Source organism: Dietzia sp. NCCP-2495 (assembly GCF_026011735.1).
Taxonomy (GTDB): domain Bacteria; phylum Actinomycetota; class Actinomycetes; order Mycobacteriales; family Mycobacteriaceae; genus Dietzia.
In genome coordinates, this window is sequence record NZ_BRVN01000001.1 from 57,000 (window position 1) to 114,670 (window position 57,671).

At 69.5% G+C, this 57,671-nt stretch carries 52 protein-coding genes (2 of these 52 cut by a window edge); 27 read left to right on the forward strand and 25 right to left on the reverse strand.

Annotated elements, in window-relative coordinates:
- The 7 genes from OPF83_RS00275 to OPF83_RS00305 form a co-directional block, all read left to right on the forward strand.
- Positions 1-164 carry the end of a TfoX/Sxy family protein gene (locus OPF83_RS00275; protein ID WP_264885213.1) on the forward strand. 199 nt of this gene lie to the left of the window's left edge, so 164 of the gene's 363 nt are visible here — the last part of the coding sequence; the start codon falls outside the window, past its left edge; its stop codon occupies positions 162-164.
- Positions 161-940 carry a hypothetical protein gene (locus tag OPF83_RS00280; RefSeq protein WP_264885214.1) on the forward strand — a complete coding sequence of 260 codons (780 nt, stop codon included), beginning with the start codon at positions 161-163 and terminating at the stop codon, positions 938-940. The genes OPF83_RS00275 and OPF83_RS00280 overlap by 4 nt, the downstream gene beginning before the upstream one ends.
- 33 nt (positions 941-973) lie before the next feature.
- The gene (locus OPF83_RS00285) at positions 974-2,422 is read left to right on the forward strand and encodes an SDR family NAD(P)-dependent oxidoreductase (protein WP_264885215.1); all 1,449 of its coding nucleotides are present in this window, start codon (positions 974-976) and stop codon (positions 2,420-2,422) included.
- Positions 2,416-2,967, forward strand: coding sequence for a DUF664 domain-containing protein (locus tag OPF83_RS00290; protein ID WP_264885216.1), 552 nt, complete (start codon positions 2,416-2,418; stop codon positions 2,965-2,967). Before OPF83_RS00285 ends, OPF83_RS00290 begins: the two co-directional genes overlap by 7 nt.
- Entirely contained in the window at positions 2,964-3,983 is a 1,020-nt protein-coding gene (locus OPF83_RS00295) for a nucleoside hydrolase (protein WP_264885217.1), read from the forward strand. The genes OPF83_RS00290 and OPF83_RS00295 overlap by 4 nt, the downstream gene beginning before the upstream one ends.
- A gap of 138 nt (positions 3,984-4,121) precedes the next feature.
- Positions 4,122-5,597 carry an acyltransferase gene (locus OPF83_RS00300; RefSeq protein WP_264885218.1) on the forward strand — a complete coding sequence of 492 codons (1,476 nt, stop codon included), beginning with the start codon at positions 4,122-4,124 and terminating at the stop codon, positions 5,595-5,597.
- A gap of 145 nt (positions 5,598-5,742) precedes the next feature.
- Complete coding sequence (locus OPF83_RS00305) at positions 5,743-6,414, forward strand: class I SAM-dependent methyltransferase (RefSeq protein WP_264885219.1); 672 nt, start codon at positions 5,743-5,745, stop codon at positions 6,412-6,414.
- Between the two features lie 27 nt (positions 6,415-6,441).
- On the opposite strand, the gene meaB is transcribed toward OPF83_RS00305, so the two are convergent.
- The 3 genes from meaB to OPF83_RS00320 form a co-directional block, all read right to left on the reverse strand.
- The gene (gene meaB / locus OPF83_RS00310) at positions 6,442-7,461 is read right to left on the reverse strand and encodes a methylmalonyl Co-A mutase-associated GTPase MeaB (RefSeq protein ID WP_264885220.1); all 1,020 of its coding nucleotides are present in this window, start codon (positions 7,459-7,461) and stop codon (positions 6,442-6,444) included.
- A gap of 80 nt (positions 7,462-7,541) precedes the next feature.
- On the reverse strand, positions 7,542-9,839 hold the full coding sequence (gene scpA, locus OPF83_RS00315) for a methylmalonyl-CoA mutase (protein ID WP_264885221.1): 2,298 nt from the start codon (positions 9,837-9,839) through the stop codon (positions 7,542-7,544).
- Position 9,840: 1 nt separating this feature from the next.
- A complete protein-coding gene (locus OPF83_RS00320; protein WP_264885545.1) occupies positions 9,841-11,679 on the reverse strand; it encodes a methylmalonyl-CoA mutase family protein in 1,839 nt (612 codons plus the stop codon).
- 138 nt (positions 11,680-11,817) lie between these two features.
- On the opposite strand from OPF83_RS00320, the gene OPF83_RS00325 reads away from it, so the two are divergent.
- Positions 11,818-12,453, forward strand: a complete 636-nt coding sequence (locus tag OPF83_RS00325) for a TVP38/TMEM64 family protein (RefSeq protein ID WP_264885222.1) — start codon at positions 11,818-11,820, stop codon at positions 12,451-12,453.
- Here the strand turns inward: OPF83_RS00325 and OPF83_RS00330 are convergent.
- Positions 12,437-13,258, reverse strand: coding sequence for a DUF3097 domain-containing protein (locus OPF83_RS00330; protein ID WP_264885223.1), 822 nt, complete (start codon positions 13,256-13,258; stop codon positions 12,437-12,439). The two genes, OPF83_RS00325 and OPF83_RS00330, sit on opposite strands and share 17 nt — an antisense overlap.
- Before the next feature lie 67 nt (positions 13,259-13,325).
- On the opposite strand from OPF83_RS00330, the gene OPF83_RS00335 reads away from it, so the two are divergent.
- The gene (locus tag OPF83_RS00335; RefSeq protein WP_264885224.1) at positions 13,326-14,153 is read left to right on the forward strand and encodes a hypothetical protein; all 828 of its coding nucleotides are present in this window, start codon (positions 13,326-13,328) and stop codon (positions 14,151-14,153) included.
- A 22-nt stretch (positions 14,154-14,175) separates the two neighbouring features.
- Here the strand turns inward: OPF83_RS00335 and OPF83_RS00340 are convergent, their stop codons facing one another.
- From OPF83_RS00340 to OPF83_RS00375, 8 genes are all read right to left on the reverse strand, one after another.
- On the reverse strand, positions 14,176-15,222 hold the full coding sequence (locus OPF83_RS00340; RefSeq protein ID WP_264885225.1) for a ferrochelatase: 1,047 nt from the start codon (positions 15,220-15,222) through the stop codon (positions 14,176-14,178).
- Between the two features lies 1 nt (position 15,223).
- Positions 15,224-16,090, reverse strand: a complete 867-nt coding sequence (gene inhA / locus OPF83_RS00345; RefSeq protein WP_264885226.1) for an NADH-dependent enoyl-ACP reductase InhA — start codon at positions 16,088-16,090, stop codon at positions 15,224-15,226.
- Positions 16,091-16,092: 2 nt separating this feature from the next.
- Complete coding sequence (gene fabG, locus OPF83_RS00350; RefSeq protein ID WP_264885227.1) at positions 16,093-16,824, reverse strand: 3-oxoacyl-ACP reductase FabG; 732 nt, start codon at positions 16,822-16,824, stop codon at positions 16,093-16,095.
- Positions 16,825-16,885: 61 nt separating this feature from the next.
- A complete protein-coding gene (locus OPF83_RS00355) occupies positions 16,886-17,866 on the reverse strand; it encodes a VWA domain-containing protein (protein WP_264885228.1) in 981 nt (326 codons plus the stop codon).
- On the reverse strand, positions 17,863-18,840 hold the full coding sequence (locus tag OPF83_RS00360; RefSeq protein WP_264885229.1) for a DUF58 domain-containing protein: 978 nt from the start codon (positions 18,838-18,840) through the stop codon (positions 17,863-17,865). Before OPF83_RS00360 ends, OPF83_RS00355 begins: the two co-directional genes overlap by 4 nt.
- The gene (locus OPF83_RS00365) at positions 18,837-19,901 is read right to left on the reverse strand and encodes a MoxR family ATPase (protein ID WP_264885230.1); all 1,065 of its coding nucleotides are present in this window, start codon (positions 19,899-19,901) and stop codon (positions 18,837-18,839) included. The genes OPF83_RS00360 and OPF83_RS00365 overlap by 4 nt, the downstream gene beginning before the upstream one ends.
- Before the next feature lie 142 nt (positions 19,902-20,043).
- Positions 20,044-21,612 (reverse strand): NlpC/P60 family protein, encoded by a 1,569-nt coding sequence (locus OPF83_RS00370; RefSeq protein ID WP_264885231.1) that lies wholly within the window; start codon positions 21,610-21,612, stop codon positions 20,044-20,046.
- 328 nt (positions 21,613-21,940) lie between these two features.
- On the reverse strand, positions 21,941-22,471 hold the full coding sequence (locus tag OPF83_RS00375) for a DUF6676 family protein (protein ID WP_264885232.1): 531 nt from the start codon (positions 22,469-22,471) through the stop codon (positions 21,941-21,943).
- Positions 22,472-22,724: 253 nt separating this feature from the next.
- Between OPF83_RS00375 and acnA the strand changes: the two genes are divergently transcribed.
- From acnA to OPF83_RS00400, 5 genes are all read left to right on the forward strand, one after another.
- Positions 22,725-25,535, forward strand: coding sequence for an aconitate hydratase AcnA (gene acnA / locus OPF83_RS00380; protein ID WP_264885233.1), 2,811 nt, complete (start codon positions 22,725-22,727; stop codon positions 25,533-25,535).
- Between the two features lie 92 nt (positions 25,536-25,627).
- Positions 25,628-26,197 carry a TetR/AcrR family transcriptional regulator gene (locus tag OPF83_RS00385; RefSeq protein WP_264885234.1) on the forward strand — a complete coding sequence of 190 codons (570 nt, stop codon included), beginning with the start codon at positions 25,628-25,630 and terminating at the stop codon, positions 26,195-26,197.
- A gap of 46 nt (positions 26,198-26,243) precedes the next feature.
- Positions 26,244-27,086, forward strand: coding sequence for an aldo/keto reductase (locus tag OPF83_RS00390; protein WP_264885235.1), 843 nt, complete (start codon positions 26,244-26,246; stop codon positions 27,084-27,086).
- Positions 27,087-27,252: 166 nt separating this feature from the next.
- Positions 27,253-28,617, forward strand: coding sequence for an MFS transporter (locus OPF83_RS00395; protein ID WP_264885236.1), 1,365 nt, complete (start codon positions 27,253-27,255; stop codon positions 28,615-28,617).
- Entirely contained in the window at positions 28,614-30,218 is a 1,605-nt protein-coding gene (locus tag OPF83_RS00400; protein ID WP_264885237.1) for a pyridoxal-dependent decarboxylase, read from the forward strand. The genes OPF83_RS00395 and OPF83_RS00400 overlap by 4 nt, the downstream gene beginning before the upstream one ends.
- A gap of 58 nt (positions 30,219-30,276) precedes the next feature.
- Here the strand turns inward: OPF83_RS00400 and OPF83_RS00405 are convergent, their stop codons facing one another.
- Positions 30,277-30,624, reverse strand: coding sequence for a hypothetical protein (locus OPF83_RS00405; RefSeq protein ID WP_182636250.1), 348 nt, complete (start codon positions 30,622-30,624; stop codon positions 30,277-30,279).
- Positions 30,625-30,752: 128 nt separating this feature from the next.
- Positions 30,753-31,193, reverse strand: a complete 441-nt coding sequence (locus tag OPF83_RS00410; protein WP_264885238.1) for a universal stress protein — start codon at positions 31,191-31,193, stop codon at positions 30,753-30,755.
- 216 nt (positions 31,194-31,409) lie between these two features.
- Between OPF83_RS00410 and OPF83_RS00415 the strand changes: the two genes are divergently transcribed.
- The 3 genes from OPF83_RS00415 (at position 31,410) to OPF83_RS00425 (ending at position 33,419) form a co-directional block, all read left to right on the forward strand.
- On the forward strand, positions 31,410-31,817 hold the full coding sequence (locus OPF83_RS00415; RefSeq protein WP_264885239.1) for a TetR/AcrR family transcriptional regulator: 408 nt from the start codon (positions 31,410-31,412) through the stop codon (positions 31,815-31,817).
- A gap of 62 nt (positions 31,818-31,879) precedes the next feature.
- The gene (locus tag OPF83_RS00420) at positions 31,880-32,620 is read left to right on the forward strand and encodes a hypothetical protein (protein ID WP_264885546.1); all 741 of its coding nucleotides are present in this window, start codon (positions 31,880-31,882) and stop codon (positions 32,618-32,620) included.
- The gene (locus tag OPF83_RS00425; RefSeq protein ID WP_264885240.1) at positions 32,613-33,419 is read left to right on the forward strand and encodes a maleylpyruvate isomerase family mycothiol-dependent enzyme; all 807 of its coding nucleotides are present in this window, start codon (positions 32,613-32,615) and stop codon (positions 33,417-33,419) included. Before OPF83_RS00420 ends, OPF83_RS00425 begins: the two co-directional genes overlap by 8 nt.
- 48 nt (positions 33,420-33,467) lie before the next feature.
- Here the strand turns inward: OPF83_RS00425 and OPF83_RS00430 are convergent, their stop codons facing one another.
- Both OPF83_RS00430 and OPF83_RS00435 read right to left on the reverse strand, forming a co-directional pair.
- Entirely contained in the window at positions 33,468-35,099 is a 1,632-nt protein-coding gene (locus OPF83_RS00430; RefSeq protein WP_264885241.1) for an ABC-F family ATP-binding cassette domain-containing protein, read from the reverse strand.
- 162 nt (positions 35,100-35,261) lie between these two features.
- Positions 35,262-36,044 carry a thioesterase family protein gene (locus OPF83_RS00435; protein ID WP_264885242.1) on the reverse strand — a complete coding sequence of 261 codons (783 nt, stop codon included), beginning with the start codon at positions 36,042-36,044 and terminating at the stop codon, positions 35,262-35,264.
- A 34-nt stretch (positions 36,045-36,078) separates the two neighbouring features.
- On the opposite strand from OPF83_RS00435, the gene OPF83_RS00440 reads away from it, so the two are divergent.
- Complete coding sequence (locus OPF83_RS00440) at positions 36,079-37,254, forward strand: lycopene cyclase family protein (RefSeq protein WP_264885243.1); 1,176 nt, start codon at positions 36,079-36,081, stop codon at positions 37,252-37,254.
- Between the two features lie 35 nt (positions 37,255-37,289).
- Here OPF83_RS00440 and OPF83_RS00445 read toward each other — a convergent pair whose 3' ends face one another.
- From OPF83_RS00445 to OPF83_RS00475, 7 genes are read right to left on the reverse strand one after another with little or no spacing between them, the layout of a single operon-like run.
- Positions 37,290-37,760 (reverse strand): metal-sulfur cluster assembly factor, encoded by a 471-nt coding sequence (locus tag OPF83_RS00445; RefSeq protein ID WP_264885244.1) that lies wholly within the window; start codon positions 37,758-37,760, stop codon positions 37,290-37,292.
- A 6-nt stretch (positions 37,761-37,766) separates the two neighbouring features.
- Positions 37,767-38,216 carry a Fe-S cluster assembly sulfur transfer protein SufU gene (sufU, locus tag OPF83_RS00450; RefSeq protein ID WP_264885245.1) on the reverse strand — a complete coding sequence of 150 codons (450 nt, stop codon included), beginning with the start codon at positions 38,214-38,216 and terminating at the stop codon, positions 37,767-37,769.
- On the reverse strand, positions 38,217-39,473 hold the full coding sequence (locus OPF83_RS00455) for a cysteine desulfurase (RefSeq protein WP_264885246.1): 1,257 nt from the start codon (positions 39,471-39,473) through the stop codon (positions 38,217-38,219).
- An 18-nt stretch (positions 39,474-39,491) separates the two neighbouring features.
- On the reverse strand, positions 39,492-40,262 hold the full coding sequence (gene sufC / locus OPF83_RS00460) for a Fe-S cluster assembly ATPase SufC (RefSeq protein ID WP_264885247.1): 771 nt from the start codon (positions 40,260-40,262) through the stop codon (positions 39,492-39,494).
- A gap of 54 nt (positions 40,263-40,316) precedes the next feature.
- Positions 40,317-41,525 (reverse strand): Fe-S cluster assembly protein SufD, encoded by a 1,209-nt coding sequence (gene sufD / locus OPF83_RS00465; protein ID WP_264885248.1) that lies wholly within the window; start codon positions 41,523-41,525, stop codon positions 40,317-40,319.
- Positions 41,526-41,530: 5 nt separating this feature from the next.
- Positions 41,531-42,982, reverse strand: coding sequence for a Fe-S cluster assembly protein SufB (gene sufB, locus OPF83_RS00470; RefSeq protein ID WP_264885249.1), 1,452 nt, complete (start codon positions 42,980-42,982; stop codon positions 41,531-41,533).
- On the reverse strand, positions 42,979-43,716 hold the full coding sequence (locus OPF83_RS00475) for a metalloregulator ArsR/SmtB family transcription factor (protein ID WP_264885250.1): 738 nt from the start codon (positions 43,714-43,716) through the stop codon (positions 42,979-42,981). Before OPF83_RS00475 ends, sufB begins: the two co-directional genes overlap by 4 nt.
- A gap of 160 nt (positions 43,717-43,876) precedes the next feature.
- Between OPF83_RS00475 and mptB the strand changes: the two genes are divergently transcribed.
- From mptB to OPF83_RS00495, 4 genes are read left to right on the forward strand one after another with little or no spacing between them, the layout of a single operon-like run.
- Positions 43,877-45,466 carry a polyprenol phosphomannose-dependent alpha 1,6 mannosyltransferase MptB gene (gene mptB / locus OPF83_RS00480; protein ID WP_264885251.1) on the forward strand — a complete coding sequence of 530 codons (1,590 nt, stop codon included), beginning with the start codon at positions 43,877-43,879 and terminating at the stop codon, positions 45,464-45,466.
- Positions 45,467-45,491: 25 nt separating this feature from the next.
- Complete coding sequence (locus OPF83_RS00485) at positions 45,492-46,427, forward strand: ABC transporter ATP-binding protein (protein ID WP_264885252.1); 936 nt, start codon at positions 45,492-45,494, stop codon at positions 46,425-46,427.
- A complete protein-coding gene (locus tag OPF83_RS00490; protein WP_264885253.1) occupies positions 46,424-47,215 on the forward strand; it encodes an ABC transporter permease in 792 nt (263 codons plus the stop codon). The genes OPF83_RS00485 and OPF83_RS00490 overlap by 4 nt, the downstream gene beginning before the upstream one ends.
- Positions 47,216-47,253: 38 nt before the next feature.
- Entirely contained in the window at positions 47,254-48,237 is a 984-nt protein-coding gene (locus tag OPF83_RS00495; protein WP_264885254.1) for a heme A synthase, read from the forward strand.
- 83 nt (positions 48,238-48,320) lie between these two features.
- Here OPF83_RS00495 and OPF83_RS00500 read toward each other — a convergent pair whose 3' ends face one another.
- Entirely contained in the window at positions 48,321-49,952 is a 1,632-nt protein-coding gene (locus tag OPF83_RS00500; protein ID WP_264885255.1) for a hypothetical protein, read from the reverse strand.
- Between the two features lie 114 nt (positions 49,953-50,066).
- On the opposite strand from OPF83_RS00500, the gene OPF83_RS00505 reads away from it, so the two are divergent.
- Positions 50,067-51,035 (forward strand): quinone oxidoreductase, encoded by a 969-nt coding sequence (locus OPF83_RS00505; protein ID WP_264885256.1) that lies wholly within the window; start codon positions 50,067-50,069, stop codon positions 51,033-51,035.
- A gap of 77 nt (positions 51,036-51,112) precedes the next feature.
- Here the strand turns inward: OPF83_RS00505 and OPF83_RS00510 are convergent, their stop codons facing one another.
- Entirely contained in the window at positions 51,113-52,033 is a 921-nt protein-coding gene (locus OPF83_RS00510) for a heme o synthase (RefSeq protein ID WP_264885547.1), read from the reverse strand.
- A 272-nt stretch (positions 52,034-52,305) separates the two neighbouring features.
- Here OPF83_RS00510 and tkt point away from each other — a divergent pair, with 272 nt between their 5' ends.
- The 4 genes in view from tkt to OPF83_RS00530 are tightly spaced (each overlapping or abutting the next) and all read left to right on the forward strand, a layout consistent with a single transcriptional unit that may run on beyond the window.
- Positions 52,306-54,414 carry a transketolase gene (gene tkt, locus OPF83_RS00515; RefSeq protein ID WP_264885257.1) on the forward strand — a complete coding sequence of 703 codons (2,109 nt, stop codon included), beginning with the start codon at positions 52,306-52,308 and terminating at the stop codon, positions 54,412-54,414.
- Positions 54,411-55,520: a transaldolase gene (tal, locus tag OPF83_RS00520; RefSeq protein ID WP_264885258.1), complete on the forward strand. Its 1,110-nt coding sequence runs from the start codon at positions 54,411-54,413 to the stop codon at positions 55,518-55,520. The genes tkt and tal overlap by 4 nt, the downstream gene beginning before the upstream one ends.
- Positions 55,517-57,091, forward strand: a complete 1,575-nt coding sequence (zwf, locus tag OPF83_RS00525; protein WP_264885259.1) for a glucose-6-phosphate dehydrogenase — start codon at positions 55,517-55,519, stop codon at positions 57,089-57,091. The genes tal and zwf overlap by 4 nt, the downstream gene beginning before the upstream one ends.
- Positions 57,088-57,671, forward strand: partial view of a glucose-6-phosphate dehydrogenase assembly protein OpcA gene (locus tag OPF83_RS00530; protein ID WP_375546182.1) — the 5' portion only. Its footprint extends 337 nt past the window's final position; the window shows 584 of its 921 coding nt (coding positions 1-584); it begins with the start codon at positions 57,088-57,090; the stop codon falls past the right edge of the window. Before zwf ends, OPF83_RS00530 begins: the two co-directional genes overlap by 4 nt.

A 57,671-nucleotide genomic window follows, 5' to 3' on the forward strand; every position in this document is an offset into this window, starting at 1 on the left:
TGGCACGGCCCGGCGCGCGGCAGGCGGAGATGGGCGCCGGCAGGGACATGGGACCCGGCTGGATCACAGTCGCGCCCGACGGTGTCGATTCCGATCCGGACCTGGTTGTGTGGCTCGACGCGGCGCTCGAGTACAACAGCGTCGCGGCGGATGGTCGACGGTGACGACGTCGGGCGGACATCGCCCGCAGGGCCGGAGCGGCGCCCTCCGTGGCGGCACTCTCGCGGACGCCGTCGTGTCAGCCCTCGCCGCCTGTGCCAGGGCCGTCGATCGACTCCTCGACGCCGGAGGTGTGGCGCCTCCACGACTGACCCTGCCGGACGAGGTCCTCGGTGAACTCCGTGCGCTCTTCGGCGACACCGTGGATCTGTCAGCCGTCGTGATCCGACGCGGCCATGTCCCGGGAGTCCCCCACCGCAGGGCCTTCGCGCTCCCGGGACTGATCTACCTCGGCCCGGATCCCGGCATCGTGGCGACGGCCGGAGGCGCGGGCTCCGGTGCCAGCTCCGGTGCCAGCACCCATGCCGGCGACCTGTGCCCACGGGCGACCCCGACGCTCGTCCACGAACTCGTGCACCTCTGGCAGGGACGCGTCATCGGGCCTCGCTACGTGCTGCACGCCCTGGTGGAGCAGGTCCGGCGGGGACGACGCGCCTACGACTGGCGGGCGGCGCTCGGGCTGGTGCCTCCGGCTCCCGGTGCACCTCCTCTCGTCGCCTTCGACACCGACTGCAATCCCGACCTCACCTCCGATATCAGCCCGGAACCACTGGGGTTCGAGGCTCACGCCCAGCTCGTGTCCGAGGCGTACGCGCGGCGCGTCGGCCTCGCCGGGACACGGGCACACGGAGGGCGGGACGAGGAGCTGCGGGCCATGGAGGCCGCGCTCACCAGGCTCCGAGCAGGCGACGGCCAGCCCGGGACGGGTGCACGCGTTTAGCGTCAGGCCTCGTCGTCGTCGTACCGTGTCCTGGTGAGCGGCATTGACAAGGACGACTTCGAGACCTTCCAACGGGTCCTCGAACAGGCGGCGGCACTGGACGCCGACCATCCCGATTCGATCCGCGTGCAGCGGTCCGTGGGCCACATGTTCAAGCTCCTCAAGAAGGCGCGGCGCGCCGAGGTGCGACGTGAGCGGCAGGAGGCGGACAAGGCGGTCATCGAGGCCACCGCGACCGGCTCCCCCACCCGGATCGACGACGAGACCGCGGGAATCCGGCTCGTGTCCAACGCGCCCGGCGCGATCGCCGGCCACCTGCAGCGCGCGATGGCGTGCTACGTGTGCAAGCAGCGCTTCACCCAGGTCGACGCGTTCTACCACCAGCTGTGCCCCGAGTGCGCCGCCGCGAACCGGGCACGCCGCGACCCGGCCATGAACCTCACCGGCCGTCGTGCGCTGCTCACCGGCGGCCGCGCCAAGATCGGCATGTACATCGCGCTGATGCTGCTGCGCGCCGGGGCCGACGTCACCATCACCACCCGGTTCCCTCGCGACGCCGTCCGCCGATTCGCGAAGATGGACGACTACGACGTGTGGAAGGACCGGATCCACGTCATGGGCGTCGACCTGCGCGATCCCGCGCAGGTGGTGGCCCTGGCCGACGAGGTGGCCGCCGCCGGACCACTGGACATCCTCATCAACAACGCCGCGCAGACGGTGCGTCGCTCCCCCGGTTCCTATTCGGGCCTGGTCGAGGGCGAGAACGCGCCCATCACCGGTCGCGCCGCGGAGGTGCCGATGGTGACGATGGGCCGCACGTCCGAGCTCCACCCGGCCGCGCTGATGGGCGGCGAGTCCGCGCTGATCGGCCACGACGAGGCGGAGCGGGAGGCCGACCACATCGCGGCGCTGGCGCTGCAGGCCGGGTCGTCCTCGCTGGAGCGGATGGCCGCCGGGACCGCGATCGACGCCGGCGGGCTCCTGCCGGACGTCGTGGACCACAACAGCTGGGTGGCCACCGTCGAACAGGTCGAGCCCATGGAGATGCTCGAGGTGCAGTTGTGCAACTCGGTGGCGCCGTTCATCCTCGTCTCCCGCCTGCGCCCCGCGATGGCCGCGTCAAAGGCCCGGCGCAAGTACGTGGTGAACGTCTCGGCGATGGAGGGGCAGTTCTCGCGCCGCTACAAGGGCGCCGGTCACCCGCATACCAACATGGCCAAGGCCGGGCTCAACATGCTCACCCGTACGTCGGCGGAGGAGATGTTCACCGAGCACGGCATCCTCATGACCGCCGTGGACACCGGGTGGATCACCGACGAGCGCCCGCACGTCACCAAGGTTCGTCTGCACGAGGAGGGGTTCCACGCCCCGCTCGATCTGGTGGACGGCGCGGCCCGCGTGGTGGACCCGATCGTGCGCGGCGAGGCCGGCGAGGACCTCTACGGCTGCTTCCTCAAGGACTTCGAGCCGAGCCCGTGGTGAGTGGCGCGACCGAGGCGGGTGACGCGCGTGATTCGGGCGACCGCGGCCGGGCCGTTCAGACGGTCCTCACCACGCAGCTGTTGCCGGCGCTGCGTGCGGCGGTAGCCGACCTGGGTGGGGATTCCGACGGAACGCTGGTCCACACGGCGCCCACCACCGCGAGCTCGGGGTGGCCCACCAACACCGCCGCCGCACTCGTCCACCACCTCTGCGGCGTGGTGACCTCGTGGGGCGCGGCCTGCCTGGGCGGCGAGTCCGTCGACCGCGACCGGACCTCGGAGTTCTCCTACGCCGGGCCGGTCGGCCCCGAACTCGACCGCCTGGACCTGCTCGTCGCCCGCCTTCCAGAGTGGACCGCCGCCGCGCTCGCCCGCGGCGATCTCGCCCATCCGACGGGGACGGCGTTCGACGAGGACACCGCCCGCCGCTCCGGCACGTTCACGATCGACTGGGTGCTGGCCCACATCCTCCACGACATCGCCGGTCACCTGGGCCACCTCGAGCTGACCCGCGACGTCCTCCTCACCCGCCTCGAGCGGCGATGACCCCCACTCCCGTCCTCCTGGACTGCGATCCGGGTATCGACGACGCGCTGGCGATCGCGTACCTCGTCGCCGAGCACCGCGCCGGGCGGATCGAGCTCGTGGGCGTGGTGTGTACCGCCGGCAACGTCGGTCTGGACGACACCGTCGCGAACGCACTGGCCTGGCTGGACCTGGCCGGCGCTCCCCCGGTGCCGGTGTGCGCGGGCGCGGCGGGTGCGAGCGTGGTGTCGCACGTGTTCACGCCCGAGACCCACGGTCCCCGCGGCGCGGGGTACGCCGACCTGAAGGCCGGACAAGACCACGTGACGACGACGACACCGGCGCGGCTCGATCCCCGCAATGGTGCGCAGCTCTGGGCGCATCTCGCACATGAGCACCGGGGTGAACTGGTAGCGGTGGTGACCGGCCCCACGTCCACGCTCGCGCAGGCGCTCGACCTGGAGCCGTTGTTGCCCGGTCTAGTGGCAGACCTCGTGGTAATGGGCGGTACGTTCCGCGGACACCCGGGCAACACCACCCCGGTCAGTGAGTGGAACGTGGATGTCGATCCCGAGGCAGCCGACGCGGTGTGCCTGGCCTGGGAAGACGCCCGTCGCGCGGACACCGATGTCAGGCCGCCCCTGTGGTGCGGGTTGAACCTCACCGAGCAGGGGGTGTGGACCCCGGAGCACTCGTCCCGCCTGCTCGCGGCGGCGGACACGCCGCTGACCCGCGCACTGCTCGATGCGTTGCGCTTCTACTTCGAGTTCCACGAGTCAGTCGGCGAGGGGTACCTGGCGCAGGTGCACGACCCGTTGGTCGCCTGGATGGCGCTGCACCCCGGCGAGGTGGTCGCGGAGCAGTCGCATATCCGCGTCGAGTGCTGCGGGTCCCACACGCGCGGGATGACCGTGGAGGACCGCCGCGGACACCGGGACCGGCGGCCCAATGCCCGGATCGCGATCGATGTACACGTCCCTGGTGGGCCTGCCGCGGTACTCGACGAGGTGGTCGCCGCGATCGCCTCGCTGGCCTGAGCACCCACCAGAGGACGTACCAGGGTGCACATCGGACAGAACTAGAACCGGTGCTAGGCTCCTGCGGATGTGCGAGACGAAGGGTGACGCTCCGCGTACGCGCATGATCATCGTCTTTTCCACAGTCCGGGAGATTCCATGAGGTCGGTCGCTGCTGCTCTGCTCGTCGCCGCCGGCGGGGCGGTCGTCGCCGGCGTGAGCGCCCGGCGCGCCGCAGTCGCCGAGGGTCGCGCCGAGCCGATCGCCGACTCCGTGCGCGCCACTCTCGCCACAGCGAGGATGCAGGTCGAGGCCCGGATCAGGACTTTCGCGGAGTCGGGTTCGGCGCCCGCCGGGATGCGGACCGCTGTGGGCGCCCGGGCCGTCGGCCCTTCCGCCACGGGTGCCGCAGGTGCCACCGGGCACGCCGGTCCCGGCGCCGCGTCGTCCGACTTCTCCTCGTCCGCCTTCTCAACCGGTGTCCGGTCGGACAGGGGGTACGGACTTCTCCGACCTGCGGGTGCCCGCGGCTTCGTGCCGGCACTCGAGGGCATCCGAGGACTCGCCGCCGTGGGGGTCATGACCACACACATCGCGTTTGTCACGCGGTCCTCCTACGGCTCGCCCGTCAAGCGGATATTCGGCCGGCTGGACATGGCCGTGGCGGTGTTCTTCGCCAAAACCGGATTCCTGGTCTGGCGGGCACATGCGCGTCACGCGTGGGAGGACAAGCCCGGAACCGCCAGGCCCGCCGGGGAATTCCTGACGTCGCGCGTCAAGCGGATAATGCCCGCCTACGTGGTCCTCGTCGCCGCCGCGATGCTGTTGCTCAAGCAGAACCACGTCAACGGTCCGGTCACGTGGCTGCTCAATCTCACCCTCACGCAGATCTACACCCCGAAGTTCCTCGTCGCCGGGCTCACACACGCCTGGTCACTGGCCGTGGAGATGGCCTTCTACGCGGCGCTTCCCGTGCTCTGGACCGCCATGCGGCGACTTCGGGGTGCCTCCGCCGGGTGGCGGATTCCGGTGATCATCGCCTTCGGTGCCTCCGGCCTGGTGTTCCCCGCGATCCCGTGGCAGGCTCTCGGTCTCCTCCCCGCGGGTGTGAACGTGCAGATCCTGCCGCCGGCGTTGACCGCGTGGTTCGCCGCGGGCATGCTGCTCGCGGAGATCGCCACCGCGCCTCCGGGAACCCTCGTGCGGATGTGCCGTGACAAGGCGGCCCGGTGGGGTTGGTGGATCGCCGGTGGCGCGGCGCTGGTGGCCACGACCGTCCCGGCCTGGTTCTCCGAGGGCTTCACGCATCCCGGACCGGCCGAGTTCGCCCGGCGTACGGGCCTGTCCGGAACCATGGCGTTCCTCGTCCTGGCCCCGGTCGTCCTGGCCCCGGAGGGCACGCGATTCCCGGTCCTCGAGTCGATGCCTCTTCGGAAACTCGGTACCTGGTCGTACGGGATCTTCCTGTGGCACCAGCTGATCCTGCTCGCCGCCTTCCCGGTGACCCGGACCGCCCTGTGGGATCGCCGCATGCACGTCATCTGGCCGGTCACGGTGGCCGGATCGATCGCCGCAGGCGCCGCGAGTCACCGTTTCCTCGAGGAACCGGCGCGGATGCTGCTCGAGCGCCCCTGACCGGCGCGAAGTGGTCCTGACATTTCGGTGACCGACCGTGCGTCGGAAACTCCGGGAAAGTAGTTTCTTTCGACCTGTCGATCGGACCTCCTCCTGTTCGTCGAAGAAAGTCCTCCGGCCGGGAGGTCGGGAACTGTCGGAGTGGATGGTCGGGTCGTCGACCATCGCCGGCAAGCGGGTCGTCGAGTTCGCCCAGGGCCTGGGACTGACCGCCTCGCTCCTGCTGGAGGAGTCCCCGGCCTCGTACACCGGTGTCGAATCGGACGCGGACGCCGTCGAGGTCACCCGCTCCGCGATCGAGGACCGCGGGGACATGGTCGTGGCGTCCGCCCAGGAGACCGGGCTCGCGTCCGGCGCCGCCGACATCGTGGTGGGCGAGGCGATGCTCACGATGCAGGGTGATTCCACCAAAAAGCAGATCATCGACGAGGCGGCACGTGTCCTCGACGCCGATGGCCGCTACCTCGTGCATGAACTGTGCCTCGTGCCGGACACCCTGGACGACTCCGTCAAGACCGAGATCCGCAAGGACCTCGCACGGCCGATTCGAGTGAACGCCCGACCTCTCACGGTGGCCGAGTGGTCCCAGCTGTTCGAGGCGTCGGGCTTCGAGGTCGAGGCCACCGAACTCCGCCCGATGGCACTGCTGCAGCCGAAGCGGATAATCGAGGACGAGGGCGTACTCGGCGTGGCCCGGATCGTCGGCAACCTCCTGCGGGACCCCGACGCCCGCACGCGGGTGCTCGCGATGCGGAAAACCTTCACCACGCACGAGGATCGCATGAGCGCCGTCGGATTCGTACTGCGCAAGCGCTGAGGGACCGAGACCGGCCCGGGCGGTGGATCAGGAGTCGAACGCGTCGATGATCGCCTGGGCCGCGAGCGCCGCCGTCAGCGTGCCCTCACGCACCTTCGCCTCGACATCGGCGGCGACGCCCCGCACTTCCGGGTCGGCCTCCAGCCTGGCCATGAGCGTGTCGTGCACCATCGACCAGGTCCACTCGACCTGCTGACGGGCACGACGCGCCGCGACCTCGCCGAGCTTCTCCATCTCGGACTGATGCGACTGCACGGCGTCCCAGAAGCGGTCGAGCCCGTCGCTCTCGAGCCCGGACATGGTGAGGACCGGGACCTTCCACACCGCATCGGCGGGCCGGACCAGCCGTAGGGCGGCGCCGAGTTCACGAGCGGCCCGCTGGGCGTCCTTCACATGCGGCCCATCGGCCTTGTTCACCGCGACCACGTCCGCCAGTTCCAGCACACCCTTCTTGATGCCCTGGAGCTGATCGCCGGTCCGGGCCAGCGTGAGGAAGGTGAAGCAGTCGACCATCCCGGCAACGGTGACCTCGGACTGGCCGACGCCGACGGTCTCCACGAGGATCACGTCGAAGCCGGCGGCCTCGAGAAGCACCATCGACTCGCGGGTGGCCTTGGCGACGCCACCGAGGGTGCCGGACGTCGGGGACGGTCGGATGTAGGCCCGCGGCTCGGTCGACAGCGTCGCCATGCGGGTCTTGTCACCGAGGATCGAGCCCCCGGTCCTCGTGGACGAGGGGTCGATGGCCAGGACCGCGACCTTCAGGCCCTTCTCCACGAGGTAGAGACCGAACGACTCGATGAACGTCGACTTGCCGACGCCGGGGACACCGGTGATCCCGATCCGTAGTGCCCCACCGGAGTGCGGTAGAGCGCCGAGCAGGAGCTGCTGGGCCTTCTCCCGGTGCGACGGGTTGGAGGACTCCAGCAGGGTGATGGCCCGGGCGAGGATCGGCCGCCGGTCGGCGAGGACACCGTCGAGGAGTGCATCGACGTCGATCTCGCGCCGCGGGCGCGGCCCGGTCGCCGACGGGACCGGGCCGCGCACCGAGCCGGTGCCCAGCGTGGTGGACAGGCTGCCCGAGAGGTTGCCCGACCCGGCGGGGTCGGGTCCCGAGCCGAGGCGGGTCAGGACCTCACCTCCGTGCCGGCCTCCTCGCCCGAGGAACCCAGCTCGTGGCCGAGCTCACCGGCGAGATTGCCGAGGAGCTCGATCGCGGCCTCGGCGATCACGGTGCCGGGCGGGTAGATCGCGGCCGCACCGGCGTCGTACAGCTCCTGGAAATCACCGGGCGGGATCACGCCGCCGACGGTGACCATGATGTCCTCGCGGCCCACCTCGGCTAGCGCCGCGCGCAGAGCCGGGACCAGCGTGAGGTGGCCGGCCGCGAGCGAGGAGACACCCACGACGTGGACGTCGGCGTCGGCGGCCTGCTGGGCCACCTCCTCCGGGGTCTGGAACAGCGGGCCCATGTCCACGTCGAAGCCGAGGTCGGCGAACGCGGTGCCGACGACCTTCTGGCCACGGTCGTGGCCGTCCTGGCCCATCTTGGCGAGCAGGATGCGGGGACGGCGTCCCTCCTGCTCGGCGAACGCGTCGGCCATCTGCATGGCACGGGTGACGTTGTCCACGGCGCCCTCCTTGGTGACCTCCTGCCGGTACACACCGGACAGGGTCTTGATCTCGGCCTTGTGGCGGCCGTACACCTTCTCGAGCGCGTCGGAGATCTCGCCGATGCTCGCCTGGGCACGGGCGGCGTCGATCGCCAGCGCCAGGAGGTTGGACTCGAGATCACTGCTGGCGGGGCCGTCGGCAGCAGCGGTGAGCTTGGCGAGCGCGGCCTGGCAGGCCGCCTCGTCGCGTCCCGCGCGCAGCTTCTCGAGCTTGGCGATCTGCTCGGCGCGGACGCGCAAGTTCTCGACCTTGAGGACCTCGATCTCCTGGTCCTCTTCCACGACGTACTTGTTGACGCCGATGACGGGCTGACGGCCTGAATCGATGCGTGCCTGCGTCCTCGCGGCGGCCTCCTCGATGCGCAGCTTCGGGATGCCCTCCCCGATCGCCTGCGCCATACCGCCGGCCTCCTCGATCTCGAGGAGATGCAGACGGGCCTTGTCGGCGAGTTGGGCGGTAAGCCACTCGATGTAGTACGAACCCGCCCACGGGTCGATCGGCCGCGTGGTGCCCGACTCCTGCTGCAGCAGCAGCTGGGTGTTACGCGCGATGCGGGCGGAGAAGTCAGTGGGCAGCGCGAGCGCCTCGTCGAGGGCGTTGGTGTGCAGCGACTGCGTGTGACCCTGCGTCGACGCCATTGCCTCGATCGCCGTGCGGGCGACGTTGTTGAACACGTCCTGCGCGGTCAGCGACCAGCCCGAGGTCTGCGAGTGGGTACGCAGCGACTTGGACTTGGCGTTCTTCGGTTCGAACTTCTCGACCAGCTCGCTCCACAGGAGACGCCCCGCGCGCAGCTTGGCGATCTCCATGGAGAAGTTCATACCGATCGCCCAGAAGAACGACAGACGCGGGGCGAACTTGTCGATGTCCAGTCCGGCCTCGAGACCGGCCCGGATGTACTCGACACCGTCGGCGAGCGTGTACGCCAGCTCGAGGTCGGCCGTCGCGCCGGCTTCCTGGATGTGGTAGCCGGAGATCGAGATCGAGTTGAAGCGGGGCATCTTCTGCGAGGTGTACGCGAAGATGTCCGAGATGATCCGCATCGATGGCTTGGGCGGATAGATGTAGGTGTTGCGGACCATGAACTCCTTGAGGATGTCGTTCTGGATGGTCCCCGCGAGCTGCTCCGGCGTCACCCCCTGCTCCTCGGCTGCGACCACGTAGAAGGCGAGGATCGGGAGCACCGCACCGTTCATCGTCATGGACACCGACACGCTCGACAGGTCGATCCCGTCGAAGAGTTCGCGCATGTCGAGGATCGAGTCGATCGCCACACCGGCCATACCGACGTCGCCGGCGACGCGCGGGTGGTCGGAGTCGTAGCCGCGGTGCGTGGCCAGGTCGAACGCCACGGACAGGCCCTTCTGGCCGGCCGCGAGATTGCGGCGGTAGAAGGCGTTGGACTCCGCGGCGGTGGAGAAGCCCGCGTACTGGCGGATGGTCCACGGCTGGTTGACGTACATCGACGGGTACGGGCCGCGCAGGAACGGGGCGGCGCCGGGCACGGTGTCGAGGGGGAACGGCGTGACGGCCTCGCCGCCCGCCTCCTCGGTAGCGGCGCTGGCGGTGCCCTTCTCGACACCGTCGCGGTCGGCCTTGGTGTAGACGCGCTTGACGTCGATGCCCTCGGGGGTCTCCCAGTGGGCGTCAGCGGCGAGGCCCGTCGTCGCATCGGTGGCCGCGGCGGACGTCTCGGCGCTGACGGCGCCCTCGCGGAGTGGAGCGGTACTGAAATCAGGGAAGGTCGTCATCTCACTTCACTCCCAGCTGGTCGAGGAGGGTGGACAGGGCGGCGACGGCGTCGATACCGAGACCCAGGAACCCGTCGGGTCGGTCGGTCGCGTCCGCGGGGAAACCCTTCTCGGCGCCCGCGACGTACACGGTCGAGATGCCGGCGTCCCGCAGCGCGGCGACGGCGGTCGGGCCTTCGGAGGCGTAGCGCTTGTCAGCGCCACAGAGCACCGCGATCTGGTCATCGCCGCGGGCTCCGGCGTACTGGCCGGCCTCGGTGACCCCCGGGTTACGCGCCTCGATGCCGCCGGCGGCGAGCAGGTTGGCGATGAAGGTCACGCGCGGCGTGGTCTCCGCCTGCGGGCCGAGTCCCGCCAACAGCACCGTCGGACGCGAGCCGGTCGTCTCCAGGTGCGCGTCGGAGCGGTCACGCAGGTCCTCGAACGCGCGGCCGTAGCGGTAGTCGTCGCCTCCGCGCCGGGAGGCGTCGAGCGGCTGCTCCGCGAGGTTCGGGAACTCGGACACGCCCGTGATGGGCGCGGTGCGGTGCGCGATGTCGTTGTCGCGGGCCTCGCGGACCCGCGCGATCGCCTCGCGGACGGTCCCCGACTCGACCGCCGCGACCAGGCCGCCCTCGGCCTCGATGGTCTGCAGGGCGGACCACGCGGCGTCCGCGAGGGAGTCGGTGAGCGACTCGACGTACCAGGAGCCGCCCGCCGGGTCCACGACGTGGCCGAGGTGGGACTCCTCGAGGAGCAGGAGCTGGGTGTTGCGGGCCATGCGCTCGGCGAACGAGCGGGAGGTGCTCTCGAGCCCGCCGGGAACCGAGGCGTCGAAGGGCAGCACCGTCACGGAGGTGGCCCCGCCCACGCCGGCGCCGAACGCGGCGAGGGTCGTGCGCAGCATGTTCACCCACGGGTCGCGGCGCGACATCATTGCGGCGGAGGTCACGGCGTGCTGCGGGGCGTCGCCGGCATCGGGGGCGCCGAGCAACTCCGCCGCACGTGCCCACATGAGGCGACCGGCGCGGAACTTGGCGATCGAGGCGAACTGGTCGTCCGTGGCGGACAGCCGGAAGGAGACCTGACGCAACGCGGTGTCGGCGGACATACCCGAGGAGATCAGCGCACGCACGTACTCGAGCCCGGCCGCGACGGCGTAGGCGAGCTCCTGCGCATCCCCCGCACCGTCGGCGTGGAACACGGTTCCGTCGGCGACGAACGTGCGGATGGTCTCCTCACGGTCAGCGGCCTTGGCGGCCAGGGCCACCGCGGCGTCGAGATCGATGGACTCGGCGCCCGCATAGGCGGCGGTGACAGGTGCCGCGCCGAGGTCGGCCACCACGGCGGCGCGATCGGTCACCCCGTCGCCGGCGGAACGACGCTGGTCCAGGAGGTCGAGATAGGCCTCGGCGACCTCGGCGGTCGCGGCGCCGGAATCGAACGTCACCGGCGCGAGATCGAGGTAGACGTCCTTGAGGACGGCGGGCAGCTCGGCGGCGGCCGCCGTGAGCCACAGCGCCGAGACACCCTGCTCGAGCTGGTCGAGGACCGCGGTGTTGACCTCGGCGGCGTTCCCGTCGACCTCGACCCGGGCGCTGACGTGCCAGCCGCCCTCCGGGAGTCCGGTGCGAGCGCCACCGCGAACGAACGGGAACCGTCCCGGCTCCGACCTCTCCGCGATCTCGTCCTCCCGCGTGTACAGCGGGTTGATCTCGATCCCGTCCCGCGTGGTGGCGATGAGCTTCCGCCAGGCGTCTTCGGGCATGTCGGCAGGATCCTTGCGGGCGGCCTTCGCGAGGACGGCTCCCACAGAGGCGTACCAGGAGTGAAGGTCAGGACCGTTGGTCGGGCTGGTCACCGGTACCTCGTTCTCTTGTGGAGTGAAGGGGGTCACCTCGCGACTCTAGTGCAGCGCCGCGGACGGGGAGGAACACGCCCTGAGCGTGGGCAACCCACGGGGGGAACACGGGGTCCGGGGAGGACTACAGTCGTCCCGGTGCGTGGACGGGTTATCGGTTGGGTGGTGGCGATCGTTGTCGTCGTCGTCCTCGCGGCCCTCGTCCCCACCCCGGGGCTCGCCCAGTTCCGCACCTGGGCCGGCGAACTGGGACCGTGGTTCGCCCCCGCGTTCTTCGCCGCGTACGCGACGGTCACCGTCGCGCCGATCCCCCGGTCCACCTTCACCTACTCCGCCGCGGTCCTGTTCCCGCCGTCGGTGGCCATCCCCGGTTCCCTCGTCGCGACCGGTATCGCGGCGGCGGTGGCCTTCGAGGTGGTTCGACGCCTCGGCCACGAACGCACGGCCGCGCTGCGCGCGGACCCCCGGATCGAACGGGTGGACGCGCGGCTCCGACGACGGGGCTGGCTCTCGGTCGGGAGCATGCGACTGGTGCCGGCTGTGCCGTTCTCGGTCCTCAATTACGCCGCCGCGCTCACGTCGATCCGGCGGCGTCACTTCCTGCCGGCGACGGTGATCGGCAGCGCACCGGGCACGGTCGCCGCGATCCTGCTCGGCAACGCGCTCGCCGAGGGCACGGGCACGGCGGCCCTGTGGGCGACGGTCGGGTTCGCCGCAGTGGGAGTCGCCGGGATGGTGCTCGACGTGAAGATGCCGGTCAGGCGGGCTCGGTGACGAAATCCACCAGGCGTTCCACCGCGCCGAGCAACGTGGGCTCGATGTCCCGGTAACTGCTCACCGAGGACAGCACGTGACGGAAGCCGTCCGCCGGCTCTCCCCAGCCCAGGCGGGTGCAGATCCCGGTCTTCCAGTCCTCGCCGCGGGGAACGACCGGCCACTCACGGATGCCGACCGCGGCCGGCTTCACCGCCTGCCAGATATCGATGTAGGGATGTCCGGTCACCAGGACGTCCCCGCCCAGGCCGGCGACGATCCGCGACTCCTTGCTGCCCTCGACGAGGTGGTCCACCAGGACGCCGAGACGGGCCTGCGGGGTCGGGGCGAACTCGGCGACGAGCCCCGGCAGGTCGTCGATGCCGTGGAGAGGTTCCACCACGATGCCTTCGACCCGCAGGTCGTGGCCCCAGATCTTCTCCACCAGCGCCGCGTCGTGGATACCCTCGACCCAGATCCGTCCCGCGCGTGCGGTGCGGGCGCGCAGGCCCTCGACCTTCCGCGACCCCGAGGCCGTCACGGCGGGGCCCGTGGGCTTGGCGGGAGCGGGCTTGCGCAGCGTGACCGGCCGGCCGTCGATGAGGAACGCCGACGGGGTCATGGCGAACAGGCGGACCCTCCCCTTGCGGTCCTCGAGTTTGACGAACTCGCCGTCGTAACTCCGGTCGAAACCCACCACTGCGCCGCAGAACCCGGACCCGGCGTCCTCGACCACCAGGTCCCGCTTGGCGTCGATCACCGGCACCTCCGGGCGACGCCGCCGCGCGGTGCCGGAGAGGACGTCGGAACCGTACATGTCAGCCATGGGGAGCCACCGTAGTCGGTGTGACACGGCCGGGCCGGTCGGCACACCGGCGGTAGGATCGATCGTCATGTCACGACCACTCGCCACCAGTACGGCCCTGTCCCCCGCGTGGGCGTTGCCGCTGTACCTCCTGCGCACCGCGTGGGCGGGCCAACCGTTCGACGACCTGATCACCTACGTCAGCGGACTGGCCCAGTCACACCTGGTCGAGGTCGTCGGTGAGCCGGTCCCGGGCACCGGCGACGTGGACCCCGGTGCCGGGGCGGTGGGACTCCTCCCGAGCGTGGTCCGCCTGCTCCGCGAGGCGGGCGCGGACCACCCGGCGGCGGAGGTCCTGTCGCTGCTCACCACCACGCCGGGCGACTCGGCGAGCCTGCCGCCAGTCCCCGCGGTGCGCGCCGATGTGGCCGAGGCCGGATGGGGCGTACTGATCCGTGATCCGCGCAGCCGTGCGGCGCTCTGTCTGACCGTCGTGCGGCCGCACGCCGACGTGCTCCGGTGGCGGGTCCGGGGCGTGGCGGACTGTCCCGTGGCGCCGCAGCCAGCCGGCCCCGCCGAGGCGCTGTACGACCTCGGGACGGCCGTCGTGGAGGCCGCCGAGCTGATCGAGCGCACCGCGGAGTCAGCCGCCGGCGGTGGCGCGGAGATGGTGGACGTGCATTCCACCGTGACCCGGGTCCCGGCGGGCCTGCCGTCTCGGGTCCTCCAGTTGATCGACCGGATAGACCGAGTCGAGGCGATCACCTCGCTCGCGCTGGCGCGGCCGGGGATCGGCGTGGACCCCGCGACGCGGGAGCCGATCCTGCGGCGCCTGGTGGCCGTGAAGGACGCCGCGCGACGGTCGGCCGTCGCCGCGGCTGGCGACGACGCGTTAAGTCGGTCGGGTCACCCCTGACGGCGGAGCATCCCTCCCCCGTTCACCGAGCGCAGCAGCCGACCGCGCAGCGGGCGCCGTCGCGGTTCATGCCGAGCGACGGTACGCAGCCCGGACGGGACTGGATGACTCCGGACTCGGCCTCGTCGAGCAGTTCGACGATCATCCGGGCGAACTCCCGGCTCGGTCCGGGGGTGGCGCAGCGGGTCACCGTCACCCCGAGATCACGGACCTCGTCGACCAGTTCGGTGTCGAGGTCCCAGATCACCTCGACGTGGTCGGAGATGAACCCGATGGGGACGACGACGACGTCGGTGACGCCCTGGCCTGTCGCGAGTGCGGTCACGTGGTCTACGACGTCGGGCTCGAGCCAGGGGACGCTCGGCGGTCCGGAGCGCGACTGCCACACCACGTCGTACTCCCGTACCCCGGCGGTGTCCGCGACGAGACGCGAGGCCTCCTGCACTTGACGGCTGTAGAGGTGGCCCCCGAGTTCCGGCGGCCCGGCCACCGCGTCGGCGGCATCAGGGACGGAGTGGGCGGTGAATACGACACGCGCCCCCGGGGCGGCGGCATCGAGTGCGGCACGCAAGTCCGTGGCGAACCGTTCGACGAACAACGGGTGGTCGTAGAACTGCCGCAGTCGGATCATCGACGGTGCGTCATCGATGCTGTCCAGGACGCGGACGATGTCCTCCTGGTATTGCGCGCAACCGGAGTACCCGCCCCACGCCGAGGTGGCGAACACCGCGGCGTTGCGGATCCCGTCGGCGGCCATCTGACGCACTGTGTCGGCGGCCATCGGCGTCCAGTTGCGGTTGCCGAAGTACACCGGCAGGTCTCGACCCCGGGAGGCGAGCTCCGCCTCGACGTTGGAGATGATCTCGCGGTTGAGGTCGTTGATCGGGCTCCGCCCGCCGAGGTGGCGGTAGTGCGTCGCCACCTCCTCGAGCCGCTCGGTGGGGATCCCGCGGCCGGCCGTGACGTTCTCCAGGAACGGGATGACATCCTCCTGGCCCTCGGGACCCCCGAAGGACAGGAGCAGTAGTGCGTCGACGGGAGCGTGGCCCGTCGTACCGGCGTCGGTCATGTCAGCTGCCCTGTTCGCTGAAGGACACCGTCCCCGCCCCACCGTCGGCGTAGATCACGGTGCCGGTCGTGGAGGCCATCAGGTCCGACAGGAGCGCGACCGCGGTCGTGGCGACCGGGGTCGGGTCGTTGACGTCCCAGCCCAGGGGTGCCCGGCGAGACCATTCGTCTTGCATAGTGTCCAGTTCGCCGCCGGGGCCGAGTGCGTCGCCGGCGATGGACTTGGCGGCGAGAGTCTTGACGGGGCCCGCAGCGATGAGGTTCGACCGCACGCGGTCGGGACCGAGTTCACGGGCGACGTAGCGGTTGACCGCCTCCAACGCGTTCTTCGCGACCGACATCCAGTTGTAGAACGGCATGGAGAACCGGGGATCGAAGTCCAGACCGATGATCGAGGCACCCGGGTTGAGGAGGGGCCGGACCGCTTTCGCCAGAGATGCGTACGAGTAGGCCGAGATCTCCAGTGCCACCGCGACGTCCTTCCACGGGGCATCGAGGAACGGGTCGCCGAGGCAGCTTGGTGGTGCGAAGCCGATCGAGTGGACGACTCCGTCGAGCGAGTCGGCGTGCTCCCGCACGCGCTCGGCCAGGGTCGCGAGGTCGTCCTCGTTCTGGACGTCGAGCTCGATCACCGGGGGTCGGACCGGGAGCCGCTTGGAGATGGCCTTGACCAGGGAGGGGCGCCCGAAGGCGGTGAGGATGACCTCGGCGCCGTGGAGCTGACAGTGCTTGGCGATGTGGAACCCGATCGAGGCGTCGGTGATTACGCCGGTGACGAGGATCGTCTTGCCGGCGAGCAGCCCTGCGGTGGCCCCGCTCGTGCCGGTGGCGGAGTCGGCTGCGTCTGCGGTGGTGTCGTTGGTCGTCATGTTCAGTGCCCCATTCCCATTCCGCCGTCGACGGGGATGACTGCCCCCGAGATGTACCCGGCGTCGTCGCCGGCGAGGAAGCTCACCACTCCGGCGACGTCCTCGGCCGAGCCCTTCCGTCCGAGCGGGATCGCGGCCACGGCGAGTTCCTGAGTCTTCTCGTCCAGTGCCGCTGTCATATCGGTGTCGATGAACCCCGGCGCCACGACATTGGCGGTGACATTGCGCGAGCCCAGTTCGCGGGTGAGCGACCGGGCCATTCCGACCAGTCCCGCCTTCGACGCCGCGTAGTTGACCTGGCCCGCGGTTCCCGACTGGCCGACGACCGAACCGATGAAGATCAACCGGCCGGACCTGGCCCGCAGCATCCCGCGGGACGCGCGCTTGGCCACACGGAACGCACCGGCGAGGTTCGCCTCGACGACCCGCGTGAACTGCTCGTCCTTCATGCGCATGAGCAAGGTGTCGTCGGTGATTCCGGCGTTGGACACCACCACCTCGACGGGACCGAGCTCGGCCTCGACGAGACCGAACGCCGCGTCGACGGAGTCCGGATCGGTGACGTCGCACCGGACCCCGAACACCCCGTCGGGGACGTCGGAGCCACGGTGCGTGACCGCGACCCGGTGACCGTCGGCGACGAGTCGCTCGGCGATCGCCTTGCCTATTCCTCGGTTGCCACCGGTCACCAGGACCGTTCGGGAGGTGGTGTCGCGCGTGCTCTCGGAAACCATGGGACCACCCTAGCGAGCCGCTCCACGGCAGCTCGAGCGGACTGTCGGACCGGTCCCGTCGTCAGGGAATGCGCCGGTGCGCCGCGAGCGAGCCCGCGGCGGCGAGCATGGCGAGAAGTGCGCCGGCGATCAGCCACGGGCGGGAGGCGTCCGCCTTCTTCCACTCGTAGCCGATCTGCTCCTCGAGGGTCCGGTAGACGGAGTCGAGCTCTTCGAGACTCGACGCGGTGAAGAAGTCTCCGCCCGACAGTTCCGCGATCGTCTTGAGTGAGGCGTCGTCGACTGGAACCGGCTGTGGCCTGCCCTCGATGTCCACGGTGCCGTACATCGTTCCGAACGAGATGGTGGACACCGGGATGCCCGCCTCGGCGGCACGCTCGGCGGCGGTGAACGCGCCGCGTTCCTCCGTCGGATCGGTGGGCACGGTCTCCTTGCCGTCGGAGAGCAGGACGATCCGGGCGGGCGGGGCTTGGTCAGGGCCGCCGAGGCTCTCGGTGAACGTCGTGATCGCCTGGGTGGCGGTGTAGATCGCCTCGCCCGTCGCCGTGCGTTCGTCCAGTTTCAGTCTGTCGATCGCGCGGACGACGGGCCCCCGATCGGTGGTGGGGGCGACGAGCATGGACGCGGTGCCGGCGTAGGAGACCAGACCGAGGTTGACGCCCTGCGTGAGGTTGTTGGAGAAGGTCGTGGCCGCCTGTTGCGCGGCCTCGAGTCTGGAGGGTGAGACGTCTGTCGCCTCCATGGACAGTGAGACGTCGACGACGAGCATCACGGTGGCGCGGTTCCGTGGGACCTTCTGTTCCTTCTGGGGGGCGGCCAGGGCCACGACCAGCGACACCAACGCGAGGATGAGGAGTACTGCGGGTACGTGCGTGAACAGTCGCCGACGGTCGGTGTTCACCGATCGCACGACCCCGAAGTTGCCGAAGCGGACCGTGCGCCGCTTCTTGGACCGCAGCGCGATCAGGTATCCGACCGCGATCGCCGCCGGGGCGAGCAGGAGGAGTAGCCACAGCGGGTGCTGGAACTCGGACAGGCTCATGGACGCACCTCCGGCACGGACACGTCGTCGGGCAGGTCCCGCTCGAGACTCTCGCCGGTCGGGATTCCCCCCTGCCGACGGACGCCGACGAAGTCGATCACATCGCGGACCCAGTCACGGTCGGTCCGCAGTCCCAGCACGGGCGCGCCGCAGCGCCGCAGGGTGGCGCGTACCTCGCGGCGGTGCTCCCCCGCCACCCGCCGGTAGTCGGCGGCCAGTGCGTCGTCCACCTCGACCTCGAGGATCTCGCCGGCCGACGGATCCTGGAGCACCGCGGCCCCGACGGCGGGGAGGGCGATGTCGAGGGGATCGGCCACGTGGACCGCCAGGAACTCGTGTCTGCTGCCCAGGACTCTGAGCTCACGCTCCCAGTCGACGTCGGACAGGAAGTCCGAGATCACCACGACGAGGCCGTGGCGGCGTGCGGCGGTGCGCACTGTCTTGAGGCAGTCGACAAGACCACCTCCGGGGGCGATGTCGGTCGCGGACCGGGAGACGTCCTCGAGGATGCGGCGGACATGGTCACGCCCACCCGTGGCCCGGAGGATCCGCGGACGACCGTCGCCGGTGAGGATCGCGCCGACACGGCTCCCTCCCCCGGCGGACAGGAAACCGACGGTGGCCACCGCGGCTTCGACGAGCCGCCGCTTGGTTCCGAACAGGCCCTGTACGTCGAGCGACGGTGCGACGTCCACGACGATCCACGTCTCGAGCTCCCGATCGGCGATGGTCTGCCGGATGTGCGGGAGGGTGGTCCGTGCCGTCACCGACCAGTCCATGGTCCGGACGTCGTCGCCGGGCTCGTAGAGCCTCGCCTCCCCGGGTTCGGTCCCGGGGCCCGGGAGCAGACCGCGGTGGTCGCCGTTGAGTACTCCGTCCAGGCGTCGGGTGACGAGGAGTTCGAGGTGGTTGAGGGCGGCGCGCGATGACGGGTCGACGGTGTCGCCACGCCCCTCGTCGTGCGCGGTGGTCACCGGGTCGGCTGCGCGCCGGCCGGGACCGGGACCGCGCTGATCTGCGGTAGCGGCACCGCCTCGAGGACCCGGTGGACCACGGTGTCGGCGGTGACCTCGTCGGCGAGGGCGTCGTAGGTGAGGACCAGTCGATGCCGCAACACGGCCGGGAGGACGTCCACGATGTCCTGGGGCACCACGTAGTCGCGTCCGCGGACGAGAGCCAGGGCGCGAGCGGCCGTGACCGCGCCGAGCGTCGCCCGCGGCGAGGCACCGTACGCGAGCCACCGGGCGACGTCCTCGAGACCGTGACGTTCGGGCTCGCGGGTGGCGACGGTCACCCGCACGACGTAGTCGACGAGTGCGTGGTGGACGAACACCTCGCGCACCGACTGCTGGAGGCGCTTCAGGGTGTCCACACCGAGGATCTGCGTGGGCTCCGGCGGGGTCGTGCCCATCCGGTAGACGATCTCACGCTCCTCCTCGGGGCTCGGGTAGTCCACCACGAGCTTGAAGAGGAAGCGGTCGCGCTGCGCCTCCGGGAGCTGGTAGACGCCCTCGCTCTCGATGGGGTTCTGCGTGGCCATCACCAGGAACGGCGACGGCATCGGGAAGGTCTGCCCACCGATCGACACGTGGCCCTCGGCCATCACCTCGAGCAACGCTGACTGGACCTTGGCGGGTGCGCGGTTGATCTCGTCGGCGAGGACGAAATTGGCCAGGATCGGGCCGAGTTCGACCTCGAACTCCTCACGGCCCTGGCGATAGATACGGGTGCCGACGATGTCGGCCGGCACGAGGTCCGGCGTGAACTGCAGGCGGTTGAAGCTCCCGCCGACCACCGTCGCGAACGTCTCGACGGTCAACGTCTTGGCGACGCCGGGAACACCTTCGAGAAGGATGTGTCCCCGGGACAGCAGTCCCACGAGGATCATCTCGATGAGCCTGTCCTGGCCCACGACCACCTTCTTGACCTCGTACACGGCCCGCTCGAGCAGTCGAGCGTCCTCGGCGGCGGAGGACGCGCTCGAGGCGGGCGGCTCGCCGGTGTGTGCCGATGGGTCGAGGTGGGATTCGCTCACCGCGGAGGGCTCCTTCGCGTGGTCTGGTGTCCCGGGCCGACACACGATGCCGTCTCGGGGGTGTCGGTCCGACAGTACCGGGATGGGCGGACAACCGGTTCGGCCACGGCGTGCCCCACCGTGATCAGACGCCCCACCGGGATCAGATCAGTCGGACGACCATCGGTGAGATGCCCGCCATCCGCACCGGCGAGATCTTGACCACGTCACCGGACTGCGGTGCCTCCACCATCTTCCCGTCGCCCAGGTAGAGCGCGACGTGACCGGGCCAGAAGAGCATGTCGCCCCGCTTTCGCTGCGAGACGGGGTACTGCGGTCCTGCGGTGTACTGGTACCCGGTGTAGTGCGGCAGCGCCTTACCGACCCCGGCGAACGCGTAGATCATCAACCCCGAGCAGTCGAAGCCGATCTTGTTGTAGTCGCCGTAGCTGTCCGCGACGCCGCCGTCACGGATGCCCCTGGTCGGCCCGTTCGCGTCTCCGCCGCCCCACGCATAGGGCACACCGAGTTGCGACAGCGCGCGGTTGACCACGAGTTCGACCCGGGCCGACTGGGACGGGGTCCCGGTTCCTCCGCCGTCTCCACCGTTCTGGCCGGGTGCCGGCGGAGCGGTCGGTGCCGCCGGACCGTCGGCGATCGAGCCGAAATCGGCACGGGCGATCGCGTCCGCGACCTGCTGGACGATCGCGTCGGTGTCGCCGTTGATGCCGGCGTCGACGGCGGCCCCGACTGACCCGGCGTCGATCTGCCCGCCGATCGCCTGACCGATCCGATTCGACGAACCCGCGTACTGGCGTATCGCTCCGAGATCCAGGTGTGCCGGGAGCGCCGAGGCGATGTCCGCGGCCTGCTCGGCCGCCTGGGGCTCGGCGGCGAGGGCCCGGACAGCGTCGGCTCGCATCGACTCATCGTCCACCACGACCTCTGCCGCTTCCCCGGACGCCGGTCCCGCGGGAGAGGCCCCCGCTTCGGCGAGAGCACTCTTCTGCCGCTCGAGCTCCGCGGTCAGGTCCCGGACCTCGTCCTCCTGCGCGGCTGTCTGCGCCGAGACGTCGGAGACCTGCGACTCTGCGGCGTCACGACGGGCGCTGGCGTCGGCGAACTTCTGCTCGGCCGCACCGCGCGCCTCGATCGCCTGTGCCTCTCTCAGGGCGGCCTCGTCCGCCGCGGCGACCATGCCGTCGACGACGGTGCGCTGATCGGCTGCCGCACGCGAGAGGTATTCCTGCCGGAGCCCCGCGTCCGCCGGTCCGCCCGGAGCGAGGACCGCGGCGGCCGCACCGGGGGCCGTGCCCTGTCGGTACAGGAGTCGGGAGTAGTCATCCAGGGTACCGCGTGCGGTGTCGACGTTCTCCTCCGCACGGGCACGCTCTCCCGCGGTGCGGTCGGCGTCGGCGATGGCGCGATCGAGTTCGATCCGGGCCATCTGCAGGTCGACCAAGGACTTGTTGACGTCCTCCTTGGCGACGGCGATGGACTGACGCGTCGTATCCAGGCGCGCGGTGGCGTCGGCGACGGCCCGGATCAGACCACTGATGTCGCCGGGAGCGACCTGCGTGGCCTCCTGGGCGATGGCGACGGGAACGTGCACGACGGCCGACGCCGTTCCCAGGACGAGGGCCGCGGCGATGGCGGCTCGCCCCGGCAACCGGCCGGGGTACTGACGACTATGCTCGCCGCTTCTGCGGCGCGACTGATTGTCGGGCTCCACGTTTCACCTTCCGCTGACCGCACCCGGGGTGCGACATCGAACGCGACCCGGGCAGCAGGGCGCGCCGCCGAGCCGTCTGAGGTGAATCCGGTGATGCCTTCCCCTGCGCCACTGGAGTCTCAGATGTGCTCGACAGAACCTATGGTTCCTTAAGCACCGTAGGTCACAGAAGCCTCAGACAAAACATCCGCGAGCAAAATACACAGGTGTAACTCGAGTAACGGCAGGAAGACGGGCGTGTCGCGCAGAATCCCCCGCGCCTCCTGTCCGAGGCCGGGGACGGCGGGAAGGCCGGAAACTCCGGTTGTCAGGTCAACGGTGTGTCAGATCAACGACGTCGACGCCGGAGGGCGACGAGGAACGCGATCACCGCGACGATCGCGAGAACGAGCGTGACAGCGGTGAGGGCGCCCCACGGAGGTCCCGGAACCGTCACCTTGTGCGAGAACACAGCGGCCGAGGCGACAGGATCGAACTCCTGGATCGCGTCGTCCTGTCCGGCCTCGAGGAGGTGCCGTGGGATCGAGTCGCTCGAGCTCCCCACGAACAGAGGCGTGCGGACGAAGATCGTGCCCGGGTACTCCTGACCGAGCAGGGTGGCCAGATCGCGGGCGTCGGTATAGACGGCGGCCGGAGCCTCGGTGTACACGACCTTGAGGTCCAGTCCGCGTCCTGCCGCGTCGGCCACGACCGTGCGGAGCCCCTCCACGAAGGGTTCGGGTGCGGACACCCCGTCGTCCGCCAGGTCGGCGACGACCTCCTGGAAGTCGATCCACGAGGGTTCCTCCCCTACGTGCAACGACATGAGTGGCTCCGCCTCGTAGGCGAGGAACGTCACGGCATCGTCGGGGGTGCTCACGCCCGATATCGTGCCACCTCGTCGTCGTCAGGGGCCAAGCCACGCGCCGGGCGTCTCCGGATCAGCTCCGGGACTCCCACATCCGGGCGTGCCGACCGCTATAAAGAACGGACGTACTGGTAGATTGGGCGTCGCAAACGGAGCGCAGGGTCCACAATGGAGCCTGTGTCCGGTCCGGCTTCGCTGGCGTTCGAACACGCGGTGAAGCCGGGGAGGATGACTCATTGACATTCACACCACGAGTGGAGCTGACGTGACAGCAAGCATTGACAGCTTTGGCGCCAAGGGGACCCTTGAGGTCGGCGGCGAGGCCTACGAGATCTACCGCCTGTCGGCGGTCGAGGGTGCTGAGAAGCTCCCTTACTCCCTCAAGGTCCTCACGGAGAACCTCCTCCGTACCGAGGACGGCGCCAACGTCACCAAGGCGCACATCGAGGCCCTGGCGAACTGGGACCCGAACGCTGAGCCCGACACCGAGATCCAGTTCACGCCCGCGCGCGTGATCATGCAGGACTTCACCGGCGTGCCCTGCATCGTGGACCTCGCCACGATGCGTGAGGCCGTCGCCACCCTCGGTGGCGACCCGGACAAGGTCAACCCGCTGGCCCCCGCCGAGATGGTCATCGACCACTCGGTCATCATCGAGTCGTTCGGCCAGGAGAGCTCGTTCGACAAGAATGTCGAGATCGAGTACCAGCGCAACGAGGAGCGCTACCAGTTCCTGCGGTGGGGCCAGGGCGCGTTCGACGACTTCAAGGTGGTCCCCCCGGGCACAGGCATCGTCCACCAGGTCAATATCGAGTACCTGGCCCGCACGGTGATGGTCCGCAATGGCCAGGCGTACCCCGACACCTGCGTCGGAACCGACTCGCACACCACGATGGAGAACGGTCTCGGCGTGCTGGGCTGGGGCGTCGGCGGCATCGAGGCCGAGGCCGCGATGCTCGGTCAGCCGATCTCCATGCTCATCCCCCGCGTCGTGGGCTTCAAGCTCACCGGTGCGATCAAGCCGGGCGTCACCGCGACCGACGTGGTGCTGACGATCACCGAGATGCTGCGCAAGCACGGCGTCGTCGGCAAGTTCGTCGAGTTCTACGGCGCCGGCGTCGCCGCCGTGCCGCTGGCCAACCGCGCCACCATCGGCAACATGAGCCCCGAGTTCGGCTCGACCTGCGCCATGTTCCCGATCGACGGCGAGACCATCGACTACCTGCGCCTGACCGGCCGCGACGAGGACCAGCTGGCCCTAGTGGAGGCCTACGCCAAGGAGCAGGGCATGTGGCTCGACCCAGAGGGACCCGAGCCAGTCTTCTCCGAGTACATGGAGCTGGACCTCGGCGACGTCGTGCCGTCGATCGCCGGCCCCAAGCGTCCGCAGGACCGCATCGAGCTGGCCGACGCCAAGAGCGCGTTCCGCAAGGACATCCACAACTACGTGGACGGCGCCGACCCCTCGGCCGCCGCCGGCGAGGCCAAGATGCAGGCCGAGGGCGGCACGCCGTCCGACGCCAACGGCGGGGCCACGCTCGCCCACGCCGAGGAGGGTTCGGTCCGCGCCGACGCCTCCGCGGGCGCCGAGGGGCGTCCGTCGAAGGCGGTCGAGGTCAAGGTCGGCGACACGGAGATGGTGCTGGACCACGGCATCGTGTCCATCGCGTCGATCACCTCGTGCACCAACACCTCCAACCCGTCGGTGATGATCGGGGCCGGGCTCGTCGCGCGGAAGGCTCACGAGAAGGGCCTGAAGGCCAAGCCGTGGGTCAAGACGTCCATGGCCCCGGGCTCGCAGGTCGTCACCGAGTACTACGAACGCGCCGGCCTGTGGCCCGACTTGGAGGCGCTCGGCTTCCACCTCGTCGGTTACGGCTGCACCACCTGCATCGGTAACTCCGGCCCGCTGCCAGAGGAGATCTCCGCCGCCATCCAGGAGAACGACCTCACCGCGACCGCCGTCCTGTCCGGCAACCGCAACTTCGAGGGCCGTATCAACCAGGACGTCAAGATGAACTACCTGGCGTCTCCGCCGCTGGTCATCGCCTACGCGATCGCCGGCACGATGGACTTCGACTTCGAGACCGACTCCCTGGGCAAGGACCAGGACGGCAACGACGTCTTCCTGAAGGACATCTGGCCCACCTCCGAGGAGATCGAGGAGACCATCAAGGCCTCCATCTCGTCCAACGAGTACAAGAGCAAGTACGCCGACGTGTTCGCCGGTGACGAGCGCTGGCGTGGCCTCCACACCCCCGACGGCAAGACCTTCGAGTGGGACGAGAAGTCGACCTACGTCCGCAAGGCCCCGTACTTCGACGGCATGGAGATGGAGCCGGAGCCCGTCAAGGACATCAAGGGCGCCCGCGTCCTGGCCAAGCTCGGCGACTCGGTCACCACGGACCACATTTCGCCGGCCTCGACCATCAAGCCGGGCACCCCGGCGGCGCAGTACCTCGACGCCAACGGTGTGGAGCGCAAGGACTACAACTCCTTCGGCTCCCGCCGCGGCAACCACGAGGTCATGATCCGCGGCACCTTCGCCAACATCCGTCTGCAGAACCAGCTGCTCGACGGCGTGACGGGTGGGTACACCCGCGACTTCACCCAGGAGGGCGCGCCGCAGGCGTTCATTTACGACGCCGCCCAGAACTACGCCGAGCAGAACACCCCGCTCGTCGTGCTCGGCGGCAAGGAGTACGGCACCGGTTCCTCGCGTGACTGGGCCGCCAAGGGCACCCGCCTGCTCGGCGTCCGCGCCGTGATCACCGAGTCCTTCGAGCGCATCCACCGCTCGAACCTCATCGGCATGGGCGTCATCCCGCTGCAGTTCCCCGAGGGCGAGTCCCACGAGACCCTCGGGCTCGACGGCACGGAGACCTTCGACATCTCCGGCATCGAGGAGCTCAACAACGGCACCACGCCCAAGACGGTCAAGGTCACCGCCACCAAGGAGGACGGCCAGGTCGTCGAGTTCGACGCCAAGGTGCGCATCGACACCCCCGGCGAGGCGGACTACTACCGCAACGGCGGCATCCTGCAGTACGTCCTGCGGAACATGATCAAGGGCTGATCAGCCTCCCACATCAGCGGCGGTGCGCGGTTTCCCGGCTCAGGCGAGGGGACTGTGCACCGCCGCGGTGTGTCTGCAAGGAAGGTAGCGAGATGCCCAGGGTCAGTCAGGACCACATGGACGCCCGGCGGCACCAGATCCTGTCAGGTGCACGTGAGTGCTTCGCCGAGTACGGGTTCGAGGGGGCGACGGTGCGTCGGCTGGAGGAGGCCACCGGGCTGAGCCGGGGCGCGATCTTCCATCATTTCGACGACAAGGACGCGCTCTTCCTCGCTCTCGCCCACGACGACGCGGCGGCGATGGCCGCCACCGTCGCCGAGCAGGGGCTGGTGCAGGTGATGCGGGAGATCCTCGCGCATCCCCAGGAGTTCTCCTGGCTGGGAACCCGGCTGGAGATCGCCCGGCGGATACGCACAGATCCGGAGTTCCGGGAACGGTGGATTGACCGTCAGGCGGAGGTCGACGGCGCGATCGTGGCGAGACTCCGCGAGCAGAAGGCCTCCGGCCGGATGCGCACGGACATCCCCGTCGACGTGCTCCGTGTCTACCTCGACATCGTGCTCGACGGCCTCATCACGCACCTGGCCACCGGTCGCGGCACCGAGCACGTGAGCGAGATGCTCGACCTGGTGGAGGCCTCCCTGCGGACCGGGCAGGGGTGAGGATCGTCTCCTGCGCGATCCCCCGTGGCGGGCGTACGTTGGTCGCATGTCCACACCTGACACGCAGATCCCCCGAGTCACCCTGAACGACGGCCGCTCGATCCCCCGGCTCGGCTTCGGCACCTTCCAGGTCCCGCCCGCCGACACCGAGAAGGTCGTCGCAGACGCCATCGAGGCCGGGTACCGCCACCTCGACACCGCCCAGATGTACGGCAACGAGGAGGGCGTCGGCCGGGCGGTCGCGGCGTCCGGCATCCCGCGAGACGACTTCTGGATCACCACGAAGCTCAACAACACCTTCCACGAGCGCGCCGCCGCCCGCGAGGCCACCGAGCGCTCGCTCGAGGCACTCGGCGGGCGCATCGACCTCTACCTGGTTCACTGGCCGCTGGCGATGCACGACGACGTCGCCCGGGTGTGGGAGACGATGGAGGGGATCCGCTCCGACCTGACCGTTGACTCGATCGGTGTCTCCAACTTCACCGCGGCGCACCTCGAGCGACTGGCGGAGGCAGGTCTGAGCACCCCCCAGGTCAATCAGATCGAGATCAACCCGTACTTCGTCAACGACGACCTGCGTGCGGCGTGCGTCGAGAGAGGCGTCGCGGTGGAGGCGTGGAGTCCGCTCGCCCAGGGCTCGGTGTTTGGCGATCCCCAGTTGCAGGCCCTCGCCGAGCAGGTCGGACGCACCGTCTCCCAGGTGGTCCTCCGGTGGGTGCTGCAGCGGGGCGACATCGTCTTCCCCAAGTCCTCGAGCCCGGCCCGCATGCGCGAGAACCTCGAGGTGTTCGACTTCGACCTGTCGGACGAACAGATGGCCTCCATCACGGCGCTGCACAACGGGACCCGCTCCGGCCCGGACCCGGACACGTTCGACTGGCGCGGTTGACCCCACCGCGTCCGGTGGCCGGCCGGTACGGGGTCACTCCGGTCCGCGTTCGCGCAGGAACCACCTGGAGCCGGCCGGACTGAGTGACTCCACGTCACCAGCGGAGGCAGGTGGAGCGTCCGCGCTTTCGCCTCCGCGGCGGGTGGCGTCGTCCTAGAGTCGGTCCATGACCACCACCGACGCGCCCGGCGGTGTGGCGAGCGACCGGTCCACCACCGCCCCGGTCCTCGCCTCGTACGCGGCGGGCAGCCTTGGCACGGGCGCGTTCGGCACCCTGCCGGGGCTCGTCCTGGCGTACTATCTCACCGACTCGATCGGGGTGGCAGCCGCCGCCGCGACGGTACTCGTGCTGGTGCCCAAGGTCGTCGACGTCCTGGCCTATCCGCTCATCGGCGCAATCTCGGACAGGGCGTCGCACCGCAGCGGCTACCGCACGGGTCTGATGCTCTTCGGGGCGCTGGCGCTGCCGCTGCTGTTCGTGGCGACCTTCGCGGCGCCGACCGACTGGAGCACGAGCGCGGCCGGGGTGTGGGTGATGGGGTTTTTCCTCCTGGCGTCCATCGCGTACTCGTGCTTCCAGGTGCCGTATCTCGCGCTCTCGGCCGAGCTCACCGGTGACGCCGCCGCGCGTGTGACTCTCCTGGCATGGCGGGTGGCCGTTCTCGCCGGGGCGATCCTCCTCACCGGGGGCGGTGGGCCCGCGCTGCGTGACGCCGCGGGCGGTGGGCCGACGGGGTACGTGGTGATGGCCGCCGGTGTGGCCGCGCTGATGCTGGTCGGAATGCTGTGGTCGACGTTCGTGGCGGGCCGCCGCACGATCATGCGCGCAGACGCACCCGCGGGTGGCCTCGCCCACGAGTACCGCGACGGCCTCGACGCGCTGCGGACCACGCGGCCGTTCCGGCTGCTCGTGGTGGTGTTCTGCCTGCAGGCGGTGGCCACTGCGGTGATGCTCGCGGGCGGTCAGTACGTGGCGACGTACGTGCTGGGTGACGAGACCGCTCTGACCGGGCTTTTCCTCGCGCTGGTGGGCCCTGCCCTGCTCGTGATGCCGCTGTGGACGCGCCTCGCGCACGCCCGTGGAAAGGTGCCGGCGCTGGCGGCGGCCACCGTGCTCTTCACCGTGGCGACGCTGCTGCTCATCCCGGCGGGCGTGTACCCCGGCGCCTGGGTGCACGTGCCGGTCGCGTTGGCGGGGGTCGCCTACGCGGGGATGCAGGCTCTACCGATGTCGATGCTGCCCGACTGCACCGACCTGGACCGCACGTTGGGGGGACGACGACGAAGTGGCGCGATGAGCGGCCTGTGGACGGCGTCCGAGACCGGCGCGATGGCCCTGGGCCCGGTCGTCGTGCTCGCCCTGTTGGCCTCGGGGGGCTTCCGCTCCGGCGGGGTGGCCGATCAGCCCGGGTCGGCGCACTGGGCCATCGTCCTGGCGTTCTCCCTGGTTCCCGCGCTCCTCGCCGGCGCGAGCCTGCTGCTGATCCGGACCCTCGGCCGGTCCTATCCCCGATGGATGGAGCGAACATGACCCCCGATCCCCTCGCCCTGGAGATCACTGATCGCGGGGAACACGCCCTGGCCCGCCTCGTCGCGATGCGGTCACAGGACCCGCCGACCACCGGGGGCCGGGTCCTGTCGTATGTCTACGATTCCGGTCTGACCGAACTCGACGAGCTGGCGACCCGTGCGGCCCGGCTGGCTCACGGCGTCAACGGACTCGACCCCACGGTCTTCCCCTCGGTCGCCCGGATCCACGGCGGGATAGTCGACCGTGTGCGCGCGATCCTCGGCGGCGGGGTGACAGGCGCGGGTGGCGAGGGACGGAGCGGTGACGTCTACGGGAACGTCACGTCCGGCGGAACCGAGAGCTGCATGCTCGCCTGCCTCGCCGCCCGCGAGGTCGCGGGTCGACAGCCGGGCAGCGGTGGCACGATCGTCGCGCCGGTGACGGTGCACGCGGCGTTCCGCAAGGCCGCGCACCTGCTGGGCTTGAGGTTCGTCGGCGTCGAGGTGGATCCCGGGACGGGGCGGGTGACCGCGGCCGAGCTCCTCGCCGCGGTCGATGCGGACACGGTGCTGGTGGTGTGCTCGGCGCCCTCCTACCCGCACGGCGTGATCGACCCCGTGGCCGAGGTCGCCGCCGGACTCGAGGCCGATCACGACCCACGGATCGGGCTGCACGTCGACGCCTGCCTCGGCGGTTTGGTGCTGCCCTTCTGGCCGGGGTCGGGCGCCGCCGGTCCGGGCGACACCGGCCCGGACCCCACCGAGCCGAACCCGATACCGCAATGGGACCTCCGGGTCGCGCGGGTCACCAGCATCTCTGCGGATCTGCACAAGTACGGCTTCGCGCCGAAAGGCACCTCGGTCCTGCTCAGCCGGGGTCGCGAACGGCACCGGGCGGCATGGTTCGCCACCGTCGACTGGCCCGGCTACCCGGTGGTGAACCCGACGCTGGCCGGATCCAAACCCCTCGAACCCGCGGCGGCGGCGTGGGCGGTGCTCGAGGCACTGGGCGACGACGGGCAGCGTGAACTGGTCGCCAGGACCGCCCGCGCCACCGATCGGTTGGTCGACGGGCTGAGCGAGGTCGAGGGGTTGCGGGTCCTCGAGCGCGATCCCGGCCCACTGCTCGCGGTCGTCGCCGACGAGACCGCCGGAGAAGCCCGAGGCGTTCACCCCCACCTCTGGGCCGACGCCTGTGCCCGGAGAGGCATCGCCGTCCAGGCGCAACCCGCCTACCGCCAGGAGCGGGGGACGTTGTCGTCGTCGTCCCACCTCACCATCACCCCGGTGACCGAACGGCTCGTCGAGGAGATCCTCCGCGTGGCACGTGAGGCCGCCGACGAGGTCCGAGGACGGCCTGACCCCGTTCCTCCCCAGGCGTTTGCCGACGTGCTCGACGCGCTAGCCTCCGGGGCCCTCTCCCCCGCCGATCTGCTCGCCCTGCCGGAAGACGAGGTCCACGCGCTCGTGGGCGGTGTCCTCGCCGCCGGCACGGACGGGGTCGACGGAGGCGATGCGGGCAGTGGCAGCATGGCTCCGCTCCTCGCGGCGATCGAGCGGCTACCCGCTGACGTCGGTGCTCGCCTGGTTCGGGCCTACCTCGCCGCGGTGATGGAGGGCTGAACGCGAGACGCCCCCCGACCGTGAGGTCGAGGGGCGGTGCGACGCGCGACAGGGCGTGTCAGACGAGGACCGCGATCGCGACGTTGACGATGCCGAGCACGCCGGCGACGTGGGTCAGGGTCGCGGTGCTCCCCTGGGCCTTGGCCTCCTTGCGGACGCCGATGATCGCGACGACGAGGATCACCACGGCGACCAGCAGCTTGATGCCGATCTTCATGTGGTTGAGGTCGGCGTCCTGCATCTCGCGCAGGCCCACGAGCAGCAGGCCGGTGACCACTTGGAGGATCGCGCCGTGAAGGATGCCCTTGGCCATGTACGGCGCCTTGATGGTGGCGAGCCAGCCGCCGATGATGCCGGCGAGACCGATGAAGTGCAGGATGAGAATGATCTGGATGACGGTGTCCATGGGGAGGATTGTCTCAGGTCAACGCCACATCAGCCCGGGTAAGGGTCTCCTTTGTGATGATCGACTCGGCCGGCGGGTGCGTTGCGTCAGGAGCCCCCGCCGCGGGGTGACGCCTCCGCCGGGCGGCGCTATTCGGTCTCGCCGCTCGAGTGTGGCAGGACCACCACGGGACAATGCGCATGCGGCACCACGTGCTGGCTGACCGAGCCGAGCACCATCCCCCTGAACCCTCCTCGTCCGCGGCTACCCACTACCACCAACCGAGCATCCCGCGACGCCGCGATGAGCGACTTGGCCGCGTGCCCTTGCAGGACGGCCGACTTGACCGAGGCATCGTCCCCCAGGGCGCTCCGCACCGCGTGAGCGAGCATCTCGCGAGCGCTGCTCTCCAGTTCGCTGGAACCCTCCCAGCCCGCCATGGCGTAGGGGCCGTAGATGTTGGGCAACTGGTAGGCGGTCAGGGCGACCAGCGGTGCGTCGACCGCGGTCGCGTACTCGGCTGCCCATTGCAGGGCTCGTAGCGAATCGGGCCCACCGTCGACTCCGACGACGACCGGCCTGGTGTCCATGGGCTAACCTCCTCGGCGAGCACAGTGTCGGCGCCCTCACATCACGGGGGTCGATGACACTCTCCACGGTAGACCGACCGGGTAGAAGCGTCAGAGGATTCGGCCGGGTCCGGCGTAAGTGGTGCGGGCCCTTCGGGCGGTTCGCCGGGACCAGGACCACGACCGCTCGTCGAAATCGGTTGGCTGGTCGGTTAACTCGGGTCTAGTGTCCCGTTCATGGATGCACAGACCGGTCCCAGGGACCGGATCGTCAACGCGGCGGGCGAGTTGTTCCTCGCACGCAGCTACACCGGCGTCGGGATCGCGGAGATCTGCGCGGCGGCCGACGTCCGCAAGGGCACGCTGTACCACTTCTTCCCCTCCAAGGCCGAAGTCGCGCGCGCGGTACTGGACCGGCACGCCGACGCGTTCACTCGCCAGTCGGAGCAGGCCGAGCGTGAGGCTCGCGCGGCGGAGTCCGGCGAGCTCCGGCCCGGTGTGGACCCGGATCACATGGCACGGGCCCTGCTCGCCCAGATCGAGGGCGGCATCCTGCCGGCCAAGGCCCGTACTCAGTCCGCGCGCGAGATCGTCGAGTTCCTGGACGATGTGCTGGACCTCTACCTCGTGAAGGGGGCCGCGTGAAGGACGCGACAGACGCCGTCGACGCCCAGGATGCCTGCTCGGTGGACTTCCACTTCGATCCCATGTGCCCCTTCGCCTATCAGGCCTCGGTGTGGATACGGGAGGTCCGCGAGCAGACCTGCCTCACGGTAAACTGGCGGTTCTTCAGCCTCGAGTGGGTCAACCACGTCAACGGCAAGAAGTACCCGTGGGAACGCCGCTGGTCGTACGGGTGGTCGCTCATGCGGATCGGGGCCTATCTGCGCAGGCGGGACCTGGACGCCCTAGACCGCTGGTACGCCGCGATCGGTGCCGAGCTGCACGAGCGGGGCGGCTCACCGCACCGGCCCGAGGTGGCTGCACGCCTCCTCGACCAGTTGGGCCTCGACACCCTCGGCGTGGACGATCTGGGTTCGGGTGCCGACGTGATCGAGGCGGCCCTCGCCGATCCCACCACCCACGACGACGTCCGGCGCGACCACGAGCGGGTGCTCGACGCCTCCGGCTACGGCGTGCCGACACTCTTCCTGGACGGCCACCGGTGCCTGTTCGGCCCCGTCCTAGTGGACCCTCCCACCGGGGCGGAGGCGCTGGCGCTCTGGCGCGTGGTGGCCGGAATGGCCGCCCTACCGGGGGTCTTCGAGCTCCAGCGGCCCAAGACGCCCGAGGACCAGGCCCGGATCGGCGAGCGGCTGAGCCCGTACCTACGGGGCCGCGACTGGGTGAGCATCGACCGTGGCGAGCTGATCGACCTCGACGCGATGATGGCAGAACACGATCGGGCGGACACCCGGGAACGGACCGACGGAGATGACGATGACTGACAAGGACCAGATCGTGGACGCCCTGGTCGGGGTGTGGCGCGACATCAGGGACGTGACCGCGGGCTTCACCGACGAGCATTGGGCCGCCCCGAGCCCCTGCCCCGGCTGGTCCGCGCGCGACGTGGTGGCCCACATCGTCGGCACCGAGGAGATGCTGCGCGGCACCCCCAGCCCCGAGGTCTCCGACGAGCGACCGGCCCACGTGCGCAACGACATCGGTGCGTTCAACGAGGCGTGGGTGGAGCACCTGTGCGGCCTCTCCCCCGCCGAGTTGTTGGCGCGCTACGACGGGGTGACTGCGGCCCGCGCGGAGGCGCTGCGCGCGATGAGCGAGGAGGAGTTTCACGCCGAATCCTGGACCCCCGAGGGGCCCGGTACCTACGCGGGCTTCATGCGGATCCGGGTGTTCGACTGCTGGGTCCACGAGCAGGATCTGCGCGACGTGGCCGGTGTCGAGGGCGGCTACGATTCCGCCGCGGCCGCGATGGCCGTGGACTTCATGGTGGCCAAGCTGGGCTTTGTGGTGGGCAAACGCGCCGGCGCCCCCCAGCAGTCCACCGTGACGTTTGAGCTCACCGGTCCCCTGGCGCGGACCGCGTCGGTGCTCGTCGACGGCCGCGCCCGGGTGCTTGGCTCGCTCGTCGAGAATCCGACCGCCACCCTGGCACTGCCTACTCCCCTGTTCGTCCGCCTCTACGCCGGTCGAGTGGCCGGGGCGGACGTTGCCGATCAGGTGCAGATCACCGGCGACGAGAGGCTGGGTAGGCGCGTTCGCGACGCGCTGGGCGTGACCATCTGATCCCTTGGCCGGAGCGGGGAGCCAGCAGCGATCGTCGCGTTCGTACGCTCATGCCAATTCGACGATCTCCATGTACTCCTGGTTCCACAGGTCCTCCGTGCCGTCCGGCAGGATGATGACCCGCTCCGGCTCCAACGCCTCCACGGCGCCGGGGTCGTGGGTGACCAGCACGACCGCGCCCTCGTAGGTGCGCAGCGCGTCCAGCACCTGCTCGCGGGAGATCGGGTCGAGGTTGTTCGTGGGCTCGTCCAGCAGCAGCACGTTGGCCGCCGAGGACACCAGCCCAGCCAGCGCCAGGCGGGTGCGTTCACCGCCGGAGAGCGTGCCTGTCGGCTGCTCGAGTTGCGGGCCGGAGAACATGAAGGCGCCCAGGAGGCCGCGCAGCTCCTGCTCCCCCGCGTCCGGCGCGGCGTGGCGGATGTTCTCCCAGACCGTCGCGTCCATGTCCAGGGTGTCGTGCTCCTGGGCGAAGTAGCCGATCTTGAGGCCGTGGCCGGAGACGACGCCGCCCTCGCCGTCGGTGCGTTCCACCCCGGCGAGCAGCTTGAGTAGGGTCGTCTTGCCGGCACCGTTGTAGCCCAGCACCACCACGCGGCTGCCCTTGTCGATCGCCAGGTCCACCCCGGCGAACACCTCAAGCGAGCCGTACATCTTGGTCAGGCCCTTGGCGAACAGGGGCGTCTTCCCGCACGCCGCGGGCGTGGGGAACTTGATGTGCGCGACCTTGTCGGCCACCCGCACCTCGTCGAGTTCGTTCATCATCGTCTCGGCGCGCCGGACCATCTGCTTGGCGGCGGCGGCCTTGGTCGCCTTCGCACCCAACTTGGCGGCCTGCGCCTTGAGCGCCGACGCCTTCTTCTCCGCGTTCGCCCGCTCACGGCGACGCCGGGCTTCATCGGTGGCCCGCGCGTCGAGGTACTTCTTCCAGCCCATGTTGTAGGCGTCGATCTCGCCGCGGACGGCGTCGAGGAACCACACCTTGTTCACCACGGCCTCGAGCAGTTCGACGTCGTGCGAGATGATGATCAGCCCGCCCTCGTGCTTCTCGAGGAACTGCCTCAGCCAGGTGATGGAATCGGCGTCGAGGTGGTTGGTGGGCTCGTCCAGCAGCAGCATCGTCTGCGACTTACCGGCACCGTCCGAGGCGGCGAACAGGATGCGGGCCAACTCCACTCGGCGACGCTGACCGCCGGACAGGGTTCCGAGATTCTGGGTGAGGATCCGGTCCTCGAGGCCCAGACTGCTGCAGATCCGCGCGGCCTCGCTCTCGGCCTCGTACCCGCCGCGCGCGGAGAACTCGTCCTCGAGTCGCCCGTACCGGCGAACCGCCTTGTCCATCGCGGCGTCGTCCGGGGCATCGGTCATCTGGGCCTGCGCCTGCGCCATGTCCGCCATGAGGACATCCAGACCTCGGGCGGACAGGACGCGGGAGCGGGCCAGCTGGTCCATGTTGCCCTCGCGGGGATCCTGCGGGAGGTAGCCCACCTCACCCGAACTGGTGACGGACCCGGCGTAGGGCTCACCTTCGCCGGCGAGGATCCTCATCGTCGTCGTCTTACCCGCTCCGTTCCGTCCCACCAGACCGATCCGGTCGCCGGGCTGGACCCGCAACGAGGACCCGTCCATGTGGAGCAGGGTGCGCACGCCGGCGCGCACCTCCAGGTCGTCGATCGTGATCACGTGCGCGGGTACCTCATCTGGTCTCGTCGATACAATTTCCGGCCGCAGTCGGGTCGGATTCAGGCCGACCAGCCACTCTACCGGCGGACAGAGCCACCCGACGAGTCCGGTGACCCCGGGTGACCCGGCTCTCTCGTCACCCCGGGCACAGGGCGATGCGGATCAGCTCACCCGACGGCCGTACAGGTTCTGGACACACCGGCCGAGCCGGCCGCGATCGTCCGAGACGAGCGTGTCGGTGAGGACCCCGTGCCCGGGAGACCCGACGGTCTCGGTGTCCAGGTGCACCCAGCCGGGCTCGGGGTCGCGGTGCAGCGACACCACCAGGTCACAGTTGATCGACGGGTACGTGAGCGGATCAGTGGACATCGACACCCCGCTCGACGAGTCGGCCACGGTCACGGTGTGCTGCCATCCGGTCATGGACTCCCCCTCGACCAGGTCCGCGCGGGACCGTCCCCAGGTCTCGGCCGGACCGAGGTCGTCGCCGCCGCCGGAGATGAAGGAGAAATCCACCACCGACAGGTAGCCGTCCTGGTGGGCGTAGCTCATCATCTCCCCGCGAACGCGTGTGTCCGGGACGGCCGGGCCCCGGTGCTCACCGACGGTCGGAAAATTGTCCGGTGTGCGGCGCATGCGCCACCCGCGGGCGACCAGGGCCGGTCTGCCGTCGACCGATGCCGTGGCCTCGAGGAGCTCCACACTGCGGCCGGGTCGGATCCGGTGCACCTCGATGTCGAGGGGCGCGATCGGGACCGGTCCGAGGACGTCCACGGACAGTCGCGCCAACCGCACCCCGGCGTCCGGCTCGAATTGCTCGAAAGCACGGACCAGAAGCGCACTGGGCGGACCCGCGTGCTGGCTCTCCGCGGACCACGGACCAGCGGTCAGCGAGCTCGAGGCGAATCGCGCGTGCCCGATCTGCTCGTAGAACGCACCGGTCATCTGCTTCCTCCTGGCGGCGGTAGGGTCTGGTGTGATGAATGCTACGGGTGCTGCGATGGTCGACGTCGCGATCGTGGGCCTCGGGCCGGCCGGTCGCGCGCTCGCCTCGCGGTGCGGGACTGCCGGACTCCGTGTCCTCGCCGTGGACCCGGATCCGGACGCGCGGTGGCACCAGACCCTCGGTGTGTGGGCCGACCAGGTGCCGCCGTGGTTGCAGCCTCATTCCTGCGGCGTCGACGTGGTGGCCCACCGGGTCCACGGTCCAGCCCTCTACAGTCCCGAGCGCGCGGAGATCCGCCGCGAGTACGTGATCCTCGATACCGACCGGGTGCAGGCGGCTCTGCCACTGGGTGACGGCGTGACCGTGGAGGCCGCGCTTCTCGACGACGCGGAGGTCCGGGCGCTGCGAGCCCGGGCGCACCGCGTCGTCGACTGCCGTGGCGCGGGCGGTCCCGGCAACGACGGGCCACTGCAGACCGCCTACGGGATCGTCGTGGACACCGCCGCCGCGCTGCCCGCCCTGGGCGGTGAGTCCGCGTTGTTCATGGACTGGCGGCAGGACTACGACGACGACGAGCTGGGCCCGGGCTTCCTGTACGCCGTTCCCCTGGGACCGGGTCGAGTCCTTCTCGAGGAGACCTGTCTCGCCGGGATGCCCGCACCGACGCCCGGCGACCTGTCGGCTCGCTTGAGGTCGCGCCTGCGGCGGAGGGGGGTGCCGGACTCGGCGATCGACCGGCCTCTGGCCGTGGAGCAGGTGCGGATCCCGCTACTGCCGCCGTTCCGCGGACCGGTCGAGCCCCGGGTGGAGGCCTTCGGCACGGCGGGCGGGTACGGGCACGCCGCCACCGGCTACTCGGTTGCGGGAACACTCGGGGCCGTCCCGGCCGCAGTGGTGGCGCTCGGGTCCGGCAGGCCACTTCCCCGGCCCCGGTCGCCGCTGGCGACCTCACTCCACGGCGTCGGGCTCCGGGCGCTCCTGCGCGCGGATCCCGCTACAACCCGTGAGTTGTTCACGGCGTTCGGCCGGATGGGGGTCGACCAACAGCGCTGGTTCCTCGACTCGGCCAGCCCGTCCTACCAGGTGGGCGCGGCGATGTGGGCCATGTGGGCATCGATGCCCGCACAGCAGAAGGCCGGCATGGTCGCCGCCGTTCTGAGGAAGAACGCGCGGGACCATGCCGGCCCCGGTGGATCAGCCAGGCCCTGACCTGACCGGCTGTCCACCCTCCCCGGACATCACACCTAGACGGTGAACCCGATGGCGCGGAGCTGCTCGCGGCCGTCGTCGGTGATCATCTGCGGGCCCCACGGCGGCATCCAGACCCAGTTGAGCTCCAGCTCGTTGACCAGGTCGGCACCGATCGTGGCGCTGCGGGCCTGGTCCTCGATCACGTCGGTGAGCGGACACGCGGCGGAGGTCAGTGTCATGTCTACTCGGGCGATCGTGGACCCCTCGGTCTCGCCCGGGCGAACCCAGATGTCGTAGACCAGTCCGAGGTCGACCACGTTGATGCCGAGCTCGGGGTCCACCACGTCGCGCATGGCCTCTTCGATGTCCGCGACCAGGGCGAGGTCCTCCTCGGATTGCTCCGGCCGATTGGGGTCGGGTCGGAACTCGCCGTTGTAGGCGGTTCCGGGCGCGGTCTCGTTCTCCGCTGCCGAGTTCGGATCGTCGACGGACGGGTCATTGGCAGGTGTCATCTGCTCGGTCATGTCACATCACTCCTGGTTGTCGGTCTGTTGTGCGAGTGCGTCCTTGAACGCCATCCAGCCCAGTAGTGCGCACTTGACGCGCGCGGGGTACCGCGAGACCCCGGCCAGGGCCACCGCGTCGTCGAGCAGGTCCTCGTCGCCCTCGTCCTGACCCCGTGACGAGATCATGGCGTGGAACGCGTCGAACTTCTCGAGTGAGTCGGCGACGGACTGCCCGGTGACCAGATCGGCCATCATCGAGGCAGAAGCCTGGCTGATGGAGCATCCCTGCGCGTCGTAGGAGACGTCCTCGATGCTCTTCCCGTCCTCCGAGAGCCGCAGGCGGAGCGTCAGTTCGTCACCACACGTCGGATTGACGTGGTGGACCTCTGCCCCGAACGGCTCCCGGAGTCCACTGTGCAGGGGATTGCGGTAGTGATCCAGGATGACCTCCTGGTACATCTGCTCGAGCTTCATCTAGACCGCACCCCCTACTCCGAAGAACTCCTGCGCGCGACGCAGCGACGCTGCCAGGACCTCGACCTCGTCCAGCGTGTTGTAGATCCCGAACGATGCCCGCACCGTCGACTGCACGCCGAGCCGGCGATGCAGCGGCCACGCGCAGTGATGGCCCACGCGGACGGCCACGCCGTCGTCGTCGAGGACCTGGCTCACGTCGTGGGCGTGCACGCCGTCCACCACGAAGGAGACGGCTCCCCCACGGTCGGTCGTGTCCGTCGGCCCGACGATCCGGACCCCGGGGATATTGCGGAGCTCGTCCAGCGTCGCTGCGGTCAGCTCACGCTCATGTCGTGCGACGGAGTCCATCCCGACGGCCTCGAGGTAGCGGACCGCGGCGGCGAGTCCCACGGCCTGGGACACCATCGGCACCCCGGCCTCGAAACGCTGCGGCGGGTCCGCGTACGTCGACTCCTCCATGGTGACCGTGGCGATCATCGATCCCCCGGTCAGCACCGGGGGCATGGCGGCGAGGAGTTCACGACGTCCGTAGAGGACCCCGATCCCGGTGGGGCCGAACATCTTGTGACCGGAGAACGCCGCGAAGTCGACGCCCATGGCGTGGAAGTCCACCGCCATGTGCGGGACCGACTGGCAGGCGTCGAGCACGACGAGCGCGCCGACCTTCTTCGCGGACTCCACGACCCGGGCCACGTCCGTGATCGCGCCGGTCACGTTGGACTGATGGGTCACGGCGACGACCTTGACCGCGTCGGTCAGCTCGATCGAGTTCAGGTCGATCCGGCCGTCATTGGTGATGTCGTACCACCGCAGCGTCGCTCCGGTGCGTCGGCACAGTTCCTGCCACGGCACCAGGTTGGCGTGGTGCTCGAGTTCGGAGATCACGATCTCGTCGCCCGGGCCGACCGCGAACCCGTCGAAGCGGGTATCGCCCAACGCGAACGCGACGAGGTTCAGGGCCTCGGTGGCGTTCTTGGTGAAAACGAGCTCGTCCACATCGGCTCCGACGAACCGGGCGATGTCGGCGCGGGCTCCCTCGTAGGCGTCCGTGGCCTCCTCCGCGAGCTGATGCGCTCCGCGGTGGACAGCGGCGTTGGAGTGCAGGAGGAATTCCCGCTCCGCGTCCAGCACCTGGACCGGGCGCTGCGAGGTGGCGCCCGAGTCCAGGTAGACGAGCGGCTTGTCGTCACGCACTGTGCGCTGCAGGACCGGGAAATCCGCCCGCAGAGTCGTGATGTCGAGTGTGGAGGTCATCTTCTCCCAGCTGTCTGGTCAGGCGTTCGCGGCCGTCAGGTACTTCTCGTACCCGTTCGCCTCGAGCTCGTCGGCCAGTTCGGCGCCACCGGAGGCGGCGACACGGCCGTCGACGAACACGTGAACGGTGTCGGGCTTGATGTAGTTCAGAATCCGCGTGTAGTGCGTGATGAGGAGAATCCCGCCGTTCTCCTCGGCTTTGTAGCGGTTGACGCCCTCGGAGACGATCCGCAGCGCGTCCACGTCGAGACCGGAGTCCGTCTCGTCGAGGACAGCGATCTTCGGCTTGAGGAGGTCGAGCTGCAGGATCTCGTGCCGCTTCTTCTCGCCACCGGAGAAGCCCTCGTTGACACTGCGCTCGGCGAAGGCCGGGTCGAACTCCAGGTCGGACATGGCCTCCTTGACCTCCTTCACCCAGTGCCGGAGCTTGGGGGCCTCCCCACGCACGGCGGTCGCCGCGGTGCGCAGGAAATTGGCGGTGGAGACACCCGGGATCTCGGTCGGGTACTGCATGGCCAGGAACAGGCCGGCACGGGCCCGCTCGTCGACCTCCATCTCCAGGACGTCCTCGCCGTCCAGGGTGATGGTTCCCCCGGTGACCTCGTACTTGGGGTGACCGGCGATAACGTACGCCAGAGTCGACTTGCCGGAGCCGTTCGGGCCCATGATGGCGTGGGTCTGACCGGACTCGATGGTCAGGGTGACGCCCTTGAGGATCTCGACGGTCTCCGGGTTGTCCTCGGTGGCGGCGACCCGCGCCGTGAGGTCCTTGATCTCGAGGATGGTCATGTGATTACTCGCAATCTCGTGTGAAAGTTCGTGGGGGTTGTGCGTTACCGGATGTCAGATGCCGGAGGACTGCAGCTCCAGCTCGACGGCCTCGGTGATCCGCTCACGGACCTCGGGCACTCCAATGCGGTTGATCACCTCGCCGAAGAAGCCGCGGACGACGAGTCGGCGCGCGACGTCCTCCGCGATGCCGCGGGACATGAGGTAGAACAGGTGCTCCTCGTCGAACCGGCCGACGGCGCTGGCGTGGCCCGCGCCCGCGATCTCGCCGGTCTCGATCTCGAGGTTGGGCACGGAATCGGCGCGCGCACCGTCGGTGAGGACGAGGTTGCGGTTCATCTCGTAGGTGTCGGTGCCCTGCGCCTCGGCCCGGATCAGAACGTCGCCGATCCAGACGGTGTGGGCGTCCGGGAGGTTGGACGACGCGTCCCCCTGCAGTGCGCCCTTGTAGAGGATCCGTGAGGTGCAGTTCGGCACCGAGTGGTCCACCAGGAGACGGTGTTCGATGTGCTGGCCGTCATCCGCGTAGTACAGCCCGTTGAGGTGTGCGGTACCGCCGGGGCCGGTGTACCGGACGAATGGCGCGATGCGGACGACCTCGCCACCGAAGCTGACGACGGTGTAGGTCACCGTGGCGTCGCGGCCGACCTGGATGTGGTGTCCGGCCAGGTGCAGCGCGTCGTCGTCCCAGTCCTGGATGAGGACGACCTCCAGATGGGCGGAGTCACCCACCACGAACTCCGAGTTCTCCGCGACGACGCCGCCGCCCCGCTGGTCCACGACGAACGTCGCGTTGGCGAAGGGCTCGAGGCGGACCTGCGTGTGCGCGAAGGCGGTCTTGCCTTCGCCGGGGCCGTCGACGGTCACGTAGACGGGCTCAGCGATGACCTTCTCCTTGGCCACCGTGATGATGGTGGCCTCGTCGGCGGAGGTGTACGCCTGGGCCGCCACGCGGTCGCGCGGAGCGCCGGCTTCGCCGATGCGCCTGTCCGCGGTCGTGACGGTCTCCATCGTCAGGCCGTCCTGCTCGGCGACCGAGACGGCGATCCGACCGGTTGCCTCGACGTTGGAGCCGTCGTGGACGCCGCGCAGGCGCTTCAGCGGCGTGAACCGCCAGATCTCGTCCTTGTGGACGGGGACCTCGAAAGCATCGACGTCGAAGGAGGAGAACTGGTCGCCCTTGGTGGCGCCGACGGGGATCCCGTAGCGGTCGGTCACCGGGCTGGGCGTAGTGCCCGTGGTGGGTGTGGTGGTGTCGGTCATGGTGGTCAGCCCACCGATCCTTCCATCTGCAGTTCGATCAGGCGGTTGAGCTCGAGGGCGTACTCCATCGGCAGCTCCTTGGCGATGGGCTCCACGAACCCGCGGACGATCATCGCCATGGCCTCGTCCTCGGCCAGGCCGCGGCTCATGAGGTAGAACAACTGGTCCTGGCTGACCTTCGAGACGGTCGCCTCGTGGCCCAGGGTCACATCGTCCTCGCGGATGTCGATGTAGGGGTACGTGTCCGAGCGGCTGATGTTGTCCACCAGGAGCGCGTCGCACTCGACGTTGGACTTGGAGCCCTTGGCACCCGGATTGATCTGGATCAGGCCCCGGTACGCCGACCGGCCGCCACCGCGGGCCACCGACTTGGAGACGATGTTCGAGGAGGTGTTAGGTGCCAGGTGCACCATCTTGGAGCCGGTGTCCTGGTGCTGGCCCTCGCCGGCGAACGCCACGGACAGGACCTCGCCCTTGGCGTGCTCACCGGTAAGCCAGACCGCGGGGTACTTCATGGTCACCTTGGAACCAATGTTGCCGTCGATCCACTCCATGGTCGCGCCCTCTTCGGCGCGGGCACGCTTGGTGACCAGGTTGTAGACGTTGTTCGACCAGTTCTGGATGGTCGTGTAGCGGCAGCGGCCGCCCTTCTTGACGATGATCTCCACGACGGCGGAGTGCAGCGAGTCCGACTTGTAGATCGGAGCGGTGCAGCCCTCGACGTAGTGGACGTAGGCGTCCTCGTCGACGATGATCAGCGTCCGCTCGAACTGGCCCATGTTCTCCGTGTTGATACGGAAGTAGGCCTGGAGCGGGATATCGACGTGGACACCCTTGGGCACGTAGATGAACGAGCCACCGGACCAGACCGCGGTGTTGAGCGCCGAGAACTTGTTGTCGCCGGACGGAATGACCGAGCCGAAGTACTCCTCGAAGTACTCGGGGTGCTCGCGGAGCGCGGTGTCGGTGTCCATGAAGATGACACCCTGGCTCTCCAGGTCCTCGCGGATCTGGTGGTAGACCACCTCGGACTCGTATTGCGCGGCGACACCGGCGACCAGCCGCTGCTTCTCCGCCTCGGGGATACCGAGCTTGTCATAGGTGTTCTTGATGTCCTCGGGCAGGTCCTCCCAGTTGGTGGCCTGCTTCTCCGTGGACCGGACGAAGTACTTGATGTTGTCGAAATCGATACCCGACAGATCGGAGCCCCAGGCCGGCATCGGCTTCTTGTCGAAGATGCGCAACGCCTTGAGGCGCTTCTCGAGCATCCAGTCGGACTCGTTCTTCTTGGCGGAGATGTCGCGGACGACCGCCTCGGAGAGGCCACGCTGGGCAGCGGCACCAGCGTCGTCCGAGTCGTGCCAGCCGTAGTTGTACTGGCCGAGGGAAGCGATCCGCTCCTCGTCGGTGGTCGGCTCGGTGACGTCGGCCGTCACCTGGTCTGGGGTGATGGTCATCGCACTGTCCTTTCGGCGGTCGAAGCCGACGCGGGTGCGCCGGCCGGTTCGGGGATCGTGGCCGCGAGCTTCTCCGCGGTCATGGTCCCGGTCGGGATGTTCGTGGTGCAGGCGCAGTTACCACCTGCGATGGTCGCGAGCCTCTGGACGTGGGTGCCCACGGTCTCGGCCACCACCTCCTGCTCGGCCTCGCACAGCTCGGGGAAACGGGAGGCGACGTTCCAGACGGGGCAGTGATGCTGGCAGATCTGGATTCCGTTGCCGACCTCTTCGACGGACGAGGAGTATCCCGCATCGGTCAGAGCGGCCGCGACGTCGTTCGCCGCGCGCTCCACGTCCTCCGGCCCCCGGGCCGGACGGACCTTTCCGATGACGGAACGGATCCGTTCCCGTGCGAACTCGAGAACGGCCTCGGACCCACCGATCCGACGAAGTGCGGTGAGCGCTTCGACGGCCAGATGATCGTACCCGTGCTCTGCGGTACTCCGTCCGGCTGCCGTGACCTGGAACGACTTCGCGGGGCGGCCACGCGACCCGTCCGGACGGGTCTTGGTGGGTTCCACCTCGCCCGCGTCGACCAGGTGATCCAGGTGGCGACGCACACCGGCCGCGGTGAGTCCCAGCTCCAGGCCGATCTCGGAGGCTGTGAGCGCTCCCCGTTGCAGGAGGAGCTCGCGGATCGCAGAACGGGTGTCCGGACGCGTGCTGCTGCTGTCGACGTGCTGCACGCTCATGGGCCACTCCCTTCCGGTTATGCTCGGTGCGCCCCGTGTGGGGTGCACCACCTGATATTACGCAACAACCTTGTGTCGGAAATATTCCCCCACCCCCGAAGTTCATGAGCCGGAGGTGAGAGCGGTCCGGCGACACCGGCTGTGGAGGGGGTCCGAGGCAGTGTCACGGTCACGAGAGTTCCCGAAGCGGGGCGCGGGTGCGGTCACCTCGAGGCTGCACGCCGAAGAGACGTTCACGGGACCACCGCCCTCGGTGGAACTCTCACGGCTAAGGCGGATCCGCCTCATCGGCACCACCGCCGCGGTCACCATGGCGGTCGGCGCACTCGGCGCGGGCGCGTTGCCCGTTCTGCAGAACCCGGTCGCCGGCGAACGTCTCCTGGGGCTGTGGCTCCGACTGCAACAGTCGTCGATGACGATCGTCATGACCGGAATGGTCGTGGTGACGCTCTGCTGGCTCCTGCTCGCCCCGTACGTGCTCGGCAGGGACCGTCGCGGACGCCTCAGCGGGCGGATCGACAGGGCGACCCTGGACGGGATCATCGCCTCGTGGGCGCTCCCACTGGCGGTGGCGCCACCGATGTTCAGCAAGGACGTCTACAGCTATCTCGCCCAAGGGGCGATCGGGAACACACTCGATGACCCCTATGCACTGGGGCCGGTGTCGGCACTCGGGTCGTCGCACGCGCTGACCATCAACGTCCCGGACATCTGGCGGGACACCCCCAATCAGTACGGCCCGCTGTTCCTCGGCGTCCAGAAGGCCGTCCAGTCGATCACCGGTGACGACGTGGTGGCCGGGACCATCCTGCACCGCGTCATCGCGGTGATCGGGATCCTCATGCTCGGATGGGCCGTTCCGCGGCTCGCCGAGTACTGCGGGGTGTCGGACGTCGCAGCACTGTGGCTGGCCGTGGCAAACCCGCTCGTGCTGTTCCACCTCGTCTCGGGGATCCACTCGGAATCCCTGATGATGGGGCTGCTCGCGGTCGGACTCGTCCTCGCGCTCCGGGCGATCGACGCCCCACCCGGCCCGCGCACGACCGCCCTGTTCGTCCTCGGCGTCGTACTCGTCACCGGGTCGGCGTTGGTCAAGCTGCCGACCGTCGTGGCGCTGGGTTTCGTGGGCATGGCACTCGCACGTCGCTGGGGCACCGGAGTGTCGGCGATCATCCGGGCCGCCGTGACGATGCTGGTCATCAGCGGCGTGACCACCGGACTGGCCATGCTCCTCACCTCGTCCGGCCTCGGGTGGATCACCAAACTCGGCGCCGCTACCTCGCTGCGCAGCTGGCTCTCCCCGCCCACGGCACTCGGGGTGATCACCGGAGGGATCGGCCAGTACCTGGGCCTCGGTGACCACACCGAGCAGGTCCTCGTCATGGTGCAGACCGCAGCACTGCTCGGAGCGGCGGCATTCACCGTCCGCATGCTCTTCGCCGTCCATGCCGGTCGGATCGATCCGGTCGGTGGCCTCGGTGTGTCCATGGCGGCCATCGTCGTGTGCTTCCCCGTCGTCCATCCCTGGTACGTGCTGTGGGCGCTCGTACCGCTCGCCGCCTGGGCCTCCAGGGTGGAGTTCCGCATCCCTGTCGTGGCCGTGAGCGCCGTCCTCGCCTGTTTCACACTTCCGCCGGGAGCCGGCCTGCCGCCGTTCGTGACCATCCAGGCCTGGGCGGCGACGATCGTCGCGGTGCTGTTGCTCCTCTTCCTGCTCTTCCGCTGGCCAGGGCTGTTGCGGTCTCCCTAGTCGTCGCGGCCTACAATCAGCACCCGTGACCCCACCGACCGATTCCCCCGCGCTGCAGGTCGACGGGCTCGTCAAGACATTCGGCGCGACCACCGCCGTCGCCGGCCTCGATCTGTCACTCGATCGAGGTCAGGTCATGGCACTCCTCGGACCGAACGGCGCGGGCAAGACCACGACCGTCGAGATCTGCGAGGGGTTCATCCGCCCCGATGCCGGCACCGTGCGGGTCCTCGGCATGGACCCCGTGACGGATCGCCAGAAGGTCCGCAGCCGCATCGGGATGATGCTCCAGGGCGGTGGCGCGTACCCCGGAGTCCGGGTGGGCGAAATGCTCCGCCTCGTCGCGTCCTACTACGCCGATCCCCTCGACCCGGGGTGGATCCTCGGTGAGCTCGGGCTCAGCGATCACGTGGGTACCCCGTACCGCCGCCTGTCCGGTGGTCAGCAGCAGCGACTGTCGTTGGCGATCGCCGTGATCGGCCGGCCCGAGCTCGTGTTCCTCGACGAACCGACCGCGGGCCTCGACGCCCAGGCCCGCCTCGCCGTGTGGGACCTCGTACGGGCGCTACGCCGGGACGGAGCGGCGGTCCTGCTCACCACCCATCTCATGGACGAGGCGGCGGCCCTGGCGGACGAGGTCGTGATTGTCGACCGCGGACGCCGCGTCGCCGCCGGTACCCCTGCCGAACTCGAGCGGGCCGGAACCGCCGAAGGCGTGACGCTGGTGGTCGACGGCGAGGTGGACCCGGCGATCCTGCGCGCGGTGACGGGACCCGGACACACCGTCTCCACCGCTGGCGCGGGTGGCGTCGTGGAGATCGACGGCCCCGTCTCCCCCGGACTCATGACGGAGCTGTGCAGAGCGCTCGAGGAGGCCGGGATCCAACTCACCTCACTGGCCACGCGTACCAGGAGCCTCGAAGAGGTCTTCCTCGATCTGACCGGACGGGATCTGCGATGAGCACCACTGGCACCGACGTGAACCGCTTCTCCCCCGGGATGTTCGCGCATCCGTCAGCACCAGCGCCCGTCAGTCGGATGGTCGCCGCCCAGACCCGAATGGAACTGACGCTGTTCCTGCGCAACGGGGAGCAGCTCCTGGTCGCCCTGATCATCCCGCTGGCGGCGCTGGTCGCCCTCGTGGCGATCGACTTCGGTGCGATCGGGGAACCACGCGTCGACCACGCCATCGCGGCAGTGCTCACAATGTCGGTCATGGGCACCTCGTTCACCGGACAGGCGATCGCCGTGGCGTTCGACCGGCGCTACGACGCACTCAAACGACTCGGCGGTACGCCACTACCCCCGTCGGTGATCATCATCGGGAAAATCGTCGCGACCCTCATCCTCGTCGCGGGGCAGACCGTCATCCTCGGTGGGATCGCCGCACTCATGGGCTGGCGTCCCGAGCTCGGCGGGATCGTCGTGGGAGCCGTGCTCCTCGCCCTGGGATCGGCGGCCTTCTCGTCCATGGGACTCCTTCTCGGCGGCACCCTGCGTGCCGAGATCGTCCTCGGACTCGCCAACCTGATCTGGTTCGTCCTGATCGGAGCCGCCGGACTCGCGGTCGGGGTGGCCGAACTTCCCGCCGAGCTCACCGAAGTCCTCGTCGTCGTCCCCTCCTACGCCCTCACCGAGGCACTCCTCGTCGCCGACTCGGGCGGCTTCCCCGCACTGGCGGCGCTCGTCTTGCTGGCGTGGACCGCGATATGCGGCGGGTTTGCCGTGCGTCACTTCTCGTTCACCTGATAGCAGGGTCCGGCACCACGCGGCCTAGACTCGGACCCGTGACCGCGACATCTCAAGCCCCGTCCTCCTCCGACCCGGCCGAGAGCGCGCCCGCGAGATCCGGTGGCCCGCTGTCCAGGCTCCCCCTGCCGTCGATGCGTCTGCAGAAGGGTCTCGCGCTGGCGAACGTCTTCACCCAGATCGGCATCATGACGACCGGGGTCCTGGTGCGGGTCACGGCCTCCGGACTCGGATGCGAGACGTGGCCGAAGTGCAATCAGGACAGCTTCGTCCCGGTCCCCGGCGCCGGGCCGGCCGTCCATCAGGCGATCGAGTTCGGAAACCGGCTGCTCACCTTTGTCCTGGTGGCCGTGGCCGCCGCGCTGATCCTGGCTCTCTTGCGAGCAGGCCGTCGGAAGGGACTCATCCTCCTGTCGCTGACGATGCCGGTGGGCATCCTGGCACAGGCCGTCATCGGGGGCATCACCGTCCTCGCGGGGCTGATCTGGTGGACGGTCGCGCTGCACCTGCTGCCCTCGATGGTCCTCGCGTGGCTCGCCGCCGTCCTCTTCGTCCGCGTCGGTGAGCGCGACGACGCGCCCCCACGGCAGGTCGTTCCCACGCCGTTGAGGTGGCTCACGATCCTGTCCACCGTTCTGCTGGCCGGTGTCCTGGCCACCGGGACCATGGTGACCGGGGCGGGACCGCACGCCGGTGACGCCAGGATCGGGGCCGCAGACCGCCTGCAGCTGCCGATCCAGTGGCTCGTGCACTTCCACGCGGAGCTGATGGTCGGCTACGTATGCCTGCTCATCGGACTCGTCGCCGGACTCATCGCGCTGAAAACCAGTGGACCCGCCATCCGCCGGGCGTGGATCCTCATCGGGATGATCGCGGCCCAGGCCGTGGTCGGGATCGTCCAGTACTGGCTCGGGGTCCCCGAGTTGCTCGTGATCCTGCACGTCACCCTCGCCGGGGCGATCACCGCCGTGACCGGCGCCCTGTGGGCCGCGGGGGTCATCCGCGACCGCGCGGACGCCTGACCGGGAATACGGCCACCCCGCGCCGGTCCCCCTAGATGACTGTGGCCCCGCCTCTCGGCGGGGCCACAGTCATCAGCGACGTGTCACAGAAGGGAGCCGGAGCCCGCCATACGCTTCCAGTGGCCGGCCGGGACGTCGACACGGGACACGAGTTCGCGGTCCCAATCGGACCCGGTGACGCCCGCGATACCGTCGCGCACCGCCTCTGCCTGGGCGAGGGTGTCGACCATCGTGTCGCCCAGCGTTCCGTCCGCACCGACCAGGGTCACGCGGACACCGCGGCGCCCGACCGGTTGCAGGACGACATCCGCCGAGCCACCGTGACGGGCCAGAAACTTGGTGACGAATTTCGACGCCCGCTTCGGCGGAACCGGGCCGGCCGGAAGGGGTGCGGCCTCGATCTTCTCCGATTGAGCCTTCTCCGATTGAGCCTTCTCGGACGGGGCGTTCTCAGCCACGGCTGCATCCGATTCGGCCGACCCTGCGGTGGTCTCGGACCGCTCGGTCTCCGTCTCGGCGGCCGCGGCCTGCTTCTCCGACGAGTCGCTGGTCGGGGCGGCTGCTGCGGCGGCCGCGCCACCGGCGGCAGCAACGCCGCCCAGGGTCAGGGCCCCGGCACCTCCGCCGGGTGCCTTGGCCTTGGAGCCACCACCGAGGGTGAGGCCGCCGGACTTCGGTGCCGCCGCTGCAGCCGGCTTGTCGGAGGCGGGAGCCTCGGTTGCCGGTGCCTCGGTGGCAGGTGTCTCAGTAGTCGACCCCGCTGAGTCGGCAGGAGTGGTTGCCCCGCCGCCGAGGGTGAGACCACCGGATTTCCCGCCGCCGGGCGCCTTGGCCTTTGAGCCACCACCGAGGGTGAGGCCTCCCGACTTCCCGCCGCCGGGAGCCTTCGCGGCGGTGCCGCCGCCGAGCGTGAGACCGCCGGACTTCGGCTTCTCCCCCGCTGCGGTTGCGGCCTCCGCGGGCGTGTCGTCTGACGTCGGTGCGACATCCGCCGTGTCCTCGGCCGTCGGTACCGGGGTTTGATCCGGGGCATCGGAAGCAGCAGCTGCAGAAGCGCCGGCGGCAGCAGCGGCCGCACCGCCGCCCAACACGAGCTTGCCGGCGGAACCTCCGCCGGGGGCCTTGGCCTTGGAGCCACCACCGAGCTTCAGTCCGCCGCCCGACGACGGGGCCGACGAGCCAGCTGCGGGCGCGGCTGCACCCTCGTCTGCCTGGGCGGGAGCCTCGGTCGACGGGGACTCGGTGGTCGCGGCGTCCGGAGTCGACTCGTCGGCCGACGTAGTGCTGTCCACGGCAGGGGTGTCCGCCGCGGGCTTGCCCGCTGCCGGAGCACCTGCTGCGGGAGCGGTGCTGTCGGACTCGGTGATGCGCGAACCGTGGAGAGTCGACTTCCCGCCTCCCGGTGCCTTGGGTCCCCGCCGACCGAGTGCGATCGCGCCGCCGGCCACGGCGGTCCCCGCTGCGGCTGCCGCGACCGGAGTGCCGGACGAGGCCGTGTTACCTGCATCCCGGGTCTCGGACTCCGATGCCGTGTCGACCGCCTGCGCCTCGGGTGACGCCGATTCCGTCGCTACCGGCGCGGCCTCCGGCGTGACGGTCTCGGCGGGGGCCGGAGCGGCCTGGGCGGTGCCGGATCCGGTCGTGGTGACAGCGGGCCAGCCGGTCGCCCGGACACGCGGTCCCCCGGCGTACTGGGAAAGGATCTGCAGGCTCATGGGTGTACCTTATCGCCTCCGCTGTCGGTGCTCGTCCGCCACTCCCGTCAGTTGGCAGGCTGATCCAAAGGTCTTCCGCTGCGCACAGGGCCGGGTGTGCGGATACTGGGCCACATGCGAGCGATCCAAATCTCTGACCACGGTGGACCGGACGTCCTCACGCCGATCGATGCCGACATCCCGGAACCGGGACCAGGTGAGGTCCTCATCCGGACCACCGCGGTGGGCGTCAACTTCATCGACACGTACTTCCGCGAGGGTGTCTACCCCCGGGAGTTGCCTTTCGTCCCCGGCAGCGAAGGAGCCGGGGTGGTCGAGTCCGTCGGACCGGGTACCCCCGACCTCGTGGCAGGTGACCGTGTGGCCTGGTGTCAGGCCCCCGGTTCGTACGCACAGTACGTCGTGGCACCCGCCGACGCCCTGGTCGCCGTGCCGGACGGGGTCGACGACGACGTCGCGGCGTCGATGCTGCTGCAGGGGTTGACCGCGCACTACCTGATCACCGATACCCACCGCGCGGACCCCGGGGACTGGGTGCTCATCACGGCGGGCGCCGGAGGCGTCGGCCAGCTTCTCATCCAGTTGGCCGTGGCCAGGGGATTCCAGGTCATCACCACCACCTCGACCCCGGACAAGGCGGAACTGTGCCGCGAGCTCGGTGCGGAACATGTCCTGCTCTATCCGGAGGCCACACCGGAGCGGATCCGTGAGCTCTCTGCCGGTGGGGTCCAGGTCGTCTTCGACGGCGTGGGCAAGGACACGTTCGACAGCAGCCTTGATTCACTCGACAGGCGCGGAACGCTGGTGTTGTTCGGCGCCGCCAGTGGGCCGGTTCCCCCGGTCGATCCCCAGCGACTCAACGCAGCGGGATCGGTTTTCCTCACGCGCCCGACCCTGGCCCACTACATCGCCACCACGAGTGAGTACCGCGCCCGTGCCGCTGAGGTTCTCGATGCACTGGTGGCCGGCTCTCTCACGCTGACCGTCGGTGCGAGATTCGGACTTTCCGAGGCAGCACAGGCGCATCGCGCCCTCCAGTCGCGTCAGACCAGCGGGTCGGTGGTGCTCGACCCGTCGAGGTGATGCTCGACCCGTCGAAGTACTGAAATGAGCCCGGGATCGGTCGTGGACGACTGATCCCGGGCCGGACGGCGCGTAGGTCAGAGCGCGGGCAGGATCTCCGAGACGGTCTGGAGGCCCAGGACGGCGTCGACGGACAGAGCCACGAAGACCCCGGCGAGGTAATTGTTCGAGAGAATGAACAGCTTCAGTGGCTTGACCTCGATGCCACGACGGACTCCCGCCTCGAGGCGGTGGGCCATGATGATGAACCAGAGACCGAAACCGATCGCGCCGGCGGCGTAGATCCAGCCCGCAGCGGGGATGAGGAACAGGGTGCACAGCACGGTGGCCCACGTGTAGATCGTGATGCGACGGGTGACTCCGACCTCATCCATCACCACGGGCAGCATCGGGACGCCGGCCGCCTTGTAGTCCTCCTTGTAGCGCATGGCGAGCGCCCAGGTGTGCGGAGGTGTCCAGAAGAATATGACGAGGAAAAGCACGACCGCCTGCCACCAGTTGTGCGCTTGACCCTCCGGCAGGTTGTCCGTGATCACGGCCCAGGAGACGAACACCGGCATGCAGCCGGCGATACCGCCCCACACCACGTTCTGGGCGGTGCGGCGCTTGAGGATCATCGAGTACACGACCACGTAGAAGAAGATCGTGAACAGGATGAACAGAGCGGCGAGCCAGCTCTTCGCCAGCAGTCCGAGCCAGAGCATGCTGGCCACACCGAGAGTGATGCTGAAGATCAGCGCGGCGCGACGCGAGATCGCGTGGCGGGCCAGCGGACGACGCTCGGTCCTCTTCATCACCTGGTCGATGTCGTAGTCCACCACCATGTTGAACGAGTTGGCACTCGCCGCCCCCATCCACCCGCCGACGAGTGTCAACAGGACGAGGGAGAGATGGATGTGACCGCGATCGGCCTGCAGCAGTGCGGGGATCGCAGCGACCAGGAGGAGCTCGATGACCCGCGGCTTGGTGAGTGCGATGTAGGCCATCACCACGTCGATGGCCGGAGCCGGGCCGCTCGACGGGGCCGGCTGCCCCGAAGACTCCGGAGAGGAGACGGATGGCCCCCCACTCCTTGTCGGGGTCGAATCGTGCACCGTAACTCCTTGCCGCAGACGAAAACGCACTACGTTTCCTGATACTACGTGCCCACATCGGTGTCCGCGAAAGGGCGGGGGCGGGGACCGTACAACCCCGAGCTGGCTCGCCCACTAAGGTGGTTCATGACATGCGCGCGAGACCCGCGCCGCCCCTCGACCCGGGAGTACACCAAGTGACCAGCGCGTCGGAGATCACCGAGCTCACCACCGCCCGCCACCCGTCCGACTGGACCGAACTGGACACCCGCGCAGTCGACACCGCGCGTGTCCTCGCCGCCGAGGCCGTCCAGAACTGCGGAAGCGGCCATCCGGGCACCGCGATGAGCCTCGCGCCTCTGGCCTACACCCTGTACCAGCGGGTCATGCGCCATGACCCCTCCGATCCCCGCTGGATCGGCCGTGACCGATTCGTCCTGTCCTGCGGTCACTCGTCGTTGACCCAGTATGTCCAGCTCTACCTCGCCGGATTCGGCCTCGAGCTCGAGGACCTCAAGGCCCTCCGCACGTGGGGGTCACTTACCCCGGGGCACCCGGAGTGGAAGCACACGGACGGCGTCGAGATCACCACCGGCCCGCTCGGACAGGGACTGGCCTCTGCGGTCGGTATGGCGATGGCGGCACGCTACGAGCGCGGGCTGTTCGACCCGGACACCCCCGCGGGCAAGAGCCCGTTCGACCATTTCATCTACGTCGTGGCCTCGGACGGGGATCTCCAGGAGGGAGTGACCTCCGAGGCGTCGTCGCTCGCCGGCACCCAGCAGCTGGGCAACCTGATCGTGGTGTACGACGACAACGAGATCTCGATCGAGGACGACACCCGAATCGCGTTCAATGAGGACGTCGCGGCCCGCTACGAGGCCTACGGGTGGCACGTCCAGACGGTGAACGGCGGCGAGGACGTGGCAGCGATCGAGGAGGCGATCGCCGACGCACGAGCCGTCACGGACAAGCCGTCGATCATCGTCCTCCGCACGATCATCGCCTACCCGGCGCCGAACGCGATGAACACCGGCGCCGCGCACGGTGCCGCGCTGGGCCAGGACGAGGTCGACGCCGTCAAGGAGGCCCTCGGCATGGGTGGCACCGAGCCGTTCACCATCGAGGACGAGGTGATCGCCCACACCCGTGCGGCCCGCGACCGCGGCGCCCGCGTCCACGCGCAGTGGAGCGACATGTTCCACGCCTGGGCCGAGGCGAACCCCGAGGGTAAGGCCCTCTTCGACCGGCTCTACTCCGGCGTGCTCCCCGAGGGGTGGGACGCCGACCTGCCGACCTGGGAGGCCGACCCCAAGGGCGTCGCGACCCGTAAGGCCTCCGCCGAGGCCATCCAGGCCCTCGCGGCCACGCTCCCGGAACTGTGGGGCGGTTCCGCCGATCTCGCCGGATCCAACAACACCCCCATCAAGGGCGCTGACTCGTTCGGCCCCACGTCGATCACCACCGACACGTGGACCGCCTCCCCCTACGGGCGGAACCTGCACTTCGGTGTTCGCGAACACGCGATGGGCGCGATCCTCAACGGCATCGCGCTCCACGGCCCCACCCGCCCGTACGGCGGGACGTTCCTCATCTTCAGCGAGTACATGCGCCCGGCCGTCCGGCTGGCCGCGCTCCAGGGCAGCAACGCCTACTACGTGTGGACCCACGACTCGATCGGTCTGGGCGAGGACGGCCCGACCCACCAGCCGGTCGAGCAGCTCGCGGCGCTGCGCGCGATCCCGGGGCTGGCGATCCTCCGTCCGGCCGACGCCAACGAGACCGCCGCCGCCTGGCGGGCGATGCTGGAGGCGCTCGACGGTCCCAAGGGGCTGTGTCTGACCCGGCAGAACGTGCCCGTGCTCGAGGGCACCGCGCAGCTCGCCCGTGAGGGTGTCGAGCGGGGCGGTTACGTCCTCGCCGAAGCGTCGACGGGTACCCCCGAGGTGATCCTCATCGGCACCGGTTCCGAGGTCCAGCTCGCCGTCGCCGCCCGCGACGCGCTGGAGGCCGAGGGGGTGCCGACGCGGGTCGTGTCGATGCCCTGTGTCGAGTTCTTCGACCAGCAGGACGCCGAGTACCGCGAGTCGGTGCTGCCGAGCAGCGTCCGCGCGCGGGTCTCGGTCGAGGCAGGTATCGCGATGCCGTGGCACCGCTTCATCGGGGACGCCGGTCGAGCGGTCTCGCTCGAGCACTTCGGAGCGTCGGCGCCCTACCAGACCCTGTACACCGAGTTCGGCATCACGGCAGACGCCGTTGCCACCGCAGCCCGCGAGTCGCTCGCGGCTTCGACCGGGGAGGCATGATGACCAACGCCAATCTCGCCGCGCTCAGCGCAGCCGGGGTATCGGTCTGGCTCGACGACCTGTCACGCCAGTTGATCGCCTCGGGTGAGCTGGCCTCGCGCATGTCGACGTATTCCGTCGTGGGCGTCACGACCAATCCGGCGATCTTCCAGTCCGCGCTGAAGGACTCCTCGGCGTACTCCACCGCGTTGACCGAGGCGGTCTCGGCGGACCGCGACGTCGACGCCGTGGTGCGTGCGCTCACCACCGCCGACGTCCGTGACGCCTGTGACGTCCTGGCCGGGGTCTACTCCTCGACCGACGGCGTCGACGGCCGTGTCTCCCTCGAGGTCGACCCCCGTCTGGCTGACGAGACGGAGGCGACCATCACCCAGGCCGTCGAACTCTCGGGCGTCGTCGACCGTCCCAACGTCATGATCAAGATCCCGGCCACCGCCGCCGGACTGCCCGCGATCTCCGAGGTGATCGGGCGGGGTATCGATGTCAACGTGACCCTCATCTTCTCGGTCGACCAGTACCGGAAGGTCGCCCAGGCGTACCTCACGGGCCTCGAGCGTGCTGCCGAGGCGGGCCACGATCTGTCGACGATCCACTCGGTGGCGTCGGTGTTCGTCTCTCGTCTGGACTCAGAGATCGACTCGCGCCTGCCCGGCGACTCCGCGCTCCGCGGCAAGGCGGGCCTCGCCAACGCTCGCCTGTGCCAGGAGGTCTACGACGAGGTCTTCGACACCGCGGGTCGCTTCGGGCCACTAGCCGAGCGCGGCGCCCGGCCCCAGCGCCTGCTCTGGGCCTCGACCGGGGTGAAGGACCCGGCGTACCCGGACACCCTGTACGTGACCGGCCTCGTCACGCACGGAACGGTCAACACCATGCCCTTCGCCACGATCGAGGCCTTCGCCGACCACGGTGTCCTCGAGGGAGACACGGTTCGTGGTTCGGCAGCGGCCTCGCATGACACCCTCGACGCGCTCCGTGCGGAAGGGATCGACCTGGACGAGGTCTTCGCCCTCCTGGAACAGCAGGGCGTGGAGAAGTTCGTCACCGCATGGGATGACCTGCTCGCGACCGTGCGGACGCGTATCGACGAGATTCCGGCAGGACAGTGAGCGACGCGGGTCGCGGGCGTCGCAACGGGGAGGCCGGCACGGAGAACGCCGTACCGACCAATCCGCTCCGCGATCCGCGGGATCGTCGGCTCCCGCGGATCGCTGGTCCCTCGGGACTGGTGATCTTCGGTGTGACCGGTGATCTGTCCAAGAAGAAGCTGATCCCCGCCGTCTACGACCTCGCCAACCGGGGTTTGTTGCCGCCCGGCTTCTCGCTGATCGGATTCGGCCGTCGGAAATGGTCCCACGAGGAGTTCGCAGATTTCGCGCGCGAGTGCGCGCGGGAGAAGGCCCGGACGCCGTTCCGTGAGGACGTGTGGGACCAGCTCGCGGCGGGACTGCGGTTCGTCACCGGAACGTTTGACGACGACGAGGGGTTCACCCGCCTGGCGGCGCAGCTGTCCGCACTGGAGGCGGAACGCGGTACCGCCGGCAACTATGCCTTCTATCTGTCGATTCCCCCAGACGACTTCCCCACCGTCTGCCGTCACCTCGACACCACCGGCTGCACCACGGGGCCGGACGGCTCGTGGCGGCGCGTCGTGATCGAGAAGCCGTTCGGTCACGACCTGGAGAGCGCTCGCGAACTCAACGACGTCGTCGGCGCGGTGTTCCGCGAGGACTCGGTCTTCCGGATCGACCATTACTTGGGCAAGGAAACTGTCCAGAACATTCTGGCTCTCCGCTTCGCCAACCAACTGTTCGAGCCCGTGTGGAACGCCAATCATGTCGACCACGTGCAGATCACGATGGCGGAGGACATCGGTCTGGGTGGCCGTGCCGGGTACTACGACGGGATCGGCGCTGCCCGCGATGTCATCCAGAATCACCTCATCCAGCTGATGGCACTCGTGGCCATGGAGGAACCGACCGATTTCTCGGCGGCCGCGCTCCGCGCGGAGAAGACCAAGGTCCTCGAGTCCACGTCACTGGCTCTCCCCATATCCGAGACCGCCGCTCGTGGCCAGTACGCGGACGGATGGCAGGGGTCCGAGCACGTGGCGGGCCTGACGGAGGAAGAGGGCTACGACCCGTCCTCGACCACGGAGACCTACGCCGCGATCACTCTCGAGGTCCACAACCGGCGTTGGGCGGGGGTCCCGTTCTACCTCCGGACCGGGAAGAGACTCGGCCGACGGGTCACCGAGATCGCTGTCATGTTCCGCCGGGCGCCCCATCTGCCGTTCGATACCACCATGACGCAGGAACTCGGTCAGAACGCCCTGGTGATCCGGGTCCAGCCGGACGAGGGTGTGACGTTGCGGTTCGGGTCCAAGGTGCCTGGAACCGCGATGGAGGTCCGCGACGTCAACATGGACTTCGCCTACGGCGAGGCGTTCACCGAGTCCTCCCCCGAGGCCTATGAGCGGCTCATCCTCGACGTCCTTCTCGGCGAACCGTCACTGTTTCCCGTCTCCCGCGAGGTCGAGCTCAGCTGGATGCTGCTCGATCCGGTGCTCCGGGAGTGGGAGTCGCAGGGCACCCCTGAGAAGTACCAGGCCGGCACGTGGGGCCCCAGGGGCGCCGACGAGATCCTTGCCCGGAGCGGCCGAGCGTGGAGGCGACCGTGATCATCGAACTTCCCGACACCTCGACCAGGGACATCTCCAAGAGGCTCGTGCAGATCCGCGAGGAGGCCGGCCTCAGCACGATCGGACGCGTCCTCACCCTCATCGTCGTCACCGACCACGTCCGTGGCAGCGAGTCGGCGATCAACGCCGCCAACGAGGCCAGTCGGGAGCACCCGTGCCGAGTGATCGTGGTGATCAGGGGTCGGCGCTCCGACGCGGACCGGTTGGACGCGCAGATCCGCGTGGGTGGCGACGCGGGTGCCGCCGAGGTGGTGGTGCTGCGGACAGCCGGTGCGCTGGCCTCTCAGTCCGCCTCGATCGTCACTCCCCTGCTTCTCCCCGACACACCTCTGGCGGTCTGGTGGCCACGGCACGCGCCCACGAAGCTCGCGGACGACCGGGTCGGGAGACTGGCCCGCCGAAGGATCGTGGACTCGGACGCCGAGGGGCATCCGACAGACGCACTCGCCAAGCGTGCGGCCGGCTACTCGCCGGGCGACACGGACCTGGCGTGGGCGAGGATCACTCACTGGCGGTCGCTCCTCGCGGCGACACTGGACCGCCCCCCGTACGAGCCGAT

Excerpts from the sequence above, each read along its gene's own strand:
- OPF83_RS00295 (WP_264885217.1), top strand. The coding sequence starts at position 2,964 with ATGACCCCCACTCCCGTCCTCCTGGACTGCGATCCGGGTATCGACGAC.
- OPF83_RS00300 (WP_264885218.1), top strand. The coding sequence starts at position 4,122 with ATGAGGTCGGTCGCTGCTGCTCTGCTCGTCGCCGCCGGCGGGGCGGTC.
- OPF83_RS00305 (WP_264885219.1), top strand. The coding sequence starts at position 5,743 with ATGGTCGGGTCGTCGACCATCGCCGGCAAGCGGGTCGTCGAGTTCGCC.
- scpA (WP_264885221.1), bottom strand. The coding sequence starts at position 9,839 with ATGACGACCTTCCCTGATTTCAGTACCGCTCCACTCCGCGAGGGCGCC.
- OPF83_RS00330 (WP_264885223.1), bottom strand. The coding sequence starts at position 13,258 with ATGGCTGACATGTACGGTTCCGACGTCCTCTCCGGCACCGCGCGGCGG.
- OPF83_RS00335 (WP_264885224.1), top strand. The coding sequence starts at position 13,326 with ATGTCACGACCACTCGCCACCAGTACGGCCCTGTCCCCCGCGTGGGCG.
- OPF83_RS00340 (WP_264885225.1), bottom strand. The coding sequence starts at position 15,222 with ATGACCGACGCCGGTACGACGGGCCACGCTCCCGTCGACGCACTACTG.
- inhA (WP_264885226.1), bottom strand. The coding sequence starts at position 16,090 with ATGACGACCAACGACACCACCGCAGACGCAGCCGACTCCGCCACCGGC.
- fabG (WP_264885227.1), bottom strand. The coding sequence starts at position 16,824 with ATGGTTTCCGAGAGCACGCGCGACACCACCTCCCGAACGGTCCTGGTG.
- OPF83_RS00355 (WP_264885228.1), bottom strand. The coding sequence starts at position 17,866 with ATGAGCCTGTCCGAGTTCCAGCACCCGCTGTGGCTACTCCTCCTGCTC.
- OPF83_RS00385 (WP_264885234.1), top strand. The coding sequence starts at position 25,628 with ATGCCCAGGGTCAGTCAGGACCACATGGACGCCCGGCGGCACCAGATC.
- OPF83_RS00390 (WP_264885235.1), top strand. The coding sequence starts at position 26,244 with ATGTCCACACCTGACACGCAGATCCCCCGAGTCACCCTGAACGACGGC.
- OPF83_RS00395 (WP_264885236.1), top strand. The coding sequence starts at position 27,253 with ATGACCACCACCGACGCGCCCGGCGGTGTGGCGAGCGACCGGTCCACC.
- OPF83_RS00400 (WP_264885237.1), top strand. The coding sequence starts at position 28,614 with ATGACCCCCGATCCCCTCGCCCTGGAGATCACTGATCGCGGGGAACAC.
- OPF83_RS00405 (WP_182636250.1), bottom strand. The coding sequence starts at position 30,624 with ATGGACACCGTCATCCAGATCATTCTCATCCTGCACTTCATCGGTCTC.
- OPF83_RS00410 (WP_264885238.1), bottom strand. The coding sequence starts at position 31,193 with ATGGACACCAGGCCGGTCGTCGTCGGAGTCGACGGTGGGCCCGATTCG.
- OPF83_RS00415 (WP_264885239.1), top strand. The coding sequence starts at position 31,410 with ATGGATGCACAGACCGGTCCCAGGGACCGGATCGTCAACGCGGCGGGC.
- OPF83_RS00420 (WP_264885546.1), top strand. The coding sequence starts at position 31,880 with ATGTGCCCCTTCGCCTATCAGGCCTCGGTGTGGATACGGGAGGTCCGC.
- OPF83_RS00425 (WP_264885240.1), top strand. The coding sequence starts at position 32,613 with ATGACTGACAAGGACCAGATCGTGGACGCCCTGGTCGGGGTGTGGCGC.
- OPF83_RS00435 (WP_264885242.1), bottom strand. The coding sequence starts at position 36,044 with ATGACCGGTGCGTTCTACGAGCAGATCGGGCACGCGCGATTCGCCTCG.
- OPF83_RS00440 (WP_264885243.1), top strand. The coding sequence starts at position 36,079 with ATGAATGCTACGGGTGCTGCGATGGTCGACGTCGCGATCGTGGGCCTC.
- OPF83_RS00445 (WP_264885244.1), bottom strand. The coding sequence starts at position 37,760 with ATGACCGAGCAGATGACACCTGCCAATGACCCGTCCGTCGACGATCCG.
- sufU (WP_264885245.1), bottom strand. The coding sequence starts at position 38,216 with ATGAAGCTCGAGCAGATGTACCAGGAGGTCATCCTGGATCACTACCGC.
- OPF83_RS00455 (WP_264885246.1), bottom strand. The coding sequence starts at position 39,473 with ATGACCTCCACACTCGACATCACGACTCTGCGGGCGGATTTCCCGGTC.
- sufC (WP_264885247.1), bottom strand. The coding sequence starts at position 40,262 with ATGACCATCCTCGAGATCAAGGACCTCACGGCGCGGGTCGCCGCCACC.
- sufD (WP_264885248.1), bottom strand. The coding sequence starts at position 41,525 with ATGACCGACACCACCACACCCACCACGGGCACTACGCCCAGCCCGGTG.
- sufB (WP_264885249.1), bottom strand. The coding sequence starts at position 42,982 with ATGACCATCACCCCAGACCAGGTGACGGCCGACGTCACCGAGCCGACC.
- OPF83_RS00475 (WP_264885250.1), bottom strand. The coding sequence starts at position 43,716 with ATGAGCGTGCAGCACGTCGACAGCAGCAGCACGCGTCCGGACACCCGT.
- OPF83_RS00490 (WP_264885253.1), top strand. The coding sequence starts at position 46,424 with ATGAGCACCACTGGCACCGACGTGAACCGCTTCTCCCCCGGGATGTTC.
- OPF83_RS00500 (WP_264885255.1), bottom strand. The coding sequence starts at position 49,952 with ATGAGCCTGCAGATCCTTTCCCAGTACGCCGGGGGACCGCGTGTCCGG.
- OPF83_RS00505 (WP_264885256.1), top strand. The coding sequence starts at position 50,067 with ATGCGAGCGATCCAAATCTCTGACCACGGTGGACCGGACGTCCTCACG.
- tal (WP_264885258.1), top strand. The coding sequence starts at position 54,411 with ATGATGACCAACGCCAATCTCGCCGCGCTCAGCGCAGCCGGGGTATCG.